Origin of the sequence: Exiguobacterium sp. R-17, assembly GCF_049913315.1 — a bacterium.
GTDB lineage: Bacteria > Bacillota > Bacilli > Exiguobacteriales > Exiguobacteriaceae > Exiguobacterium_A.
This window is the reverse complement of sequence record NZ_CP184372.1, coordinates 1,414,583-1,469,768: the sequence shown is the minus strand read 5'-3', so window position 1 is coordinate 1,469,768 and position 55,186 is coordinate 1,414,583. Positions and strand designations below refer to the sequence as shown.

The 55,186-nt window shown below is 46.3% G+C and carries 64 protein-coding genes and 2 pseudogenes (2 of these 66 cut by a window edge); 27 read left to right on the top strand and 39 right to left on the bottom strand.

Translation table 11 applies throughout. The features are described from left to right. The 4 genes in view from ACN9MT_RS07800 to ACN9MT_RS07785 are tightly spaced (at most 13 nt apart) and all read right to left on the bottom strand, a layout consistent with a single transcriptional unit that may run on beyond the window. Window positions 1-449, bottom strand: partial view of a guanylate kinase gene (locus ACN9MT_RS07800; protein WP_426273384.1) — the 5' portion only. It extends 109 nt beyond the left edge of the window; only the first 449 of its 558 coding nucleotides appear in the window; the start codon lies at window positions 447-449; its stop codon lies beyond the left edge, outside the window. Continuing rightward, window positions 439-909 (bottom strand): hypothetical protein, encoded by a 471-nt coding sequence (locus ACN9MT_RS07795; protein WP_023468285.1) that lies wholly within the window; start codon window positions 907-909, stop codon window positions 439-441. Before ACN9MT_RS07795 ends, ACN9MT_RS07800 begins: the two co-directional genes overlap by 11 nt. 13 nt (window positions 910-922) lie before the next feature. Beyond that, window positions 923-1,645, bottom strand: a complete 723-nt coding sequence (locus tag ACN9MT_RS07790; protein ID WP_426273382.1) for a glycerophosphodiester phosphodiesterase — start codon at window positions 1,643-1,645, stop codon at window positions 923-925. Beyond that, window positions 1,645-3,123 (bottom strand): carboxypeptidase M32, encoded by a 1,479-nt coding sequence (locus ACN9MT_RS07785; RefSeq protein WP_426273380.1) that lies wholly within the window; start codon window positions 3,121-3,123, stop codon window positions 1,645-1,647. Before ACN9MT_RS07785 ends, ACN9MT_RS07790 begins: the two co-directional genes overlap by 1 nt. A gap of 155 nt (window positions 3,124-3,278) precedes the next feature. Between ACN9MT_RS07785 and ACN9MT_RS07780 the strand changes: the two genes are divergently transcribed. Next, window positions 3,279-3,899 (top strand): serine/threonine protein kinase, encoded by a 621-nt coding sequence (locus ACN9MT_RS07780; protein WP_290775070.1) that lies wholly within the window; start codon window positions 3,279-3,281, stop codon window positions 3,897-3,899. A gap of 51 nt (window positions 3,900-3,950) precedes the next feature. On the opposite strand, the gene ACN9MT_RS07775 is transcribed toward ACN9MT_RS07780, so the two are convergent. From ACN9MT_RS07775 to ACN9MT_RS07765, 3 genes are all read right to left on the bottom strand, one after another. After that, window positions 3,951-4,892 carry a sensor domain-containing diguanylate cyclase gene (locus ACN9MT_RS07775; RefSeq protein ID WP_426273479.1) on the bottom strand — a complete coding sequence of 314 codons (942 nt, stop codon included), beginning with the start codon at window positions 4,890-4,892 and terminating at the stop codon, window positions 3,951-3,953. A gap of 404 nt (window positions 4,893-5,296) precedes the next feature. Continuing rightward, window positions 5,297-5,992, bottom strand: a complete 696-nt coding sequence (locus ACN9MT_RS07770) for a hypothetical protein (RefSeq protein ID WP_426273378.1) — start codon at window positions 5,990-5,992, stop codon at window positions 5,297-5,299. A 78-nt stretch (window positions 5,993-6,070) separates the two neighbouring features. After that, the gene (locus ACN9MT_RS07765) at window positions 6,071-7,363 is read right to left on the bottom strand and encodes a methyl-accepting chemotaxis protein (RefSeq protein ID WP_426273376.1); all 1,293 of its coding nucleotides are present in this window, start codon (window positions 7,361-7,363) and stop codon (window positions 6,071-6,073) included. 291 nt (window positions 7,364-7,654) lie between these two features. Here ACN9MT_RS07765 and ACN9MT_RS07760 point away from each other — a divergent pair, with 291 nt between their 5' ends. The 3 genes from ACN9MT_RS07760 to ACN9MT_RS07750 all read left to right on the top strand — a co-directional run bounded on the left by ACN9MT_RS07760 (window position 7,655) and on the right by ACN9MT_RS07750 (window position 10,618). After that, a complete protein-coding gene (locus tag ACN9MT_RS07760; protein WP_290750296.1) occupies window positions 7,655-8,707 on the top strand; it encodes a hypothetical protein in 1,053 nt (350 codons plus the stop codon). 118 nt (window positions 8,708-8,825) lie between these two features. After that, entirely contained in the window at window positions 8,826-9,428 is a 603-nt protein-coding gene (locus tag ACN9MT_RS07755; RefSeq protein WP_426273374.1) for a TetR/AcrR family transcriptional regulator, read from the top strand. 8 nt (window positions 9,429-9,436) lie between these two features. Next, entirely contained in the window at window positions 9,437-10,618 is a 1,182-nt protein-coding gene (locus tag ACN9MT_RS07750; RefSeq protein ID WP_056061330.1) for an MFS transporter, read from the top strand. A 40-nt stretch (window positions 10,619-10,658) separates the two neighbouring features. Here ACN9MT_RS07750 and ACN9MT_RS07745 read toward each other — a convergent pair whose 3' ends face one another. From ACN9MT_RS07745 to ACN9MT_RS07735, 3 genes are all read right to left on the bottom strand, one after another. Next, a complete protein-coding gene (locus ACN9MT_RS07745; protein ID WP_368914972.1) occupies window positions 10,659-11,264 on the bottom strand; it encodes an HAD-IA family hydrolase in 606 nt (201 codons plus the stop codon). Further along, window positions 11,236-12,147, bottom strand: coding sequence for a PhzF family phenazine biosynthesis protein (locus ACN9MT_RS07740; protein ID WP_426273371.1), 912 nt, complete (start codon window positions 12,145-12,147; stop codon window positions 11,236-11,238). The genes ACN9MT_RS07745 and ACN9MT_RS07740 overlap by 29 nt, the downstream gene beginning before the upstream one ends. A gap of 133 nt (window positions 12,148-12,280) precedes the next feature. Next, a complete protein-coding gene (locus tag ACN9MT_RS07735) occupies window positions 12,281-12,499 on the bottom strand; it encodes a hypothetical protein (RefSeq protein WP_155960153.1) in 219 nt (72 codons plus the stop codon). Between the two features lie 173 nt (window positions 12,500-12,672). On the opposite strand from ACN9MT_RS07735, the gene ACN9MT_RS07730 reads away from it, so the two are divergent. The 5 genes from ACN9MT_RS07730 to ACN9MT_RS07710 all read left to right on the top strand — a co-directional run bounded on the left by ACN9MT_RS07730 (window position 12,673) and on the right by ACN9MT_RS07710 (window position 15,291). After that, complete coding sequence (locus tag ACN9MT_RS07730; protein WP_426273369.1) at window positions 12,673-12,954, top strand: hypothetical protein; 282 nt, start codon at window positions 12,673-12,675, stop codon at window positions 12,952-12,954. A gap of 179 nt (window positions 12,955-13,133) precedes the next feature. Next, the gene (locus ACN9MT_RS07725) at window positions 13,134-13,340 is read left to right on the top strand and encodes a helix-turn-helix transcriptional regulator (RefSeq protein WP_035408056.1); all 207 of its coding nucleotides are present in this window, start codon (window positions 13,134-13,136) and stop codon (window positions 13,338-13,340) included. Beyond that, complete coding sequence (locus ACN9MT_RS07720) at window positions 13,340-13,816, top strand: hypothetical protein (RefSeq protein WP_056061317.1); 477 nt, start codon at window positions 13,340-13,342, stop codon at window positions 13,814-13,816. The genes ACN9MT_RS07725 and ACN9MT_RS07720 overlap by 1 nt, the downstream gene beginning before the upstream one ends. Window positions 13,817-13,978: 162 nt before the next feature. Next, window positions 13,979-14,509, top strand: a complete 531-nt coding sequence (locus tag ACN9MT_RS07715) for a GNAT family N-acetyltransferase (RefSeq protein WP_426273367.1) — start codon at window positions 13,979-13,981, stop codon at window positions 14,507-14,509. Beyond that, on the top strand, window positions 14,506-15,291 hold the full coding sequence (locus ACN9MT_RS07710; RefSeq protein ID WP_426273365.1) for an endonuclease/exonuclease/phosphatase family protein: 786 nt from the start codon (window positions 14,506-14,508) through the stop codon (window positions 15,289-15,291). Before ACN9MT_RS07715 ends, ACN9MT_RS07710 begins: the two co-directional genes overlap by 4 nt. 246 nt (window positions 15,292-15,537) lie before the next feature. Here the strand turns inward: ACN9MT_RS07710 and ACN9MT_RS07705 are convergent, their stop codons facing one another. From ACN9MT_RS07705 to ACN9MT_RS07680, 6 genes are all read right to left on the bottom strand, one after another. Further along, a complete protein-coding gene (locus ACN9MT_RS07705) occupies window positions 15,538-16,023 on the bottom strand; it encodes a YusW family protein (protein WP_290750264.1) in 486 nt (161 codons plus the stop codon). After that, entirely contained in the window at window positions 16,020-16,637 is a 618-nt protein-coding gene (locus ACN9MT_RS07700) for a flavodoxin family protein (RefSeq protein ID WP_308101515.1), read from the bottom strand. Before ACN9MT_RS07700 ends, ACN9MT_RS07705 begins: the two co-directional genes overlap by 4 nt. 106 nt (window positions 16,638-16,743) lie before the next feature. Next, window positions 16,744-18,402, bottom strand: coding sequence for an FAD-dependent oxidoreductase (locus ACN9MT_RS07695; protein WP_426273362.1), 1,659 nt, complete (start codon window positions 18,400-18,402; stop codon window positions 16,744-16,746). 15 nt (window positions 18,403-18,417) lie between these two features. Then, window positions 18,418-19,713, bottom strand: a complete 1,296-nt coding sequence (locus ACN9MT_RS07690; protein WP_426273360.1) for an arsenic transporter — start codon at window positions 19,711-19,713, stop codon at window positions 18,418-18,420. Between the two features lie 49 nt (window positions 19,714-19,762). Further along, the gene (locus ACN9MT_RS07685) at window positions 19,763-20,086 is read right to left on the bottom strand and encodes an ArsR/SmtB family transcription factor (protein ID WP_214853643.1); all 324 of its coding nucleotides are present in this window, start codon (window positions 20,084-20,086) and stop codon (window positions 19,763-19,765) included. Between the two features lie 78 nt (window positions 20,087-20,164). Then, the gene (locus ACN9MT_RS07680; protein WP_426273358.1) at window positions 20,165-20,644 is read right to left on the bottom strand and encodes a GNAT family N-acetyltransferase; all 480 of its coding nucleotides are present in this window, start codon (window positions 20,642-20,644) and stop codon (window positions 20,165-20,167) included. 112 nt (window positions 20,645-20,756) lie between these two features. On the opposite strand from ACN9MT_RS07680, the gene ACN9MT_RS07675 reads away from it, so the two are divergent. Both ACN9MT_RS07675 and ACN9MT_RS07670 read left to right on the top strand, forming a co-directional pair. Continuing rightward, window positions 20,757-21,203 carry a MarR family winged helix-turn-helix transcriptional regulator gene (locus ACN9MT_RS07675; protein ID WP_214853637.1) on the top strand — a complete coding sequence of 149 codons (447 nt, stop codon included), beginning with the start codon at window positions 20,757-20,759 and terminating at the stop codon, window positions 21,201-21,203. 36 nt (window positions 21,204-21,239) lie between these two features. After that, a complete protein-coding gene (locus tag ACN9MT_RS07670) occupies window positions 21,240-22,508 on the top strand; it encodes an NAD(P)-binding domain-containing protein (protein WP_426273356.1) in 1,269 nt (422 codons plus the stop codon). 20 nt (window positions 22,509-22,528) lie between these two features. Here the strand turns inward: ACN9MT_RS07670 and ACN9MT_RS07665 are convergent, their stop codons facing one another. Beyond that, window positions 22,529-22,969, bottom strand: a complete 441-nt coding sequence (locus tag ACN9MT_RS07665) for a VOC family protein (protein ID WP_426273354.1) — start codon at window positions 22,967-22,969, stop codon at window positions 22,529-22,531. A 303-nt stretch (window positions 22,970-23,272) separates the two neighbouring features. Next, a complete protein-coding gene (locus ACN9MT_RS07660) occupies window positions 23,273-23,695 on the bottom strand; it encodes a hypothetical protein (protein WP_426273352.1) in 423 nt (140 codons plus the stop codon). Between the two features lie 81 nt (window positions 23,696-23,776). Here ACN9MT_RS07660 and ACN9MT_RS07655 point away from each other — a divergent pair, with 81 nt between their 5' ends. Beyond that, a complete protein-coding gene (locus tag ACN9MT_RS07655; RefSeq protein ID WP_035408072.1) occupies window positions 23,777-24,280 on the top strand; it encodes a DNA topology modulation protein in 504 nt (167 codons plus the stop codon). A gap of 142 nt (window positions 24,281-24,422) precedes the next feature. On the opposite strand, the gene ACN9MT_RS07650 is transcribed toward ACN9MT_RS07655, so the two are convergent. Next, window positions 24,423-26,129 carry a methyl-accepting chemotaxis protein gene (locus ACN9MT_RS07650; protein WP_426273350.1) on the bottom strand — a complete coding sequence of 569 codons (1,707 nt, stop codon included), beginning with the start codon at window positions 26,127-26,129 and terminating at the stop codon, window positions 24,423-24,425. A gap of 162 nt (window positions 26,130-26,291) precedes the next feature. Between ACN9MT_RS07650 and ACN9MT_RS07645 the strand changes: the two genes are divergently transcribed. After that, entirely contained in the window at window positions 26,292-27,344 is a 1,053-nt protein-coding gene (locus ACN9MT_RS07645) for a C45 family autoproteolytic acyltransferase/hydolase (RefSeq protein ID WP_426273348.1), read from the top strand. Window positions 27,345-27,383: 39 nt separating this feature from the next. Here ACN9MT_RS07645 and ACN9MT_RS07640 read toward each other — a convergent pair whose 3' ends face one another. The 4 genes from ACN9MT_RS07640 to ACN9MT_RS07625 form a co-directional block, all read right to left on the bottom strand. Beyond that, window positions 27,384-27,860 (bottom strand): GNAT family N-acetyltransferase, encoded by a 477-nt coding sequence (locus ACN9MT_RS07640; RefSeq protein WP_426273346.1) that lies wholly within the window; start codon window positions 27,858-27,860, stop codon window positions 27,384-27,386. Then, window positions 27,842-28,420, bottom strand: coding sequence for a GNAT family N-acetyltransferase (locus ACN9MT_RS07635; RefSeq protein WP_426273344.1), 579 nt, complete (start codon window positions 28,418-28,420; stop codon window positions 27,842-27,844). The genes ACN9MT_RS07640 and ACN9MT_RS07635 overlap by 19 nt, the downstream gene beginning before the upstream one ends. A 34-nt stretch (window positions 28,421-28,454) precedes the next feature. After that, window positions 28,455-28,943, bottom strand: coding sequence for a GNAT family N-acetyltransferase (locus ACN9MT_RS07630; RefSeq protein WP_426273342.1), 489 nt, complete (start codon window positions 28,941-28,943; stop codon window positions 28,455-28,457). A gap of 109 nt (window positions 28,944-29,052) precedes the next feature. Further along, on the bottom strand, window positions 29,053-29,958 hold the full coding sequence (locus tag ACN9MT_RS07625; protein ID WP_426273340.1) for a methyl-accepting chemotaxis protein: 906 nt from the start codon (window positions 29,956-29,958) through the stop codon (window positions 29,053-29,055). A 264-nt stretch (window positions 29,959-30,222) separates the two neighbouring features. Between ACN9MT_RS07625 and ACN9MT_RS07620 the strand changes: the two genes are divergently transcribed. From ACN9MT_RS07620 to ACN9MT_RS07610, 3 genes are read left to right on the top strand one after another with little or no spacing between them, the layout of a single operon-like run. Then, window positions 30,223-31,206, top strand: a complete 984-nt coding sequence (locus ACN9MT_RS07620) for an ROK family protein (protein WP_426273338.1) — start codon at window positions 30,223-30,225, stop codon at window positions 31,204-31,206. Beyond that, window positions 31,203-32,366: an MFS transporter gene (locus ACN9MT_RS07615; RefSeq protein WP_426273336.1), complete on the top strand. Its 1,164-nt coding sequence runs from the start codon at window positions 31,203-31,205 to the stop codon at window positions 32,364-32,366. The genes ACN9MT_RS07620 and ACN9MT_RS07615 overlap by 4 nt, the downstream gene beginning before the upstream one ends. Before the next feature lie 16 nt (window positions 32,367-32,382). Further along, complete coding sequence (locus tag ACN9MT_RS07610; RefSeq protein WP_426273334.1) at window positions 32,383-32,760, top strand: VOC family protein; 378 nt, start codon at window positions 32,383-32,385, stop codon at window positions 32,758-32,760. 506 nt (window positions 32,761-33,266) lie between these two features. On the opposite strand, the gene ACN9MT_RS07605 is transcribed toward ACN9MT_RS07610, so the two are convergent. Next, window positions 33,267-33,878, bottom strand: a complete 612-nt coding sequence (locus ACN9MT_RS07605; protein WP_426273332.1) for a DUF3885 domain-containing protein — start codon at window positions 33,876-33,878, stop codon at window positions 33,267-33,269. Window positions 33,879-34,212: 334 nt separating this feature from the next. Here ACN9MT_RS07605 and ACN9MT_RS07600 point away from each other — a divergent pair. Further along, window positions 34,213-34,422: pseudogene (locus ACN9MT_RS07600) on the top strand (GNAT family N-acetyltransferase); the annotation flags it as partial. Between the two features lie 70 nt (window positions 34,423-34,492). Then, a complete protein-coding gene (locus ACN9MT_RS07595; RefSeq protein ID WP_426273330.1) occupies window positions 34,493-35,170 on the top strand; it encodes a hypothetical protein in 678 nt (225 codons plus the stop codon). A 22-nt stretch (window positions 35,171-35,192) separates the two neighbouring features. On the opposite strand, the gene ACN9MT_RS07590 is transcribed toward ACN9MT_RS07595, so the two are convergent. Both ACN9MT_RS07590 and ACN9MT_RS07585 read right to left on the bottom strand, forming a co-directional pair. Further along, window positions 35,193-35,477 (bottom strand): DUF3784 domain-containing protein, encoded by a 285-nt coding sequence (locus tag ACN9MT_RS07590; protein WP_051353626.1) that lies wholly within the window; start codon window positions 35,475-35,477, stop codon window positions 35,193-35,195. A gap of 689 nt (window positions 35,478-36,166) precedes the next feature. Next, the gene (locus tag ACN9MT_RS07585; RefSeq protein ID WP_426273328.1) at window positions 36,167-36,667 is read right to left on the bottom strand and encodes a hypothetical protein; all 501 of its coding nucleotides are present in this window, start codon (window positions 36,665-36,667) and stop codon (window positions 36,167-36,169) included. 629 nt (window positions 36,668-37,296) lie between these two features. Between ACN9MT_RS07585 and ACN9MT_RS07580 the strand changes: the two genes are divergently transcribed. Continuing rightward, window positions 37,297-37,491 carry a hypothetical protein gene (locus ACN9MT_RS07580; protein ID WP_426273326.1) on the top strand — a complete coding sequence of 65 codons (195 nt, stop codon included), beginning with the start codon at window positions 37,297-37,299 and terminating at the stop codon, window positions 37,489-37,491. Between the two features lie 86 nt (window positions 37,492-37,577). Beyond that, window positions 37,578-38,147 (top strand): DUF6434 domain-containing protein, encoded by a 570-nt coding sequence (locus tag ACN9MT_RS07575; RefSeq protein WP_426273324.1) that lies wholly within the window; start codon window positions 37,578-37,580, stop codon window positions 38,145-38,147. Here ACN9MT_RS07575 and ACN9MT_RS07570 read toward each other — a convergent pair. Continuing rightward, a pseudogene (locus ACN9MT_RS07570) lies at window positions 38,148-38,795 on the bottom strand (IS1595 family transposase); the annotation flags it as partial. It lies immediately after the preceding gene. Between the two features lie 293 nt (window positions 38,796-39,088). Continuing rightward, entirely contained in the window at window positions 39,089-39,874 is a 786-nt protein-coding gene (locus ACN9MT_RS07565; protein WP_426273322.1) for a DUF2268 domain-containing protein, read from the bottom strand. A gap of 322 nt (window positions 39,875-40,196) precedes the next feature. Between ACN9MT_RS07565 and ACN9MT_RS07560 the strand changes: the two genes are divergently transcribed. Together ACN9MT_RS07560 and ACN9MT_RS07555 are read left to right on the top strand one after the other, a co-directional pair. Further along, entirely contained in the window at window positions 40,197-40,484 is a 288-nt protein-coding gene (locus tag ACN9MT_RS07560) for an ROK family protein (RefSeq protein ID WP_426273477.1), read from the top strand. A gap of 33 nt (window positions 40,485-40,517) precedes the next feature. Next, complete coding sequence (locus ACN9MT_RS07555; RefSeq protein WP_426273320.1) at window positions 40,518-40,919, top strand: ROK family protein; 402 nt, start codon at window positions 40,518-40,520, stop codon at window positions 40,917-40,919. Between the two features lie 790 nt (window positions 40,920-41,709). Here ACN9MT_RS07555 and ACN9MT_RS07550 read toward each other — a convergent pair. The 3 genes from ACN9MT_RS07550 to ACN9MT_RS07540 form a co-directional block, all read right to left on the bottom strand. Next, complete coding sequence (locus ACN9MT_RS07550; RefSeq protein ID WP_426273318.1) at window positions 41,710-42,321, bottom strand: hypothetical protein; 612 nt, start codon at window positions 42,319-42,321, stop codon at window positions 41,710-41,712. Window positions 42,322-42,656: 335 nt separating this feature from the next. Next, window positions 42,657-42,941 (bottom strand): hypothetical protein, encoded by a 285-nt coding sequence (locus tag ACN9MT_RS07545; protein WP_023468226.1) that lies wholly within the window; start codon window positions 42,939-42,941, stop codon window positions 42,657-42,659. Next, the gene (locus ACN9MT_RS07540; protein WP_214860266.1) at window positions 42,938-43,240 is read right to left on the bottom strand and encodes a DUF2089 family protein; all 303 of its coding nucleotides are present in this window, start codon (window positions 43,238-43,240) and stop codon (window positions 42,938-42,940) included. The genes ACN9MT_RS07545 and ACN9MT_RS07540 overlap by 4 nt, the downstream gene beginning before the upstream one ends. Before the next feature lie 187 nt (window positions 43,241-43,427). Here ACN9MT_RS07540 and ACN9MT_RS07535 point away from each other — a divergent pair, with 187 nt between their 5' ends. The 3 genes from ACN9MT_RS07535 to ACN9MT_RS07525 are packed head-to-tail and all read left to right on the top strand — an operon-like array spanning window position 43,428 to window position 45,484. Continuing rightward, window positions 43,428-43,841: a DUF4064 domain-containing protein gene (locus ACN9MT_RS07535; protein WP_058265893.1), complete on the top strand. Its 414-nt coding sequence runs from the start codon at window positions 43,428-43,430 to the stop codon at window positions 43,839-43,841. A gap of 24 nt (window positions 43,842-43,865) precedes the next feature. Further along, the gene (locus ACN9MT_RS07530) at window positions 43,866-44,555 is read left to right on the top strand and encodes an ABC transporter permease (protein WP_426273315.1); all 690 of its coding nucleotides are present in this window, start codon (window positions 43,866-43,868) and stop codon (window positions 44,553-44,555) included. Next, entirely contained in the window at window positions 44,552-45,484 is a 933-nt protein-coding gene (locus ACN9MT_RS07525; RefSeq protein ID WP_426273313.1) for an ATP-binding cassette domain-containing protein, read from the top strand. Before ACN9MT_RS07530 ends, ACN9MT_RS07525 begins: the two co-directional genes overlap by 4 nt. Window positions 45,485-45,707: 223 nt before the next feature. Here ACN9MT_RS07525 and ACN9MT_RS07520 read toward each other — a convergent pair whose 3' ends face one another. From ACN9MT_RS07520 to ACN9MT_RS07505, 4 genes are all read right to left on the bottom strand, one after another. Continuing rightward, entirely contained in the window at window positions 45,708-47,393 is a 1,686-nt protein-coding gene (locus ACN9MT_RS07520) for a GIY-YIG nuclease family protein (RefSeq protein WP_426273311.1), read from the bottom strand. A 313-nt stretch (window positions 47,394-47,706) separates the two neighbouring features. Continuing rightward, on the bottom strand, window positions 47,707-48,675 hold the full coding sequence (locus tag ACN9MT_RS07515; RefSeq protein ID WP_426273309.1) for a FecCD family ABC transporter permease: 969 nt from the start codon (window positions 48,673-48,675) through the stop codon (window positions 47,707-47,709). Beyond that, window positions 48,672-49,655 carry a FecCD family ABC transporter permease gene (locus ACN9MT_RS07510; RefSeq protein WP_255998426.1) on the bottom strand — a complete coding sequence of 328 codons (984 nt, stop codon included), beginning with the start codon at window positions 49,653-49,655 and terminating at the stop codon, window positions 48,672-48,674. Before ACN9MT_RS07510 ends, ACN9MT_RS07515 begins: the two co-directional genes overlap by 4 nt. 59 nt (window positions 49,656-49,714) lie before the next feature. Further along, the gene (locus ACN9MT_RS07505; protein WP_426273307.1) at window positions 49,715-50,635 is read right to left on the bottom strand and encodes an ABC transporter substrate-binding protein; all 921 of its coding nucleotides are present in this window, start codon (window positions 50,633-50,635) and stop codon (window positions 49,715-49,717) included. A gap of 183 nt (window positions 50,636-50,818) precedes the next feature. Between ACN9MT_RS07505 and ACN9MT_RS07500 the strand changes: the two genes are divergently transcribed. Both ACN9MT_RS07500 and ACN9MT_RS07495 read left to right on the top strand, forming a co-directional pair. Further along, the gene (locus ACN9MT_RS07500; protein ID WP_426273305.1) at window positions 50,819-51,565 is read left to right on the top strand and encodes an arylamine N-acetyltransferase family protein; all 747 of its coding nucleotides are present in this window, start codon (window positions 50,819-50,821) and stop codon (window positions 51,563-51,565) included. Window positions 51,566-51,568: 3 nt separating this feature from the next. After that, window positions 51,569-52,039 (top strand): NUDIX hydrolase, encoded by a 471-nt coding sequence (locus tag ACN9MT_RS07495; RefSeq protein ID WP_426273303.1) that lies wholly within the window; start codon window positions 51,569-51,571, stop codon window positions 52,037-52,039. 44 nt (window positions 52,040-52,083) lie between these two features. Here the strand turns inward: ACN9MT_RS07495 and ACN9MT_RS07490 are convergent, their stop codons facing one another. The 4 genes from ACN9MT_RS07490 to ACN9MT_RS07475 all read right to left on the bottom strand — a co-directional run. After that, window positions 52,084-52,785 carry a DUF554 domain-containing protein gene (locus tag ACN9MT_RS07490; RefSeq protein ID WP_058265885.1) on the bottom strand — a complete coding sequence of 234 codons (702 nt, stop codon included), beginning with the start codon at window positions 52,783-52,785 and terminating at the stop codon, window positions 52,084-52,086. Between the two features lie 16 nt (window positions 52,786-52,801). Continuing rightward, window positions 52,802-53,734, bottom strand: coding sequence for a DMT family transporter (locus tag ACN9MT_RS07485; RefSeq protein ID WP_426273300.1), 933 nt, complete (start codon window positions 53,732-53,734; stop codon window positions 52,802-52,804). Then, the gene (locus ACN9MT_RS07480) at window positions 53,734-54,348 is read right to left on the bottom strand and encodes a GntR family transcriptional regulator (protein ID WP_426273299.1); all 615 of its coding nucleotides are present in this window, start codon (window positions 54,346-54,348) and stop codon (window positions 53,734-53,736) included. The genes ACN9MT_RS07485 and ACN9MT_RS07480 overlap by 1 nt, the downstream gene beginning before the upstream one ends. A 63-nt stretch (window positions 54,349-54,411) precedes the next feature. Next, window positions 54,412-55,186, bottom strand: the 3' portion of a protein-coding gene (locus tag ACN9MT_RS07475; RefSeq protein WP_426273297.1) for a CPBP family intramembrane glutamic endopeptidase. 2 nt of this gene lie beyond the right edge of the window; the window shows 775 of its 777 coding nt (coding positions 3-777); the start codon is cut by the window's right edge — 1 of its three bases falls inside, at window position 55,186; its stop codon occupies window positions 54,412-54,414.

The following is a 55,186-nucleotide window of genomic DNA, read 5'->3' as shown; positions in this document are numbered from 1 at the left end:
TCCTCGTAATCATTGAGTCGCGCTTCGAACTCCGGTGTATCACCGCGCATCAACAATCGCTCCTTCATCAAATCGGGTGGAACCGAGACGAAGATCGTGATGACTTGGTCACCAAACAGACGTTTAAAGTTTGCTGCTCCTTTTGGATCGATGTCCTTGATGACGATTTGATCTTGCTCGAGGACATCGACATACGCTTGCCGTGGTGTTCCGTACCACGCGCGGTGAACATGGGCGTATTCGATGAACCCGTCCTCTTGGATCAGTTGCTGGAACGTCTTGACGTCGACGAAGTGATAGCTTGCTCCATCAATTTCCGTCGGACGTTTCGGTCGTGTTGTCACGGACGGGATGAACCGGACGTGTGCGTATTCCGTCCGCAGACGTTTGATCAGGGAGGACTTTCCGCTGCCCGATCCACCAATCAAGAGAATGATTTTACCTGACATCGTTTTCCCCCTGTTGTTGTGTCGTGAAGTAACCTGTAAAGCGAAGAGCGAACTGTTCCAGTTCACTATCGACGACCGTCCCGTATATTGGTCGGATGACGATCAAGTAGCGTTCATACGAGATGATCCGGGATGTCTCGTTTCGTGTCATCTGGACTTGTTCTTCCGGATAACTCTCGACATAATACCAATCGACCGCAATTCGTTCATCGGATGGGGTCTCATAAATCCAGGTCACCGTCGTTCCATCCGCAGGAAGGGTGCTTTTCAAGGTGAAGCGCTGAATCTGCTTCAGTTCCCGTTTCGCTGACGCAAGTCCTGCCTGATAATCCGCAGGGCGCATCGGTGTCGTCGTCACTTGCTTCGGTTTTGGTTCCGGCAAGCGGGCAAAGCCAAGCTGAAGTCCGACGAATAAAGCGACGAGCGACAAACTGATGACGAATACATATTCCTTGCGCATCCCTTCCTCCTCCTCATCCTTCGAGTGTATCGCGCATCCCTTTTGGATCATTAACGATGACGGCGTCGACGCCGATCCGCTGCATCTGCCGGACATCCTCGACCGTCTTCGGTGTGTAAACCCGGACCGTAACGTCTTGCGCGTGAGCGAACGCGACGTCCGCTTCCGTCACCCGTCGATAATCGGGATGGATCCCGGTCGCACCAATTCGGAGGGCTTGTTTTTCCGGATGATAGATCGGATACGGATAGAGAATCGCCGTCTCGACGCTTGGGTCGAGCTTCCGGATCAAGGCAACCGAATAATGGTTGAACGAACTGAACAACAACCGATCCGTCGCAATGCCGTGCGCTGCGCAACGCTCGAGGACATACGCCTCAATGCCATCATAGCGAATCGTATCCGTCTTCAGCTCGATGTTGAGTCGCAGTGTCGCTGGTGCGAGGATTGCGAGTACTTCGTCAAGCGTCGGAATCTTCGTCTTGATCGCTTCCCCTTTGAAACGTGCTCCGGCATCGAGTGCTTGCAGTTCAGCGACCGTCATGTCGATCACACGCCCTGTCCCGTTCGTCGTCCGGTTGACAGTCTCGTCATGAATGATGACACCAACACCATCCTTTGAGAAATGGACATCGAACTCGACACCATCGACGCCGTCTTCGATCGCAGCGGCGATTGCTTCAAGCGTGTTCTCCGGAAAACGGTCACTGACACCGCGGTGTGCAAACCATAACATCAGAGTGCCTCGACGACACGCGTGTATTTCTTCGTCAAGTAATTGACGAGGGGTGCGACCGAGATCGATTGACCCGTTGCTGCTTCGATCAGTTCAGCTGGTGTCTTCGATTTCCCGTGACGGTGAATGTTTTCTTTCAGCCAGCTTTTGATCGGTGCGAGTGTACCAGCTGCAATCAGACCATCGACGTTTTCGACGTCACGACGAAGCGCTTCGTTCAATTGTGCTGCATAGACGAGACCAAGCGCATAACTCGGGAAGTAACCGAACGAGCCTCCTGACCAGTGGACATCTTGTAAGACCCCTTTATCGTCACTCGGGACATCGACGCCGAGATACTCTTTATAGAGACGGTTCCATTCTTGCGGGAGATCCTTCACTTCGAGTTCTTTCGTCATCAGGCGCTTTTCAAGCTCATACCGAATGATGATATGAAGGGCATATGTCAATTCATCGGCTTCGATCCGAATGAGTGACGGCTTGACTTCGTTGACCGCTGCATAGAAGCGTTCAAACGGGACATCAGCAAGCGACGGGATTGCTTGTTGTAGACCATGATAACGTGCTGATAAGAAGCCTTGATTACGTCCGATGAAATTCTCGAAGAACAGTGATTGTGATTCGTGGATCCCCATCGAAGCACCTTCACCGAGACCAAGTGAATCGAGTTCCGGTTCGATACCTTGCTCATACGTCGCGTGCCCGGCTTCATGCATCGTGCCGAAGACGGAGTTCCGGTAGTCGTTCTCATCATATTTCGTCGTGATCCGCGCATCCTTCCGGTTGATCGTCGTTTGGAACGGGTGAACCGTCTCATCCAATCGACCGGACGTGAAGTCATAACCGATATCGCGGAGCCATTCTTGATTCAAGGCGATCTGTGTCTCGCGGTCCGCTGACCAATCAAGCGTCGGGAAGTCTTTTCCTTCAAGCTGACTGAGCAAAACAATGATTGCTTGACGAAGTTCCGCAAACAATGGATCGAGTGTTGCGACCGTCATCCCTGGCTCATAGTCATGCAACAATGCGTCGTATGGATGCGCGTCATAACCCCAATACTCAACAAACTGGCGTTCCATCGCGACGATTTTCTCGAGGTACGGTTCAAACATCGACCAATCGTTCGCGTCCTTCGCCTTTTCCCAGACACTCTCTGCCTCAGAGATCAACGTGATGAACGTTTGGTACTCGGCTTCTGGAATCTTCGAGTCGCGATCGAATGCTTCTTTTGCTTTCGTAAACGAGATCGCTTCGATGCCCGTCAGCGTCTCTTGCTCCATCGCTGCCAGTAATTGTTGGTACGTTTTTCCTGTCCGGCGACGGAAGCTCTCTGTTGAGAGGAATCCGATTGAAGCGGAACGGTTCGCTGCACCTTGATCCGGCATGTATGTCCGCATATCCCAGTATAGTAATGCGACGGCTTCTTCGTATGCGCGAAGACCATCAAAATGGTCGCGCCATTGTTGTGTCGTTGACATGATTAGAGACCCCCTTGAAGTATGTAACAGTATAGCATTTTTAGCATATCACAAAATGTTCAAAACTTTCACACACGAATGATTTTTGAAACTTTTCCCGTCAGATGAGCGTATAATGAACATACGATCAAGCAGAGCGAAAGGAAGTGGCAACAGTGAAGACAGACGCTGAGTTAGCCGATTTGATTCAGTTGAAGGAAACGGGACCGGTTTGTACGATCGAACATCTCCCAAAAGAGCTCGACTGGATCGGCACCGGTCGTAGCGCCTATGTATTCCGGGTTCGTGGCACCGACCGCGTCATCAAGAAGTTCTATCCGTCATTTCGTCCTCTCGCTGAGTTAGAAGGCGGCATTTATGAACAACTGACGACGTTTTCGACGTATGCGAGGATGTTCGAATATGGATCCGATTACCTTGTGCTCGAATACATCGAGGGACAAACGTTATTCGAATGCCTCGTCAGCGGGACCTATATTCCAGAATCCGTCTTAACGACAGTCGATGCAGCGCTAGCAGAGGCACGCGCCGTAGGTCTTAATCCATCAGATATTCATCTACGCAATATTTTGTTAACGGCAAATGGAACACGGATCATCGATGTCGCAAGGTTCCGTCAAACCGAACCGTGTACACAATGGGATGATTTGAAGAAAGCCTACCAGTATGTCTATGCAAAACCGTTCTTCCCGAAAAAACTGAGCGAGACGTTCCTCAATACGATCGCTGATGTCTATAAGGGACGCTTGTTCGAATCGATTCGAAAGACCGGTTAATTGAAAACGCGATGCTCCTCCTTGTGAGGAAACATCGCGTTTTTTCGTTGATTATTGGACGCGATGTGAGACAGCATCCGCAAAACGAAACGTATTCTTACCGTCTTTTTTTGCGGCATATAACGCACGGTCTGCCTGTTGAATGATCGTTTTTAGCGTAATGGTTTCATCATCAAACAGCACGATCCCGATGCTGGTCGAGACAGCGTATGGCGTCTGCCATGTTCCAAGTTTCTGAAGGAGCTGCTGCGCAATTCGTTCGTACTCCTTTTTCGTCTTCTGATGAGTGAAACGAATCAAGAACTCGTCTCCCCCGATCCGGACAGAAAACGCGTCTTCATAAGAACGTGTACTATCCTGTAGTCGTTTCGCGACGTCGATCAAGACTTTGTCGCCGGTCTCATGCCCATACACGTCGTTCACTTGCTTGAATCCGTCGAGATCAAGATAAAACAGCGCACCGGAATGTTGCTGTTCCGTTTCCCACTGTCTCGTCAAATAACGTCGGTTATACAATTGTGTTAGCGTGTCCTTCCAAGCAAACTGTTCGAGCTCAAGGTAATACGAAAACAGTTTCGCGATCCGTTGGAGAAGTTGAATGCTCTTCTCTTCGAATCGACTTGCTTCATCATGGACAGCGCACAACGTACCAAAGGTTTGACCATTCGTTAAACTGATTGGAATCCCGAGATAGGACTCGATCTGTAACGCTTTTAATGCGTCCTGCATATCTTCTAAGCGCTCGTCATCGCTAATGGACTCATACCAGATGGGTTCGTTCTGTTCGAAATTGATGTGACGACAAAGTGTCTTTTCCATCTCAAACACTTGTCCTGCTCGAATCTCGATTCGTTGATGATCATTTGAGAGTCGTAAAATCATCTGTTGGTTTTCTTCGATCGTCGTTAAATATAACAATTGATCAGGTAGAATCTCTTTCGCTAATTCCAATACATCATCTGCCAGTTCGTTAAAATTCCGATACAGTGTCATTTCTTGCAACGTATCACACCTCATTCGTTATTCGTTCTTTTTAAATCATATATTTCACAAAGCAACCCATCGATTGCACAATCCTTATATTTTCCAGTCGCATTGCGAATCATCACCCATACAGTCCTTCTTGAATCATACCGACCTTCTGTATGATTCCTCCTGGAGCTTTATCGATATTATGGGCGACTGAAACCTTATAAAGGAGCAATTCTTGAAAACCAAAGACAAGGACTGCAGCTAATGCCTCGCTACCATTTCCATTGTTCCACAATCCGTTCTAAACATCGCTTCCGTATCAGCCAGTCGGATTTTTCGTAATCGGAGCCGTTTAGTATGTAATGCCGTACTCCCTTGAAACCGATTCATTTTATTTTAACAGCAATAAGGTATTTGAAATAAAATCATTTTGAATAAACAAGTCGAAAGACGATCATGCTTGCGACAGCTAATAGACGTATATTCGTCTCACAATCAAAGTCAAGTTGCGCCCCGTGTCGTGAACCCGTCGCAATGCAGTCCCCGTTTTGATAAACGCCGATTTTTCTCGTGACTGTTGAGGAACGAATTTGATACTCCTGACCGGCATACGAGACGAGTAAAACTTCTTGTAGTCGCAATTGCTGACGAAGTGCCGGATCGGTACGGATTGTACCGACGTCACGTCCATCTTTACGAATCACGAAATGTGTCGTATTGCGAAGCCATTCCGTTCTCGTTTCTTTAATTTGAAGACGGGTTCCTTCTCCGTCGAACGTTACATCGAGGAAAAACGATTCAAACTTCTTGAAGCGCACAAGGATCGCCTGCCACCACGTGGCATAACGTCGTGAGAACGTCAGCCATTGTTCATGCGCGAGAAAAACCGTATTCGTCTTTTGGGTCGCCCGGTCCGCTAAGTGAACGGACACCCCTGCCTCTCGTCCACGATAACGTAAATCACGCCGGATTTGCCACCATTCGACTCCACCGATTAAGAAAGCGACGCCCGTTAAACCAAGTAATCCATACAACTCACGTGGAGCGAGTTCCCCTGTCATCAGGTAACGTCCGATCAAAGCGAAAAAGCATAAAACAATCAATAATAGACTCTGCACCATAAACCTTCCACACCTCCAGCTTTATTTTTCCATAAAACGTCAAAAAAGTCCTCCTTTCACATGGAAAGGAGGACTAAATCAGAGGGTCGCGGCGACTTCTTGTAAATCATCCGCTGTCTCAGCAATCGCTTCTGCAATCTTACGCATGCCTTCGATCGTACCGGCGACTTCCTTTGTATCGGTCGATAGTTCGTGAATTTGCCGCGAGACATTGTCGGTCTGTTCCGAAATCCGTGAAAAGGCACGGACGACTTGTTGCATCTCTGTCGTCGTCCGGACGACCGCTGTCTCCGTCGTTCCCATCCGCTCTGAGACGACGAGCATCTTTTGCGTAATCTCTTGAGCGATCCGCGACGTCTCTGTTGCCGACTGTTTACTCTCTTCGGCAAGCTTCCGAATTTCTTGCGCAACGACGGTGAACCCGCGTCCCATCTCCCCGGCACGTGCCGCTTCGATTGAGGCGTTCAAACTGAGTAGATTCGTCTGATCAGAAATCGTCGTCACCATCCCAGCGATCCGTTCGATTTCCTGCGACAGACGAGACAGTTCAGCGACTTGTTCGGTCGTCCGTGATAAATCTGCAACGACATGTTCAAAGCGTCGTGTCTCTTCTTCGACGAGAACGACACCGGCTTCTGCTTCACTGACCGCTTCTGTCAACTGGATCGAAATCGCGTCTGTCGTCGTCGAGACGTGTTTGGCGTGCCGCTCAATCTCTTGGAAATTTGCTGACGATTCTTCACTCATCGCGGCAAGTTCTTCTGTTGATTTTTGAACACCATCTCCGACGTGTTGTTTTGCTGTCGCGATCGCTTGGCGCTCCTCATCGATTTGATCCTCATACATCGTCATGACGATTTGTTGTTCGAGATTAAAGAGTTTCCCTGCTGCCCGCATGATTCGGACACGTTCTACTTCCGGCCAATCACTGCCGTCAATCTGTTCACTGAGGACGTTCCAGACTTTTTGAAAGGCAGCAATATACCATTTATTATGCAGCCCGATTTGAACATGCCGTTCAGCAATCCGGCGCCGGGCTTCGATGTAGTCTATCGTCACCTGACCATCGAACATTTGTAGGATGTGCCGAGCGAGGGTACCTTTCAACCGTTCAAGTGTCGAATGTTTTTCAATCAACTGACGGAGAGACGGAACCCGGACTAACTCCTCGTAGAACGCATCGACCATGCTCGGCATCCAACGGGAAACATCCTCGCGGATGACTCGTGCAATTTGTAAATCGATGGCGTGTAGACCGATTAGACGTAATTGTTCACGTAGGGATGCTGGAACATTCAATATGACATGCGTGCGTTCGACTTCAATGAGCGCGTCAAAGGAAGGTGAAGGTGATTTCTTAAACCAATTCATATATTCATCTCCTTGTTTTTAATTTCACTTCACCTCTTATATCGTCACCGTTGATTGACATTTAAAGGGATACGTTAGTCTCTTTCTACATGTCATGGTAATTGCATGTTGGAATATTCCGGATATTTTGAAGTTCATATGATCATTAATCATGTAACTGTAATACTAGGTTTCTCATTGTTACTTTCCGGAAATATAAGAGCTATGCGCGTAAGAAACTTGAGGTGAAGCTTTGCTATTCATGAACATCTCAAACTTGAAAGATTAATTTTGGGAGAGGTAGTGCTGATTATGGAAAAAACAAATAAAGGCTTTTCATCCCACTTCCGAGCGGAAGCGGACGATGCGGGTCGTAACATTTCATGGAGTTCAATTTTTGCCGGTGTGGTATCATTCTTATCTTTATTGATTCTTTTCAGTCTGATTGGATCGGCGATCGGTCTTGGCGTCACGGACGTCACGTCGAATAACCCGTTCGATGGCGTCGGAACAGGCTTGATCATCTGGGCGATTCTGTCATTGCTCATTTCGTTATTCGTTGCCGGATTCGTTTCTGGTGTGACGTCAGCTCGAGCCGGTCTCATTCACGGATTTTTGACTTGGTCGACGAGCGTCATCCTCTTGTTCGCTCTCTTGACGTTTACGACCGTCAATACGTTACAATCGGTCGGTTCATTACTCGGAACAGTCGGTGGAGCTGCCGGTAGCGGCATCGGGTCTGTCGCGTCGACTGCAAAAGACGCTGCGACGAAAGGGTTCGACTCCGTTACGAAAAACGTCTCAGATATCGATACGAAGGAACTCGATGGAAACGTCGAAGAAATTCTTAAGGATACAGACATCAAAGAATTACAACCTAACTACCTGCAAGGTCAACTAGATGCTGTCAAAGATGACGTCACGGCTGCTGGTAAAGAGGCTATTACGAAACCAGAAGACTTCGACAAAATCGTTCAGGATCTCGGTGATTCATTGACAGCACGATCTGAGAAAATCGAGAAATCCGTCGATGAAAAGAAAATCGCTGACGCTGTTGCAAAGAACACGGATCTTACAGGCGCTGAGGCAGATAAAGCGACGCAAAACATTGTCGATGGTTTAAACACGGCAACAAAAGAAACAACGCAACAAATCAATAATGCGAAACAAACACTCGACGAGACATCAGCTGACTTGAAGAAAACGGTTCAAGATGTTCGTCAGCAAACGGAACAAGCGACACAAACGGCATCGAAAGTTTCGATCTGGGCGTTCGTCGGTCTCCTTCTGACACTGATCTTCACGTCGTTCGCTGGGATTGTCGGTTCACGCGTCGCAACACGCGGTCGTGTTATGAATAAATAATGATTCCTTATAAAACTGATTCCGCCATGGCGGAGTCAGTTTTTTTGTGCGGTAAGACACTCTCATTGACTGCCCATGAAATTTCCTGTTACAGTATTACCTAACGACCGTTAGGAAGGTGATTTATCTGAAAGCGCAACAATTGTTACAGACGAGCATCCATCATTTTGCAGCGCATGGCTATGAAGGAGCATCGCTACAAGAGATCGCAACAGAAGTCGGCATCAAAAAACCGTCTATCTACGCGCATTATAAAGGCAAAGATGACCTCTTCCTGCAAGCGACGACGTATGTCTTGCAGGAACAAAAGCGTCGTTTCGCTACGTATTTCACAAAAACACGACAGCAACCGCTCGAGCAATCCTTGCACGGCTTCTTCGATTGGTTCATTTTAGAGCAACAGGATGATGTGCTGATGCGATTCATCCTTCGGGCAGCCTATTTTCCACCAGAGAAACTCGAACAAGAGATGACCGATCGCTTCAACCCGTTCTTCGATTCACTGCATGATTTATTGACGCGTCTGTTACGCGAACGTGACCGAACGGAACAGATCCTCTATTCGACGGATTATAAAAGTGCAGCGCTTGCTTATTTGACGGTTGCTGAAGGTACGCTGACAGAACTTGTCTATAACGGCGTCGACGCCTTTCATGCTAGACAGCAAGCCGTATGGCCAATCGTCTGGCGTGGCATGTCGAAAACGATTCCAAACAATTGAGGTGACCTATGCAAAACAATACATTGATTTTAAGTACACTCCTGCTCAACTTATTCATCGCTTTTCTCGGAATCGGACTCGTCATTCCTGTCACACCGACGATCATGAATGAGTTAAGCATTTCCGGAGCGACGGTCGGTTACATGGTATCTGCCTTCGCCTTCGCGCAATTGATTCTGTCCCCGCTTGCAGGACGTGCCGTCGATAAGTACGGACGCAAGCCAATGATCATCATCGGTTTATTCATCTTTAGCATGTCTGAGCTCTTGTTCGGTCTCGGTCAACAGGTCGAAGTCCTGTTCGCGTCGCGGATTCTCGGTGGTGTCAGTGCGGCCTTCATCATGCCAGCTGTCACCGCTTTCATCGCTGACATCACGACGAACGAAACCCGTCCGAAAGCGCTTGGCTATATGTCTGCCGCCATCTCGACCGGTTTCATCATCGGACCCGGGATCGGCGGGTTCCTTGCTGACCTCGGCACGCGGACGCCGTTCTTCTTTGCTGCCGCGTTCGGTCTGACGGCAATGGTATTATCTATCTTTACGCTCAAGGAACCTAACCGTCATTATGAGGCGACGACCATCAAACAACAGACGGGTTTTCGGAAAGTATTTAGTCCGCTCTATTTCATCGCTTTCCTAGTCCTATTGATTTCGTCGTTCGGTCTCGCCTCGTTCGAGTCCTTGTTCGCGCTGTTCGTTGACCGGAAGTTCGGTTTCACGGCGAAAGATATCGCGCTTGCGATCTCCCTTGGTGCGATTGTCGGTGTCATCGTCCAAGTCGGGCTGTTCGATCGTTTGACACGTTGGTTCGGTGAGATTCGCTTGATCCGATACAGTTTGATTGGTTCGACGTTGCTCGTCGTCTTGATGACGTTCGTGACGAACTATGTCTCGATCATTCTCGTGACGATGGTCGTCTTCGTTGGCTTTGATTTGATGAGACCAGCCGTCACGACCTATCTTTCGAAGATTGCCGGGGATGAACAAGGTTTTGTCGGTGGAATGAACTCGATGTTTACGAGTATCGGGAATATTCTCGGACCGATCGTCGGCGGATTATTGTTTGACGTCAACCTCAACTATCCGTTTTATTTCGCGACGATGATGCTTGCGGTCGGTATTTTACTGACATACTTCTGGCATGCACCACGCACTGAAGTAACTGAATCGGATCGTTTGTCTTCTTAAAAAAACAGCCCCGTTCCCATCACTGGAAGCGGGGCTGTCGTTATGTCAGCAATCGTTCGTGTAATTGTTCAGGCGTCGGTACCGTATAGGTCGCAACCGTCTCATTTGGTCGTTCGTTGATCAGACATGTGGCAATACCCGCACGATGTCCCGCTAAGACGTCGAGTTCCCGGTCCCCGATCATGATCGTCTCGTCTAGAGCCATCTGATGCCGATTGATCAAGTACGTGACAGCTTCCGGATCCGGCTTACGGACGAAGCCATGTGCTGCAGTCAGGATGTCTTGAAAATGATGCGTCAATTCGTGTTTTGCAAGCAACGCATGAATGGATGTTCCACGATGGGTGACGATATGATGCGTCGCACCACTTGCCGATAATGTCTCAAGCAATTCATGAATTCCCGGAAACGGACCGGACCGTTCGCGCTCGATCGCCGCCTTTTGTTGTTTGTAGTTCGTAATGAATGCTTCGGACACCGCAAACGCCTCATACATCGTCTTAGCCGAGATCGCTATCAGCTCAGCGACACGTTCTCGATCGACCGATTGCCCCTCGCTCTCGAGCATGTCCACGAAAACATCGATCAACACCGGATATGTATCGAACAAGGTGCCGTCAAAATCCCAAATGAAGTGTTTCAACATCTGCCTCTTCCTCTCCCACTTTCTTTACACCAACAAAGACGGCTTGCCCGTCCATCTCAACCTTCCAGTCGTTGTGATTAAGTCCTTCACCGGAGACATGAATTTTTACCTGACCTGATCGTCCTATCTCATGTCCTTGCTCGACAGTGATCATCGTTCCTGAGACGGATGGCTTCATGAATTTTCGGTAATAGACACCCATCACACCACTCGCCGTTCCTGTTACCGGATCTTCGATGCTGCCTGATCCCGTTGCTGAGAAGTGACGTCCGTGTAAAGTTGCCTGCGCATCATATGTATCGAAACAGATGGGGTGAATCGATGCTTGAGGATAGTCAGTCAAAACGGATGCAAATTGTTGATGATCTGGCATCATCCGTTGAAAATCGACGAGATGACGAATCGGCAACACAAGCGTCCAATTCCCGGTACTTCCATAAACGACCGGAAATCGTTTATCTAAATGTTTCATTTCTAATCCAATCGATGCTAAGACTGCCTCAACGTCACCATCAAATGGGTGCAGACAAGGTCGCCCTTGTCGTAAACGAAACATGCCATGCGCTAAACGAATCACAGGCAAGATACCTGATTTTGTCTTGATGTGACATGTTGCAGGTACACCAATGTGTGAATCGATCGCCGTCAATGCAGCGATCGTACCATGTCCACACAAGTCCATCTCCCGTTCCGGTGCAAAGAAACGCATTTGATAATCTGCCTGCTCGCAAGAGAGGATGAATGTCGTTTCCGTGAATCCACTCGTCCGAGCAATCCATTGCATCTCAAGCTCCGACAATCGATCGGCGTTTAAGACAACTCCGGCTGGATTACCGGTTCCGGGTGTCGCCGTAAACACATCATAGTGCAATATTTCAATCATCTGTCTCCTCCTGTCCAGTATTCAGATCACGCAACGTGTTGTTATGTGTCTTTGATTTCTGACATCTTGATTTCATTTTTATAAGATAAGTCTAACAGAACAGATGAAAAAACAAGGACGAGACGCCCTTGCCTTAGGATGATTGCATTTGCTGCCAGTCGTCTTCTTCATAAATCGACTGGACCCATTCAATCGGTACATAGAGGGACCTTGCAATTGCTTCGTCTGTTTTACCCAGTTTTCGCAACAGATGGACGATTCGAATCCTTCGTTCGAGCTCCCGGTCATCCGGTATCAGTTCAGGCATCATCTTCTCTTCTCCTTTCCACTGAATCGGCGATGGTGTTTTCATGATGATACCCGATTATTATCTGAATATTCCGATTGGTGCGTAGAAGCAAGGATTTTTGATAAAGTTCCGAGAAAGATAACAGTCAGGAATTCGATTCATTTTGACGAATGACTAGAAGATAGACGCATCGATCACGAAGTCATGCGTCAAACAAACAGATGAGGAGCATTTATATGATTAAATCCAAAAAACGGTTTCAGCTAGCGATCGGTTTGCTATTGATGGGTGTCTTTAGCGGGATCCTTTTCGATGCACTGGGCTACTTTCCGCACGCGACAGCGTATCTATTGAGTATTCCGATCGCTTCCCATGACACGGAATTTCTTTTAGGATGGATCGTTACCGGTGTCACGATCGCAGGGCTTGTTTTGCTTCCCTTGTCCTTACGACGACATCACGTCATTACGACGTTCGTGTGTCTCGTAGCCATCATTGTAACGCCGCACGTCATGTAATGTTTGCAAATGGCTCGCTTCAATCCCGTTGCAATATAAACCAATTTGAATGTATCGCTTACGACTACGCCAATGGATCGTCTTGATTCATTGGCTTTTTCTCATTTAAAAAGTAAAGTCTACTTTACAAAATGTAAAACAGACTTTACAATATAGATAACTGGAAAGGAGGTCGCTGGATGAAGCTGACGAATCAAGTCCGGATTTACCGCCAACAACAGAAGTGGACGCAGGAACAGTTCGCTGAACGGATCGGCGTGACACGCCAGACCGTCATCTCGCTTGAAAAAGGCAGCTATACGCCATCCTTACTACTCGCAATGCAAATTGCTCGCGTCTTCGATCGACCAGTAGAGGAATTATTTCAATTAGAGGAGGAGTCTTGATGAACCGCGTCATAACCCAATCTGTTTTAAATTGTTGTCTCTATTTTTTAGCTGCGTCTCTCATCAGTGCGATTCATGACAAACTTCAATTATTTCAAGATGATCCTGTATCCGGTACCGGTCTGTCGTTTGAGCTCGATCTCAGCATCATGCTGCCACTGATCATCATCGCTATTGTCGTCTCATGCATTGGCTATCTCTCACGAACGGATCGCTCCCGGTCATTTTCAAAATGGTCGACGTCAACAGCAGAATTCTCTGACTCGGACGAACGAGAGGCCCTTATCACTGGTAAGGCGACCCGCGCGGCGTACGTTGCTTTTTTGATCAGTCTTCCTATCCTGATGATCGCCTTTTTGTTTGAACAGCCACTACTTGAACGGTATCCTTCGTTTCCGTTTTATGCGATCGCACTCGTCCTATCGGTTGGAACACTTACCTATATGACCGCTTGGATCGTCCACGTTCGGCGTTAACATCGTTTGACGAAGGACTATTGAGTTTGCGCCTGCTCCGGATGGTCAGTCAGTTGAACCTATTCGTGATACACCGTTTCCCTAGCATATATGTGTTACCGATTATAATCCGACAACAATGCCACAATGCTGGCATATTCTATCTAGATGGGAGGCTAATATATGCAGACGACGCACCACTCATTTAATACGCAACGTTACTACATTCGTCCGGCTCGTCTTAGTGATGCTGAAGCACTTGCTGCATTACGTCAAGCACTTGACGCGGAAACGGAGTACTTCGACCGGATGCCTGGTGAGGACGTGATGACGGCGACCGATTTCGTTGATCAGTTACACAATTCATCGGTTCCGGATCAAATCCTCGTCGTTGAACGGGAGGAACAACTCATTGCTTACGCCAGGTGTCGTGGATTTGCATTAAAGCGCTTTGCTCATAAAGCATCTTTCGGCTTAGGGGTCCTGCGTTCGGATTGGGGACAAGGAATCGGCACCCAATTGACGATCCGGATGATCGCTTGGGCGAAGACGCAGTCGCTTCTGAAAATCCAACTCGAAGTCGTCGAGACGAATCACGGGGCGCTCCGACTCTACCATCGTCACAGTTTCCTAGAAGAAGGAAGACTACGCCACGATCGGTTGCTGTCGGACGGCTGTTATTATGATTCTGTCCTGATGGGCTTAGCGTTATGAGTTTCTCATTATCGATCGCGACGTATAACATTTGGCATCATCCATACAAGTGTCAGGAACGGTTTGCGGCATTGTGTGCGGAAATCAATCAGCATCAACCGGATGTTCTTCTTCTGCAGGAAGTGATGTCGACGTTTCATCCGGATGAACCGTTCGTCTCAATCGCCGAACATCTCGCAGAGGCGACCGGTTATCCGTATTGGATGATGGATCCTTATAAGGATTCACCGGATGAAGGACTTGCCATTTTAACGAAACTGCCGTTTGAGCGAACGGATTCGAGTGCCGCCGCTACAGCAAACATCAACCATCACTGTGCGATTCGGATTCCGTTTTCGATTGAAGGTGTCCGTTTTGCCGTGACGAACATTCATTTCAACTGGCGTGCTTCAGACATTCGACTCGGTCAACTTCGATTCGTCAACGAATGGATTGCCTCACAGACGGATGACGCGACGATCGAGTTCTTAGGTGGTGACTTTAATGATTGTCCAAATTCTTCTCTGCATCAAGCAACGCTTAAGGAGTGGGTCGATCTCGCTGACAGTTTTGCCATGCGGACCGGTCAACTTGCTCCTGTGACTCTTGATCCTATGACGAATTCGTATGCTAAAAAGAATGACGGAATCACGACACCTGCCCGGTACGATTGGTTGCTGTGTCAACGCTCACCGGCACCAGTGACCTTACAACGCGTTCAATTGATCGGACATGAACGACTGCCCCATCACGTCATACCAAGTGATCATTATGGGGTCCTCGCTCATATGACGATTCACTAAAACGACGAGGCTGACTCAAAAAAGAATGACGCGTCTTTTTACGTCCTTTCCTCAGGCGAGACACAAGCCAGTTTTCTTGCTTCATTCAAGCAGGAAAGCGGGTCTTGTTTGTCTCTGACAGCGCATAATGCGCTTTTTCCTGTAGGAGTGGCGTGTGACGCGTCATTTTTTTACGAGATAAGGGTGGCAGATCATCATTCTGCCACCCTTATCTTTAGAGGACGACATGTGAGTCAGCCCCGTCGTTTATTTTTTATATTCTTTTTCTGTTCCGTCCGAGAAGTCGATCTCCACCTCGAGGCGGGACGCATCTTGAATCGCAAATACACGCTCCACTTCCGCGATGACATCTTTCTCAGATGTATCCGCATCTACTTTTAAGTTCTTGAACTTCGCGTCGAGTTCCGTCATCGCCGCGTCCCCGCGTTTGTTTTCATCTTTATACTGGTATTCGGCTTCCGTGCCGTCATTCTCTCGGTCATAGCTGATGTCGATTGCGTCCATATCCCCGTTGACGTCCGCTTCAATCGATAAACTGGTGAATCCATAATCCGTATCTGCATTTTTCGTGACCGCATCCTTATCTTTCATCGTATTGTCGGTCGTATTCGAGTTTGTAGATCCGTCCTCGACCTTGTCCGACGCCGTTTCGTCGTTCCCGCATCCTGCTACCATTAGACTCATCGCAAATAAGGTCGCAACACCGTATCCTGTAACATATCCTCTCTTCATTCCATCACATTCCCTTCTGCTGGAATCGGGTGCGCTTTCAATAGCCGAGCAAGATGCAAAAGATTGGCAGCTAAAAACTGGGCATGCCGTTTCGTGAAGTCATTGTCACGTCCGGCTTCGATGTAAGACGGTCCAGGTCCCGCTTCACCGACCCAATACGCATCGACATTGGGGGGAATCGTGAATCCGATGTGCGACAGACCGTATAAAATCGACGCGGACGCGTGTTTCGCCCCATCCTCGTTGCCGGTGACGATGACACCACCGACCTTGTTATAATAGATGGCTTGTCCAACGTCGTTCGTCAAGCCACTTCCCCCGTATAACCGTTCGATGACTTGTGTCGCGACACTACTTTTTTCACCGAGCCACAGCGGTGTCCCGATGACGACGATATCTGCTTGTTTGACTTTGTCGAAGAGTGCCGGCCACTCGTCGCCGTTCCCTTCATCTTCCGTCACACCGAATGCGACTTGATGATCGACGACTCGAACGATTTCTGAATCGACGTCCTCATGCTCCCAGTACGCGATCACGTCACGAATCAACGCTTCCGTGTTCGATGGTTCTTGTGATGCTTTTAAAGTACAGTTCAAAAATAAAGCGCGTACCATCCATTCATCCCTCCTTTTGAATTGACATGTTCCTCGTCCTTAATCCTTTCCTGATTCCGATATTAAATAAACAAAAAAGCCTCCGCATTCGCGAAGACTTTCCTCGTCAGAGACAAGACTTGATGTGTTGATAGTTTTGATTGCCACCGGATAAGTTACAGACATCCGTGAATCCAAGATTCTTCAAGACGTTTTGTGCCGCGTTTCCAGTGACCCCTTTATTGCAGTAGACGATCGTCGGTACCGTCGGATCCAGTTCCTGCGCCCGCTCACGTAACTCACCGAGCGGAATATGGATTGCCCCGTCGACATGACTCTTCTCGAACTGAGCGCGTGAGCGCGTATCGATGATTTGGAAGACCTGACCCTTAGCGACCTCTTCCATCAAAGCATTCGGTGTTTTCAGACGGGCCGTTCGTTTGATCGCGTTATCGAGGGCCATCCCGGTGTAAAGAATGGGGTCCTTCGTCGTCGAGAATGGCGGCGCATAGGCCAGATCAAGATGGAATAAGTCTTCCGCTTTTGCCTTGAAGCTGATTGCGGTCGCAAGGACATCAATCCGTTTATCGACCCCTTGCGGACCAACGATTTGGGCACCGAGGACACGACCATCGTTCCGATCTGCAATCGCCTTGATGACCATTTCTTTGCCGCCGAGATATTCCGGGCGATCCGGCTTGATGTTGTGTAACACTTCGATATCATACCCGGCGTCGCGGGCTTCTTTTTCAGTCAATCCGGTCTGAGCGACCGTCAAATCGAATGCTTTAAAAATTCCCGTTCCAAGGATTCCCCGGTGTTCAATCGCTTCACCGGTGATGACCATCCCAGCGATTCGTCCCATCTTGTTCGCCGTCGAACCAAGCGGACGGTACAGTGGTTGACCGGTGATGACGGAGAAGCTCTCGGCGACATCGCCGACCGCATAAACGCCTTCGATGTTCGTCTGCATCTGTCGATTGACGGCGATCGCACCCGTCTGCCCAATCGTCACACCGATCTCTTGTGCGAGTTGCGTGTTTGGTTTGACACCGACCGACAGGATGACGAGATCCGTCTCGATCGTCTCACCACTTGCAAGAACGACTGTACGAGCCGTCTTCTCCCCTTCGAACGAAGCGACTGACTCACCAAGACGTAAGATGACGCCATTCGCTTCGAGATGGTCACTAACGCGTTTTGCCATATCAACGTCTAGCGGTGGCATGACTTGCGTCAACCGTTCGACGAGCGTCACTTCGATTCCGCGATATGTCAACTGTTCCGCCATCTCGAGTCCGATGAATCCGCCGCCGACGATGACAGCACGTTTTGGAGCTTGCGCGTCGACGTACCGACGAATCGCATCTGCATTACGGATGTTACGGACCGGGAAGACGTTTTCGAGATCGACGCCTGGTAGCGGCGGAATGATGCTAGAGGCACCAGTCGCGAAAACGAGCGTATCGTACGTATCCGTGAATGTCTCACCCGAATCCAGATGACGGATGGTCGCTGTCTTCGTCTCGTGATCAATCGCTTCGACGTTATGACGCGTCTTAACGTCGATGTTGTAACGTTTCTTGAAGAACGCTGCGTCGCGTGGCGTCAATTCATCGAGCTCAGCGACTTCACCGCCGACGAAATAGGGAATCCCACAACCGGAATAGGAAATGTCCTCGTCCCGGTCGTAGATCGTGATCTCTAAGTCTTCGCTATTACGGCGTGCCTTCGCCCCAACTGATGTGCCGGCAGCGACCGAGCCGATGATAAGTAGTTTCGCCATATTCATGTCCTCCTCTTAATAGAGTAATAAACTGATGTAGAGTCCGAGCAACGCGATGGCGAGCGTCGGAATCGTCAAAACGGTACCGATTTTAAAATATTGTCCCCAACCGATCCGGACCCCTTTCGAGCGCAAGACATGGAGCCACAGTAAGGTTGCAAGGCTTCCGATCGGTGTGATCTTTGGACCGAGATCGCTACCGATGACATTCGCGTAGATTAAAGCGTCACGAATCGCTCCCGTCGTTGCCGTATGCTCGATCGACAACGCATTAATCATGACGGTCGGCATATTGTTCATGACAGACGACAACAGAGCGGCAAGGAAACCCATTCCAAACGTCGCCGATGCGAGGTTCGTCGCCATCCACTCGATCAACTCCGCAAGGACTTGCGTCAGTCCCGCATTGCGCAGACCGTAGACGACGATATACATACCGAGCGAGAAGAAGACGATCGCCCACGGGGCACCGGCAAGGACCTTCTTCGTCGGAACACTCGGTGATTTTTGCGCCAGGAATAAGAAAAAGACAGCGATGATGCCAGCAACGAGACTGACCGGAATGCCAATCGCATCACTCGTAAAGTATCCGACGAGCAACAAGCCAAGGACGATCCATGAAGCACGGAACATCCGCATATCGCGAATCGCAGACGTCGGTTGCGCCAAATCCTCAACGGCATAGAGTTTTGGAATCTGCTTCTTGAAATAGAAGTACAAGACAAGCAGACTACCAGCGACCGAAAAGACGTTGACGAAGACCATCCGTGCCGCATACTCTGTAAAACCGATGTGAAAGAAGTCCGCCGAAACGATGTTGACGAGGTTCGAGATGACGAACGGAAGACTTGCCGTGTCGGCGATGAAGCCGGAGGCGAAGACATATGCCAGGACGACCGCATCCGGTAACTTCAAGTGACGGACCATCGCAAGGACGATGGGTGTCAGAATCAAGGCAGCCCCATCGTTCGCGAACAAGGCTGAGACAAGGGCGCCGAGTAACGTCATGTAGATGAATAGTTTAAGACCGCCACCGCGGGCGATTCGGGCCATATGTAACGCGGCCCATTCAAAGAAACCGATCTCATCTAAAATCAATGAGATGACGATCAAGGCGATGAAGGTGAACGTCGCGTTCCAGATGATCCCCCAGACGGTCGCGACGTCTCCCAGTTCGACGACGCCCGTTAAAAGTGCGACAATCGCCATCCCGATCGCCGAGTAACCGATGCCGAGCCCTTTCGGTTGTTTGATGATCAAAAATAAGGTGATCAGAAATATTCCGATCGCAAGCCATTGTGATGCTGTCAATTAATTCACTTCATTTCTTCATTTGATAGCAGTCGTATGAGGACTGCGATTAACACGTTATTGTATTAGGAACGTCTGCTACGCCCACTTGTTCGAGGATTCGTCGCAACAGGTCATGCTGCCCATGCTCTGAATTTAGTCGAAAGTAGTTCCATTGGCGCTCCCGTCTTTCCAAGATGACACCAGCTGACCGAAGTAGTTTGAGATGACGACTGACTGCCGGTTGTGAGATGCCAAACAAATCAACGAAGTCACAGACACAATGCTCTCGCACCGCAAGACGTCGGATGATTTCAAGTCGGGTCGGATCTGAGAGCAACTTCAGAAACTGACTGACTTCTATGGTCGAATGATCGGCGGTGATAGATGACATATCGGTTTCCCCCTTTCTCGATTTCGTTCGATGACATAACCATATTATTATATAACATGATAGTTATGCAATGTCCTTTCACCGTAAATCGTTTCGTCGTTCCAACAACAACACATCGCGCCATACTCCATGATGTCTTGCAATCGCACGCCGTCGACCGACAAGTTCGAATCCGAGTCGCTCATGCAAGCGTCTGCTTGCCTCGTTTTCAGGAAACAGTTGAGACTGAAGCGTCCAGATGCCTTGAGTGTCCGCAAAATGAACCATCGTCTCTAACAAAAGTCGACCACCGCCTTTACGACGGACGGAGCGTTCTACATAGATACTGACTTCTCGAATCCCACTGTAAACGGTTCGTTCAGATATCCGACTCAACTTTCCCCAACCGACAATAGAGTCTTCCTTTATCAATACGAATCGTTCACATTGGGTGATCGCATTCCAAAATGCATCCGAATCAATCGTCGTCTCGAATGTCGCATTTCGATCTTCAATCCCTTGACGATAAATCTCAATCACTTGAAGACGATCCTCTTCTTTCATCCATCGAACGTACATCCAAAATCCTCCTTTTCGTCTGATTAATTAAAATCATCATCTATTTACTTGCAAAATGCAAATATTTATCGTATAACTGACTCATCAACGATATTTTGAAAGGAGACTTTACATGACTGAGACACGTGAGTTGTTTCAAACGTTCACCCGCCGCTTTGGTTTGCTTAACAAGAATTGCTGCGCCTTTCTGGATGAAGATATTTCACTTGTCCAAAGCCATTTATTATATCAAGTCGCGAAACACCCAGATTCCTCGATGCAAGAAATTGCTGATCAACTCGCTCTTGATATCACTACATTCAGCCGACAAGTACAAACATTGATTAAACGAGACCTACTAGTAAAGCGTCCCGCGATCAACGATCGGCGAATTCACCTACTTCGCCTGTCCGAAAAAGGATTGCGTGTTGCTCAAGCCATCGACGAAGAGATGAACACGTATCTGGATGCCATCTTCTCATCAATGACTTCCTTCGAAAAAGCACATGTCCTCCAGGCAATCGACTTGCTGAATACGAAGATGGGCGAGAGTGACGTCTGTTGTAAACCATGTCTCTAATACTTGCAATTTACAAACAAAAAGGAGGTTTTATGTATGCCATACGGTTCTTCCCACCCAATCGTCATCATCGGTGCCGGTCCGATCGGTCTTGCAGCTGCAGCTCAACTTGTAGTGGAAGGTCAATCGTTTTTATTATTTGAGAGAGGTCCTTCGATTGCGCATCAGGTCAAACAATGGGAACACGTTCGGATGTTTTCAACATGGCAATACAATATCAGTGATGCAGCACGTCATTTGCTCGAGTTGACGGACTGGAGCGCCCCAACGGACGATGCTGTGCCGACCGGTACTGAATTAATCAATCAATATCTTGCCCCACTTGCTGCTTTACCGGAAATTGCCCCTTTCCTACATTTCCAACATGAGATTCTCTCGATCTCACGGGCAGGTCTAGACAAGATGACGAATGCCTCACGCGAAGTGACGCCGTTTGAATTAGTCATGGACACGCCGAATGGACGTAAACATATTCTCGCTCGCGCGGTCATCGATGCATCTGGCGTCCTCCGGCGACCAAACCCTGCAATCAGTTCTGGTCATCGAGTCGAAATCGAGCAGAACTTACCTGTCCGGTATTCGATCGTAAATGCGAAACGTGATACTGTTGTTTTCGCGAATCAATCCGTCGCTGTCATCGGTAGCGGGCACTCGGCTTTGAACTCGCTTCTTGAACTCGTCTCCATTAAAGCGCAACACCCTGAAACGGAGATTCATTGGATCCTTCGTAAATCGGACCCCGTTCAAGCTTACGGCGGCGAAGATAAGGATGCACTGGAAGGTCGCGGGGCACTCGGTTCACGTATCCGTCAGCTCGTTGAAGGAGATCAGATTAGGATTCACTCCAACTTCAAGACACAATCCATTGAATCGAAAGGACAGTCGTTTGGCATCACTGCGCAAGATGGTCGATCCCTCCATCACATCGATCAGCTAATCGTCAACGCAGGAAGTCGACCCGACTTTTCGTTCCTCGAGGAAGTACGGCTTGATATCGATCCTGTCACCGAGAGTAGTCGAGTACTTGCTCCTCTGATTGATCCGAACTTTCATAGTTGCGGAACTGTCCGTCCACATGGGGAAACGGAGTTACGTCATCCAGATCACGGACTTTATCTGGTCGGTGCGAAGAGTTACGGTCGTGCTCCGACCTTCCTGCTTGCTACCGGTTATGAACAAGTTCGATCAATCGTTGCTTTTCTTGTCGGAGACGAGGCACGTGCCAAGCAGGTCAATTTATCATTACCAGAGACGGGTGTGTGCAACGTTTCTCTGCCACAATCATCGACTTCCTGTTGCTCTTAAAAATATACATCGGACCAGTCTTAGACAGGTCCGATTTTTTCTGCTAGCTCTATGATCACACCTTCTGGTCCTATTATGTAACATAGGCGATACTCATTTTCGTAATTCGCGACGTCCCCAATCGGTTGATATCCATGCTTCGCTAACCGCTTGAGGAGTGTATCGAGTCCTGTCACTTCAAAACAGAGATGACGCAATCCACTGGAATAAACGGGCTGAACGACAGTGGACGTCTCAACTGGTCGTTTGAACCGAACCAGTTCGAGCCAGATTGCTTCACCTGGTAACCCAAGAGCGACACATTCCGTCTTTGCACCGTCTAGATCCAACAAACGATCGAGCAACTTCCCTTCCATTTCCCATCGTCCACGTACTTCGAGCCCGCACAGCGAAAAAAAGTGAATCGCTTCTTCTAAATTCACGACGTTAAGACTGATATGATCCGTTCGTTTAATCGGCATCCTTTATTCCCCCTCAAATGTGTCAGAATGTTGTCAAACCGTTGCTAGAAAGCACATCTAGAGCGTTTCGACGTGGTGTCTGCAGTTTGTATCGTCATTAAAATATAAGTATGAAAGATCGTGTCCACTTACGAAAAGGAGTCGATATAACATGGAAGACGTCAACCTTCTCGTCCTTGCGACCTAGAACATATTTTGGGTCAGATTCGGTCTGATTACCTTCTCTGCCGTCAAAACGATGTCCGCAACGAAAAAATTGAAATCCACTTAATCAAAAGACCGGATGTTTTGAGCATCCGGTCTTTATTTGAATTCATGCTGTAAATTCTGTGGAAATCCTCCGTTTTTAAAGATAAAACTTGACAGTCTAATCCGGTTCCCATCCATATCTAGAAAATAAGTTACGTTAGGTTCATTTGCAAATTCGACTTCGATTGAAGCCGGATTCGCCGAAGACTCATACGAAAATTTTTGTGTTTTTGTAGTGTAGACTTCATCAGGAAATCGACGTGCTAGTTCCACCTTAAGCAATTTCTCATTCTCAGCAATCTGTTGATTGATGAGCGTCGGTCGGATGTACCAAAAGGAACTGCACCCGATTGCCACCAAACCAAGTAAAATTAAGCCATATCGCTTCCACCGCTGCGGCAGGAATATCACACCGCAGCTGATTACGAGTAGTGTAAAAACGATCGTCATCCCTTCGATTATGAAATTTGGTACCATCTCATTCACTCCTTTCGTTCTATCCTCGACTAGAAAACCGTGATATGATCAATTCCTATGACAAAAAATAGGAGGTCTATGATGCGAAAAATCATCCTGATTGGTTCTGGTGGGTCAGGTAAATCGACGCTTGCCCGCGAGATGGGCAAAAAACTCAGTTATCCCGTTGATCACCTCGACAGCTTATTGTGGCGTCCGAACTGGGAGGCGGTTTCGCGTGAGGAACAACGCCAGATTCAACAAACACTCATATCGCGTGATACATGGATCATCGACGGTAATTACGGTGGAACGCTTGACTTACGAATCGATGCCGCTGATACGGTCATCTTCCTTGATCTGCCGCGGACGCTTTGTCTGTACCGTGCGCTGAAACGGACCTTGCGCTATCGTAAGACCGGCCGACCGGATATGGCGGCAGGCTGTCCCGAGAAACTGTCGCTTGATTTTCTGAAATGGATTTGGCGGTTTCCGATCGATAAGCGACCGAGTATCCTTTCAACGCTTAAAGCGACGTCCGATAAACAAATCGTTCATTTGCGGTCCCGCCGCGCTGTCAAACAGTTTCTTCAATCACTTTCATAACATCCGTCCATCTGTTACCTTTCGTAATCCTTAGTGATGTACATACGACGAAACAAATTTACTCTCCTGCCCGTTTTCCAGTCATTACCACAAATAAAAAAACGACCATGACGGTTACCCCTCATGGTCGTAGTGCAATATCTTACACGCTGAATCTGCCTGTGACTTGTTTTAAATCATCCGCCATCGTCGCGAGCGATTGCGATGCAGACGAAATTTCTTCCATCGACGCCATCTGCTCCTCGGTCGAAGCGGAGATGTTTTGTGTCCCAGCAGCGGTTCCTTCCGTCACCGCTTGAATCGTCCGCATGACAGAAGCGATTTGTTCACTCGCTGCCGCCATTTCCTGAACGGCGCCGGACACATCTTCGACGTGCCCTGTCACGTCGGTGATCGCTGTCTTGATTTCCGAGAAGGATGTCCCTGCCTGATCGACGACGGCAATCCCGCTCGTCATCTCGGTCGAGACTTTCTCCATCGAGGCGACCGATGCTTCTGTCTCTTGTTGGATGACCCGAATCAAGGACTCGATCTGTTTTGCCGAGACCGCCGATTGTTCCGCAAGCGTCTTGACTTCCGCTGCGACGACGGCAAATCCGCGTCCTTGTTCACCAGCGCGCGCTGCCTCGATTGCGGCGTTTAAAGCGAGGAGGTTCGTCTGTGCCGCGACACCTTTGATCGAATCCGTGATTTGACCGATTTCCTGTGATCGGTTGCCAAGACCATCAATGACTTGGCTGAGACGCGACACGTCTTCTTGAATACGTCCCATCTGTGTTCCAAGTTTACCGACGACCTTCCCCCCGAGTGCGACTTTTTCCATCGCGTCCGCCGTCCGTTCCGTCATCTGTTGCGCATTGCCGGCGACGTAGCGGACGGACGTCGTCAACTCTTCAATCGTCCGTGAAGCATCGGACACTTGATGCAGCTGTTGACTTGCACCGCTTGCCATCTCTTCCATCGTCACAGCGACCATCTCTGTTGCTTTCGTCGTTGATTCCGCATTGACGCTAAGCTCATCCGACGCAACGGCGACGCGGTCTGCCGTTCCCGTAAGTTCAAGGACGACTTGTTGTTGTGAGGCGATCATTTCATTAAACGATGTCGTCAATTGACCAAGTTCGTCTTTCGAATCATAGTGACCTCGGACAGTCAAGTCACCCTTACCTGACTGATTCATCCAACCCTGCAGTTGACGAATCGGACGTGTGATGAGACGTGTGATGTATAAGGCAAGTCCTGCAAACAAGAGGACCGCCAGTAAAAAGATACCGAGCATTAAGTAAAAGGCGGTTTGTTTTTCCGCTTGATTCTGTGCATCTAATACCTTCGCTTGTTTCGTCATTGAGGCCATTAATGTTTTTGCCGAGTTCGCGACGTTATCCCGGACTTGTTCCAAACCATCGGAATACGCCGTGTAGGCTTCTTCCTCTTCATTTCGTGTCGCTGCATCTTGAACGAGCGTCATCGAGTTGTCGTAAGCGAGGACATTATCCTTCAACTCCTCGAGTTGTTTCTTTTCTCGCGCATCGAATTGCCCCGTTTTTTCAATCTTCGTGACCGACGACCGAATCTGAGCCTGACGTGTATCGATATCAGCTTGAAGTTCTGTGATGCGTTCCTCATCCTTCGTTAGGATCATCTCGACTAAAAAGGAATCGAGAGCCCGTGTATCGATCCGAATCTGTGCTACTTCTTGGATCGGAATCAAGTTTTCCTGATACATCGCTCGGGAAGCGTTTGACATCTGGTTCAAGAAATAGAGTCCTGCTCCCGCAATGAGTAGCATCGCAACGACGGCTGTTGCGATCAAAGCTTGTATCTTCCGTCTGACTGACATGTGTTTCATTCCATCCCCTCCCGCTTTTGTTATCGGTTCAGGATTGAAAAAGTTGACTATTTTTTCAATATTCCCATACTTTAGATGTGCTTTAGTAAAGACTTGCCATACGACTTTCTCCCTTGCGTTCGATATAATCAGCATACAGCAGTTGAAGAAAGGATGAGTCCCATGCAACGAGTAGCCAATGAAATCACGCAATTCCGCGGCAGTCATTATGAGTTCGGTCGCGAACAAGGGCGTTACGTCAAACGAAATCAGTTGCTCCATAACCGAGAGGACAACTGGAAAATCCGTGTTCCTCGCTTTCAAGTCGATCCGGTCGAGACGAAGGAGATGTTCCTTCGGTATGCTCCGCACATCTGGGACGAGTTGCTCGGATTGCAAGACGAACTCGAACTATCATTACCAGACACCTTACTCCATTTCGGACATTACCGGGTCGAAGGACCGAAAAGCGGTTGTTCAATCATGACCGGTGATAATTTCCTCGTTCGAAACTATGACTATCATCCGATGACGTACGACGGACGATTTTCCGTCTTTCAACCGAACGATGGCGGTTCAGCGATCATCGGTCCGGCTTCACGGGTGACCGGTCGAATGGACGGGATGAACGAACACGGTCTTGCGATGGGTTATAACTTCATCAATCGTCGGCGGCCGGGCGACGGGTTCGTCAGTTTTATGATCGGGCGGATCATCCTCGAGATGTGTACCTCGGTCGACGATGCGATCTCACTCGTCAAAGAGATTCCACATCGCGGATCGTTCACGTACGTCGTCCACGATAAATCCGCGCGTTCGTTTGTCATCGAGGCGACGGCACGCGACGTCCAAGTGCGGGAATCCAACATGTGTACCAATCACTTCGATTTGCTACAGCACGAAAACCGCTATCACCTGGATGACTCAAAACGTCGGATGATGGAGCTAAAGACACATCAACATATGATTCAAGATGCGGAATCCGCTTTCCGACTCTTGAACGATACTGATAAAGGCGTCTTCGCTGATTTATATGCGCAGTGGGCAGGAACGATCCATACGTCTGCCTACTTCCCGGAAGAGTTAAAGGTCTGGTTCGCGCTCGGTGGTGATCAGGAACCGGTCACGTTCGACTTTGCCGACTGGCTCGCTGGCAACGACTTCACAGCAAACGAGATCACAGGAGAACTGGAGACGACCATCCAGTTTGCAAATACACTTCAGACATGGCGTTAAACGAAAAAGATGCCTCCTGCTTGCGCAAGAGGCATCTTTTTACTGGGAAACGTCTAGTCGTTTCGACATATAATAATCCGTTTTCTCATACCCAAGCGAGTCATACACATGAATCGCCCGTTCGTTATGCGCGAAGACGTGTAACGAAATCTTTTTGACGTTCATCCGTTTTAACATCACTTCCAGTAATCGGAGTGCTTCTTTGCCGTACCCTTGGTTTTGTTTATCGGACGTAATCTTGACATCGAAGATGAAAGCGGAACGTCCGCGTGATTCTTCTTTTAAGTGAACCCAGACCATTCCAATGTCGCTGTCTGTCTCGTCACGAAACGTAAACAAATAATGATCCTTCGTTTTCAGACCTTCAGGCAACAACGTCGCAAACTCATCTGTCGACTTATTATGCGCCTCGTTCTCTGACCACGTACCGGCGCGACACTTCTCTGCCGCATACTCCTCGATTGCGACCGGTAAGTAAGCATCATACGTCGCTTGATTCATTGGCTCGATGCGCATGCTGCTACCTCCTGCGTTTTCGTCCAGTCCCGTCGTAACATCGCATAGACCTGGAGGTCGTGATAAGTCCCGTACAATTTCTCAGCATCCCGTAAGACGCCTTCTTCCGTGAACCCGAGTCGTTCCGGGATCCGTCTGCTCCGGACGTTTCCAGTCGCACACTCGATGACGACACGATTCAAGCCGAGCGTCTCGAAACAATAGTGCGTGACGAACCGGACGACGTCCGTCATGACACCTTTCCCGAGTCCCTTTTCTCCTAAGTAATAGCCGATCGACGTTTGTCCGAGGTGCCGATTAATTTCATGTAAACTGATCGTTCCAACGAGCTCGTCCTGAAGATAGATCCCGCATGTAAAGCCGTTACCATCGGCGAACTGTTGTAGCCATGCTGGAATGACGATCTCCTGATATGTACTTGCCTCTGTTGCACCATCGACCCAACCGAGCCATTCGCGGAGATGGGCGCGATTAGCATCGACGAGGGCGAATAATCCTTCCGCATGGTGCCGTTCGAACAATTGAAGCGCTACGTGATCGGACACTTGTAACCTGAACATGACCTCTCCCCTTTCTAGTAACTGTTGTTTGACGTCACGACGTCGTTTCCCTGCTAGACGTCACGTTCCATTCCATCCGTCTTGAGCGGACAGACATTCCGAGTGCCTCGTAAAAGGCGATCGCTTCTTGATTGGCGTCATCGACGCCGAGTTCGATCCGGTCGCAACCAATTGTTTCCGCATGCGCGTAAGCGGCTTGCATCAATCGCTTGCCGACGCCTTGCTTCTGATGCGTATCCGCAACGACGAGACTGATGACCCGTAAGTAATGTTTATCAAAGACGAAGCCGCTCCCTTCGATGATATCTTCCTTTAAGACGATCACACCGGCAAGTCCCTTGTGTTCCGCGACTAATAATGCATAATCCGGATTCTCGAGTTGCGATAAAAATAAGTCTTCCGAAACCGGCATCTCGTGCGGACGGTAATGATCAGGTCGTAAGGCGACGTGTTGATCGTGGATTTGCTGGAACAATGGAATCAAGGCCTGAAAATCGTCAGGACGAGCAGTGCGGATATTCATCAGAAGTTCGCTCCCTTTTCGTTTTGTAGTATATTAACATATTATTCCAAGGTGTAGGGATACTTTTTATACAAAACGGCACTCCGTTTATCGGAATGCCGTCTCTCACTTAAATGGCTTTTGTAAAGTCTCGCGCTGTCTTCGTTAACGTCGATGCCGCACTCTGAACGTCATGGAAGCGATCGACCGTTTCCGAGACGACGGTGACACTTGCTTGTGCATCCGACATTGCTTGCGTCATCGCACGGGCAATCCTCTGCAGTTCATCATTCATTCGCTGCGTCGTTTGCCGGACATCGACGACGGCTTGTTCGACGAGCTTTGAGAGATTTCGGACTTCCGTCGCGACGACATTGAATCCTTTGCCGTGTTCTCCGGCTCGCGCTGCCTCGATCGATGCATTGAGTGACAAGAGATTCGTCTGTGACGCAATTGTTTTGATCGTCTCGGTCACTAGAGTGATGTCCTGTGCCTGGCGTTGCAACCGTTCAATCGTCTGATGGTTATCACGGGTCGTCTCGGCCATCTGTTCGATTGTTCGTCGTAACGCTTCGCTTTCCTGCTCGCCATGCGTCGATCGTGTATTCAAATCACTAGCAATCGTGTCAAACGAAGTCGCGAATTGTTGAATCGTCTGCTGACGATCTGTAATATCGGAGGCAATTTTCAAAACACCGGTCACTTCCGTTCCATCGTAAATCGGCATATAGGTTGCTTCTAGCCAAATCGATTGACCATGCGCATCGATGCGTTCAATTTTATCTGCCGTACTGAAGCCACTAAACAGCTTCTGCCAAAATGCTTGGTAACTGTCACTCATTGCAAACTCCGTCGTGCAGAAGAGGTGATGTTGCATCCCGATCATCTCTTCTCGTTTATATTTCATCGTCTTTGCGAATAAACCATTGACGTCGACGACACGACGTTGCCGGTCGAATCGAATCATGGCGACATTATCTTGCAGGGAGGCTAAAATATCTTGGGATCCTAGGTTGGTTGAAAGTTGGGTGGTCATGATTACAAACTCCTCTCGTCATCTACCTCCCGTTGCAGGCTATCCAAGATATTACAAATTGGAATAGTATGAATTAAAGATATATGACTAAAATTTTTTATTTTCTTTACATATAGCCAGACAGCGATGGAATGAAACGTGATTTCTCTAAATATTCATATCCTACACCTCTTTTTTAAACTTGTCTTTTGTTCCCAACCTGATATACTCAAATTAAAACTTATTAATTTTTTTTAATAAGTAAACTAGTTTGGAGGTCTTTGTTTGTCTGAACTTATTTCACATACACGTCACGCTTTTTTAGTCGAGCATCTGGATACGATCCCTGCGATTCGCCACGTCTTGGATGTCAGTTTTCCGACTGCGAGCAAACAGATCGATCAGATGATCGCTGCTCGGGAAATTGAAGAGACACCACTTGAATTGGTTCGCGGAGGGCGTCCGGCAAAACGGTATCGCTATCGCGCGGATCACTTCCACGGACTCTCTCTTTATCTCGAACGCACGTATCTGCAGTATCGCATCCACGACGTCGGTGAACATGTGATCGCAACAGATCGCCTGAACTTCGATTCGACGGATCATGGATCTGTTTTATCGAAAACGCTATCAACATTACTCGACGATCATCCAGATGTTCAAACGCTTGCGATTGGTGTTGCCGGTGCCGTTGATACAACCGGCACGATTCTATTCGCCCCAGATTATCCGTCGCTTGACGGTCGCCCCTTGCAACAAGAACTGACGGAACGGTTCGGGCGACCCGTCATCGTCGAAAATGATATGAACGCGGCGGTCCGTGCGCAAGCTTCTGATAACAATACGACCGTCTATATCTATCTCGGAACGAACGGACCGGGTGCCGGTGTCGCCGTCTCAGGTCATGTCGTTCGCGGAGCGCATCACTTCGCTGGAGAGATCTCGTTCATCCCGTTTGACGAGAAACGAAATGTTGGTCAAGTCCTCGCGACGACTGCACCACACTCTGACGATTGGCATGAGGCATTATGTCGGATCATTCTCTCGTTTAGCGTCACCTTGAATCCGGATGTCATCTTGTTTACGTCGTCCGATGTCTCGGAAGACGGATTAGCACGGTTGACGGATCGATGCGCCAAGCGCTTTCCGCTCGACAAATTACCTCAGTTGCAGCAAGGCGACTGGGAAACCGATTATTTGGATGGTTTGATGCAACTGAGCATCCAGTCATTCATTGAACAAATTCCGTTAGGAGGACTCGCCCGATGACCCGTCTACTATTACCTTTGATTTATCTCGCTTTCATCAGTCTTGGTCTTCCGGATGCGTTACTCGGTACGGCGTGGCCCGTGATGCGGCTCGATCTCGACGCACCGCTCGACATGGCAGGGTGGCTCTTCATGACGATTGCTGCCGGAACGATTGTCTCAAGTCTGTTTAGCGGTCGACTGATTGATCGTTATTCAACGGGTCCGATCACGGCAGCTTCTGCCGGTTTGACGGCCCTGGCATTGATTGGTTTTTACGTTGCTCCGTCCTTGATTTGGCTCTTCGTCCTTGCGATCCCGCTCGGACTGGGTGCTGGAGTCGTTGACGCGGCGTTGAATCATTTCGTCGCCACCCATTATCAAGCGCATCACATGAACTGGCTACATTGCTTCTGGGGCATCGGTGCGACGGCTGGTCCGCTCATCATGGCTGGTGTATTGCTCGATTCCGGCTGGCGTTTTGGTTACCTCGTCGTCGGCGCATTGCAACTCGTCTTGATGATTGTCTTGATCGTCAGTTTACCGCTCTGGAAACGGGCTCCGAAACAGGTGTCTGAACAGGTTCAGACCGTGAATACGTCGTCCGGAAAACCACGCGGATTGATCGCCGCTCTCGCAGCGTTTTGCTTTTATTGTGGGGTTGAGGCGGTCGTCGGGCTGTGGGGCAGTAGTTATCTTGTCCAAGTCCGGTCCTTTTCCGTAACATCAGCAGCGACGTGGATTTCCGTCTACTACGGAAGTATCACCGCGGGGCGATTCATCAGTGGTTTTCTATCGCTGCGCTGGTCGAATCGTCGTTTGATTCGTGTCGGTCAATGGACGGCATTCGTCGGAGCCACCTGTTTCATCCTCGCACCTGCTGCCTGGATGCCGCTTGGTTTCGTACTTGTCGGGCTTGGTCTCGCACCGATTTATCCGGCAATGCTCCATGAGACGCCGGTTCGCTTCGGGGAGGCCGCGGCGCAACGGCTGATGGGGGTACAAATGGCATTCGCCTATACCGGTAGTACCTTCATGCCGCCATTGTTCGGATGGCTGGCGACGTCCTACTCCTTATCGTTGTTCCATTGGTTTACGATCAGTCTCATCTTCTTGATGCTGGTCGCTACGGAAGGCTTGAACCGGATGTTATTCAGACAGCGATTGGCAAAAGCGTCTTGAAAAAGGAGGAATGGAGATGAAGATTGAACATATCGCCCTCTTTGTGTCAGACTTGGAAGGGATGCGTCAATTCTACGAAACACATTTTGATGCTACGGCAGGCGAGCGGTATCATAATTCGACGAAAGGGTTCACGTCGTATTTCCTGACGTTCTCGAGTGGTGCGCGTCTTGAGTTGATGCAACGGACGGATATCACGGAACGGACGATGAATGCGCTCGGGTATGCCCACTTCGCCTTTTCGCTCGGCAGCAAACAAGCGGTCGATGACTGGACGGCTCGTTTACGGGACGCCGGTATAAAACATCTTGACGGTCCCCGGTCAACGGGTGACGGGTATTATGAAAGTACGATCGCGGACCCGGAAGGTAATGTGATTGAGTTGACGATCTAATGATGAAACGAAACAATCCCTCATTCTGATTAGAGTGAGGGATTGTTTGTCGATTGATAGCTGTTCCATCGTTTGCTGCTTGTTGGTATATTTCGTGACGAGTAGGTGTATGGCACGCATTTCATTCAGACTATCTTTAGGCGACGATTACAAAACTCTTTCACTGTAAACATTTGTAATGATATGCTAAAAAAGAACCAAATTATGACTATACGTATTCATTTTAAGAGGAGGCAGTTTATGCGAAAACATCTAGGATGGATCTCGATCGGCATCGTAGTCTTTACTTTTATAACGTTCAAGTTCTTGCCTTTCAATGGCTTTTGGGGAACGAACTATATGTTAGCTGGACTAGTGCTTGCGCTAGTGTGCGCCATCATAAGTCTAAAAAATACGGGGAAAATCCTTGCGTTAACATTACTCACTTCTCTATTGGTGCTTTTTATTTTTTCAGTGATCGGCTTCTTGGCACTAGCTTAAGTATTTCTAGAAGCGATTACATTCGATTAGCTGACATCATTACGATATTTCTTCTTGAACACGTCATACGTTGCTGAATCACTGAACAGTAAGAAACAACCGCGATCATCATAAAGATTCATGACAATATTTCGATCTACGTTCACGAAAAAGACTTCCGGATAGTCTGTATGCGTTTGACGAAATCTTGGATGCAGCGTCGGGAAATCCTGATGGCAGATCGCTTTGATTAAACGCTTATAATCTAATGCGTTTTTGTTCGGTAATAACACGGCATATTCGATCACTTGCTCTTCTTCATCCATCACTTTCTCTACAAACTTTATGTTGTATTTATCTGCTCTACGTCTTAACTGACGAAACACTTTCGTCGCTGACTGTTGATACTTACCGCGCTCACTTCTCACATGCACAATTAAATAAAGGGACTCCTCTTCTCGGAATACATCTTCAAACAGTTCGTTTGATTTTTTGTATACCTGTTTGAAGTATTCTTCATTGATTTCATCTAAATTATCCTTTAGCTGATAAAGATCCTTCACTAAATCTACGTGGAATACTAAATCCTTCTTGACAAAGGAACGATCAAATAAGTTCACCTTCCCAAAATGGTGTTGCAAGTATTTTTCGAAGTTCATTCCAAAGCTCCTTTATTCTGATGAGGACAGATTAATTTAACGATCGATACAACAAGTCTAGAATGGAGGATGAAAAGATGATCATTGATACATTATCGATTCATCCTGAACAACTAGAAGTAGTTGCCACAATGATTCATACCGAATTCGTTTAAAAGAAAAAAAGACGACACCCTATGAACAAATAAAAGCCTTTTTGGACAAAAAATCTGATGAGTCGTATCCTGTGACGTTGATTGCCTTAGATGATGTCACGTGTATCGGAACCGTCTCCCTCTTTGAAAATGACTTGAACGAACGACCAGCCTATACGCCTTGACTCGCTTCTTTATTCGTTGAAAAATTCTATCGGAATCAAGGGGTCGCGCAGCAACTCATCAATCAATTAATCGTTTACGGCAAATCACGACAGATCACAACAATCTATTTAAAAACAGAAAACGCTTCAGCATATTATAAAAAATTAGGATGGACTTTAGTTGAGGCGATTGAGACGACGAATTCACCCATGTATATTTTCGCTTATAATATTGATGACGCTTAATACGTTTTAGTGAGCGACAACAGCAACTATTAATACTTTACTCTTATGAGATAACAGAAAGGACGCTTTTATGAATCTCGAAATTAAAAGCTATCTTGAAATTCCGCCTGAAAAAGAAGAGCATGATGTGAATCAAACTTATCCAGGATTCGTAGAGATGACCCATACGATCGACAACGATATTTTTAACTATACTTTTGGTCGAGCTGGCGGCTATCCTGCTGGAAAAGTCGTCTTTTGTATAGAGGGCACGCCTCTCCCCTTTAACGCACACGTGAGCGAGCTATTCCAATTTTGGCATGCGTTAATAAAAAGTGTGACCACAAATGATTTGCATGACATCGAAAAGTTTGATTGGTCACTTCCATATGAAAATGAAGAAATTTCTAACCAGTTCATTATTCGATTTTTCTATCGAAAAAAACGAGTAGAATTTTATTATCAAAATCAACTCTTGGCTACTTATTCACTAGATACCTATAAAAAAGCAGTCTTGCATGGGTTTTTAGATTTCATGTGGCATACGAATCTGGAGTTTGAGACGATCGTGTATGATTCGCTTGGTGAGGAGATTAATTACGGAGCAATGCGAGAAGATACAGGAGACGATTTATACACATGTCGCTACATCTTTTTACAATTCATGAGAGAACTTTATCGTCAAAAAAATGATATACAGACGTTGATTGACTTCGATTTTAAGATTAGTCGCCCTTTCTCTAAATTACATTATGATTTAAACGACTAAGGACATACTGACTTAGACGAATTTACAGTCCTTTTTTAAATCGATTCTTCGTATTCGTATAGACGCCTGCAAAAATTATAAAAAACACGAGTAGAACGAAGCCTACTACGAATAAAAACGAATATCCAGATATCTCACTGAATGCGATCAATAATAGGCTAAAGCTAATCCCATACATGATCTTCCCCATGAATTTACACAGGGCGACTTCGTCATATGTTTCCTTTTTACTTTCTGACATCGTATTATATCCTGCAAGCAATGAGGCACCCTTTCCTCTTGATAAAACGATCGCAAACACTAGCATGGGGATTAAAATCACGACATACACGATGGAATCGTTCAAGGTCGTTCGCTCCTTTCTCCTGTTTTAATAGATATCATGTTATTTATCCATTTACGTTCTATAAGCAGTCTGCGTTTCATAAAATATCATAAGTACACTACCACAGTAATATGTTGATTTAGTAAATGACCGAAAGAACAATCGTATGTTGAAACTCTTAATCGTACCCATTGTCTGTATCCCTCTATTGATTCTATCTGCGTGTAAGGAATAACACTCAAGTGCTCAAGTAAGAGCAAAGACCGCAGAGATCAACCAAGATAGTGAGCTGAACATCGTTCTACTATATGATTCCTACCAAAAATACTTTAGCGCTAGAGAGCGATTCCTTTTGAGTCAGAACCGCATGTAAAGCTTTCATCCTTAGTTCTTCTGGTTAGCGTGTCCACTTTGTTCGATTATCAAATGTAGAGAATACTCCCATGCGATATTTTGTCCTTCAACTCTTCAAGGGCGTGACTGAAAACTCGAAGAGCGAGGCGATTGACTAAATCGAGTCTGTTCCATCCTCACCCATCATGACGAAAATGATGTATTGTTTTTGACCTATCAAAATCTAGATGTAGCTATATTAAAAGCTCCCCCAAAAAGTAGACAGTTGAAATATCAAAGCTGTCTACTTTTTTAGGAAGCTTACCATTCTTATTTCATCAAGACCATTTTTCTTCAGCATCCATCCAACAATTGTTTTTTAAATCAAGAGAATCATCACTATCGTGTATCGTAAAGTACGATGGAAGATTTAGTGACGCTCCACCAGCTTTTTCCCAGCACAATCTGAACCATTGTGCAAAAACGCTTTGTTCTTGTGGAATTAACTTTTCTTCATTTTGCTCATGAAATTCAAAAAAAACATCGAGTTGACTGTCGTTCATTTGATGATATTCGACTTCTTGTAATACATCTTCGCTCCCAGCAAAAACAGTTGAATCGTTTCCTTCGTAAAATACTTCATTTGCTTCTTTATCCATTGAGAACATGATGACCGAAAGTTCGAATCTAGTCGGTTCAATGAATGCTGTGAAGTCCAGTACTTCGATGTCCTTAGAGAACGGATAAGAAAAGATTTTCTGGAGTTGGTCCTCCACTAAACCTGACTGCTTTTCAAGATGGATCTTAATTGAATCAATATAGTTTTCGACTGTAAACATGATAAGTCCCTCCAAGCATGAATCTATCAATTTATGTTGTTAATTCGTCAGCCTTGCTTCATGTTTTCATCGTGTTTCTCTTGAAGTCGTCTCTCTAGAACTAATACGTATATTACAGCAACCAATACTCCAATTATTCCTGGCAAAACAGCAACGATGGGATCCTTCAAATATGCGAATGGAATTACATACGTCAACAACATCTTGATTCCATATGAAACCAACACGGACTTCAGTAAAACTAAAGTTATAGTCCGCTTTTCGATATTCCCAAAAAATTGATGTCTTTGTTTCTCTACGTTATGTATACCGAGCCAAGATAACATCCTCAAATCTCCTTTATTCACAGCTAATAGTTGACAATCATCACTCTACCATACGACCTTCTATTTGTATTAAAAAGTAAGTTTACTTTAATGATTTTCATCAAAAATGCTTATCAATATAAAAAAAACTAACCTAATCAAAATTTACGATACGTATAAGAGGATGATTCATAGTTATCATTAAGTAAGTGAGATAGGATGACAGACGTTTAGAATAGAAACGTACACCTCTAATTGTTTGAATAACATCCCATTTTTTGTATACTGATAATGGAATTTATACAAATAAAAGGGGGTCTTCTCTTGAGAGCAAAACTTGGCTGGATTTCTATCGGATTAATGGTTCTTACTTTCTTGGTACTTTTTACATTCCCGATTAATGGATTTTGGGGCGACGCCATCCTCATTGGTGGTCTGGTCCTTGCTTTATTAGCTGCTATCTTTAGTAATCGAGGTATAGGCAAAATGTTAGCTTTTATTTTAAGGCTGTTTTCGTAAACTTTGTTGCTTTTGATTATGATTATTTTTGATTAACAAGAACAATTGTTCTACAATAGAAATAAGTAAATATGGAGGTGTAAAATATGAGACCAAATCTAACAAAAGATATCAGTGTAGATAGTTTTAAAGATTTCTATTGGTTGAAAGAAGAATTGCAATCTTTTTGTAGGGAAAATGGAATAAGTGCTTCTGGTTCAAAGATTGAGATTTCCGATAGAATTGAAACATTTCTTCGAACAGGTGAGATAAAAAAGCCAATTAGAAAATCAAAGGTAAATAGTAAGTTGGAGATACAGGTCGATTTAAGTCTTGATACAGTCATTTCGGAAAACCATCGTTGTAGTCAAAATGTAAGAGCGTTTTTTAAGACAGTTATCCCGAAATTTCATTTTTCCACTTATATTCAAAACTATTTTAAAAACAATGTTGGAAAAACATATCGTGATGTATTAGACGCTTGGTATGAGGAAGAAGAACGAAAGAAAGACCCTTCGTATAAGAAGGATATTGCACCTCAATTTGAATATAATCAATTCATTCGTGACTTTTTTGCTGACCCGAAAAATCAAGGGAAAAGTCGTGAAGAAGCGATTGTAAACTGGAATGAAATCAAGAAACTTGCTGGAAGCAATAAATATACATCTAATAATTAGTTAAGCACATCTCAACATTTCTACTGTGATGTGATTTGACTTTCGACAGGCGGAAACAAGCATTTGTTTGACACGTTCATCAAATGCTATTTGTTTGCCCAATTCAAGCCAACGAAACCAGTTGAGGTAATTATCTAAGTATTTGGTTGCCACGCCTTGAAAACGTTCCATCCAACCCTTTAAACGGTTATGAGAGTTATTTACGTGCTGAATATGATATATCCCTTTTTTAACACGCTGTTTCTGACGTTTATTTACCGTTTCGTGTTGTAATCCCTTTAGTTTGGCAAACTTCTTATAATTCGTTGCTGTATCTGTACATAATAAAGAAGATGGGTGAATATACTCACCTATCACAATATCAATTTCTTCGGCTTTTACACGACCTGTCCCTGCTTTACGAGCAATCATATTTCCATTACGGTCTTGTGCCACAACAACTGCTATTTTAAGGTTAGAAATCCCTCTTTTATTGTCTTTCTCTCCACGTTTCTTGGCTTTTCTATGGGTAATTTCACGACCTTTCATAGACTCTCGAAAGAAGGTTTCGTCACTTTCAACGATACCTTGTAATTGGTTAAAACCAAGACTTCCTAATGCGTTCAAGATTTTATGTCTCCAATAGAATGCAGTAGAGATATGAATTTTTTAGGGATTTTCGCATAAAATCGAATCGATCGAATTGGATAACGAATGTCTAAGCTCTTACAAAGATGTGACAGTCCAATAAGAACGCTCCCTCAGAGTATATGTAAAAGAGAAAACATTCTTATATATCCAATAGATCGTCACGCAGTCATTTCAGCATAACTTTATCTGAGAGTATGCTCTTTACATTCTCTATTATATCTTCGGTTGCTTTTGACGTTTTGACCTTCTAGATTGAAAGTATTTACTTTTTCGCTTCAAACGTTAGTTTTTTTTAATGCACCTTCTCCTCTTTACTCAAGAATCAATTTAAACTTTCCTTCATGAATGACATCTGAAACTGGTGTTAATGAAAACTCTTGCAGTGTCTGCTCAGATTTTTTTTGTCGGAAATCTGCCATTAACTCCGTTCCTAAACTGTAAACAGTCAATCGAGGAATATCCTTCGCTTCACTTCCAGTGCTAAGTTCTTCGTAGCTTAAGGAGTTGTTCTTAACCTGTTCGAGTATCTTCTTTTTATCGTTGAAAGCCATCTTTTCTGTTTCTATAGGGGTCGCTTTAGGATAAAGTTCCTTCGCAAACACCTCCGCTTTACCTTCGAATATGAGATAATCGATGGAACTTGGTTGTCTGATTTCAGGATGTTCGTTCACTACGGAATGATTATACTCATGCGCAACAACGTACTCCAGTATCTCATGCGTATACTCTTCACCTAACATAACCACCATACTACCATCGCTCATCGTAGAACCAATCAGCCCGCTCGTCGCCTTTGCGGCGTATCGATACTCTTCCGATAATGGTAGCATCAGGATAATCTTATCTTTACCAGGAAGGTGGTCAGCTGATTTTCGGAGTGCCTCATGAACAGCTTTCATATTTTCTTTCTCTTCGTGCATCAAACGTTTCGTCAATCTTTTTAAATCGTTCAAATAGGAAGTGGCGGAAAACACGTCATTGAACCCCTTGAAATCAAGAAAGATATCCTGCTCTTTCTGAATGCGATCCAGTTCCCGACGGACGGTTTTATCGAAGATTCGCTGTAGGTCCTCGTCCGTGACGTTTGTGTCCTTCATCTTTTTCTGAACTTTTGTGATGTAGTCGATATAGGCTGGGTACAATGTAATGATTTTTGCATGCTGGTCTTTTGCTAGTTCAACTTCTCGAATAGTGGACTTGGGTTTCTCAGTCGACTGCGTCGGTTGGGATGTACATCCTGATACACAACAAATGAGGATTGATAAAAAGAACGCTAGACGTATTCTCAAAATTATTTACCACCTTATTGTTGAAATGATTGTATCGTATAATGCTTATAAAATAATTATATAGATCTATTTTCCATCTATCCACAAAAAAGTAAGTTCCCGTTTATTCATAGACCATTTTTAAGAACCGATAACGTTATCTACATCAACGGAATTCGTCCTATCGAACATCGGAATTGCCGCGCCTGGTCCACTCGATACGAAGACTGGACTTCTGTTATCTCCACCAAATCTGCCAGGATGGGATGAAGTCGACTTGGTTAACCCACTTTCCTCCGCATTCGACTTACCCGTCTTTCTCGAGAACGATGCCAATGCCGCGGCTCTTGGTGAAGCGTTAAACGGTGCGGGACGTCACTCATCATCTGTCTACTATGTGACCGTTAGTACAGGAATCGGTGGAGTTTTGTCTATATGAAACAACTAATCCGTGGAGCAAATGGATACGCTGGTGAGATTGGCAATACGATTATCGACTCCTCGAGTCCACTTGCATCCTGTGTTGAACAAAGGTTCTCTCGAAGGATATGCCAGGGATACAGCACTACAATCACGCGCTTCAAATCGACATGTCTCATCCATCGAGCGATTACTCGCCCATCCGCAAGAGAGGGATCGTTTTACTAATTATTTAGCAACTGGACTTGCAAACATCATTCACACGATTGATCCGGAAGTCATCGTCGTTGGAGGAGGTGTTACGGGATCTGCTGATTTATACTGGGAAGCGTTACAGGAACGTGTTCGCGAACTCGTATATCCTTCCCTTCGTTCAAAGGTCGATATCCGTCTTGCCGAATTGAAAGGACAGGCAGGCGTCATCGGAGCTGCTGCTCTAGATGGAGTAGAGTAAGCACCACATCACTTACCTTATTTAATCAAAGCAAAGAGGGTGATCCATTCCGTTATTGAAATGGATCACCCTCTTTGTATACATCCTATCTATTTGAATATAGCTATTTTTTAGAGCAGCGAATTGCTAAAAATGACTTCAGCTCGTTCTCAATCCGTTTTGGGTTTAAGGAAGAACAGAAAAATGTTAAATACTAAAAAAAGACCAAGCAGTACCCACAAGACAGAATAAAATGCTGTATTCGGGACGAACAAATAATCTATCAATAACACGATTAAAAAGAGAATATATCCAACAAAATATACTTTTTTCTTTCGCGAATCCATCGTCTCATCTCCTTTATACATATGAGTGTTCTGTCGATTACTTCGTATTTTTTATAATCACTACAGTTAAAACAAGGGATGGGATGAAACAAATCAGTAGATCCGAAAGTGAGATCGAGAGTGAAGTAGGATGAATCAGTATCTCTATCCCTTTAAAAATGGCACCGAGCACAACAAGTAACGATAGGAGAACCGGAACGAAATTACGCATCCATCTCGGAATACTCAGCCACATCCGTAAGATCTTTTGTGTTTTATCATCCATGGCATTCACCTCTTTTACAATTTTACATAAATTAGTATATCATACGGATGATTTTTGTGAAAAAATGTCGAAATCACGTGTCGATTGAATCTTCTCCTTTACGTATAAAAGCAGTAAAAAAGAAGCTTACATGATGTGTAAGTGCCTTTTTACTGCCTTATAGGATACAGATCAATGTCTCTTCCCCTGCTACTTTGAACTAATTAATCACACCTTCTGCACTACAATAAAACTCCAGAGGAATGTTGTGTGTGGAAGAAATACCATGTTGAATGAATTCTCCACCGACCGTTACATCGTATGTTCTTCCGCCATCCATCAAAGTAGCGGTATATCCAAGCTGTCTCCATGTCCCCTTACTCGATGAAGCGGTTGACGTCATAGACGTGATAGTTTTAAAGACTTGCCTTTCTGCCTCCTCACGAAGTGCGGTATCAAATGTACCAGTGATCGAAATGGCAAATGTTGTCTCCTTCGCATGAATCGTTTTTGATTTAGATGTGGATTCTTTCTTTGAGAAATCGAACGTCGATGCGAACTTTACTTTGACTCGATCTTCCGCTATCTTTCGAAAACGGTTCGGCGTCACCCAATCCTTTTCCTTAAAGGATTTTTGATCGACGAGTTCTAAATCTGTATCTGGATGATGCGAATTAATAGTACGAAGAATAACCGCATACTGCTGATAATATTGGTTTTTTTGTTGTGGAGTCAGTGCCTTTTGTTTTCCATCTGCAAATGCCTCGTACATAAAGGAGCTGGTTAAGGTAACACTCAATGCTGTTAAGAACGTCATCGTTTTACGCTTCATTTTTTCCACTCACTTTTTTTAGATTATGTAATATATTCTCAAATTATCACGTTATTTGTTCTTTTCCTATACTTTCACCGTCTGTTTTTCTATTCTTACTCACACTTCAATTTTATAGTTATTTTCGAATTGAAATTTATGAATTCAGCGTGATGTGACTTAGACCATTATTTATTCACAGATTCTGTGATGAGGAAGTTAAAGTCATTTGCTCCTTTTCCAATCATTGCTTTATATTGATGTACGAAATGAACTGCAGTACCTCTCTTTTCTGGTCATTAAAAAAACGACCTCTTTTGGGATCGTCTTCCTTTAGAAAAGATGTACGCTTTCCATCATAGTGTATCGTGGACGCGCATCCGTTCTAGTTCTTTTTCTTGGTTCTTTTTAAAAGATTTCCGGCCATTCGACCATTCAACTGAAAGTACAATCCAACCGAATCCTAAAATTAAAGCATAAGCTAGAAAACTATTGTACCCACCATTGAGGTATCGCCATGTCATGACGATTGTCAATAGAAGCGGCATAATGACGCCAAGATACGGATTATTTCGACTCGCTAATAGTTGCTGTAATCCTAATCCAACGGTGATGAATAAAGCAGAAATGATAAAGTTCATTCGTTGTTACCCCTCTCAAGTCGATATTTTTCGATGATTTTTTTGGCATCTTCAATCGTGATCCGGTCTTCGATAGCCATTTGTTTAATGTATGCGATGAACGGTTCATTCTCGATTTTCTCATTCACTTCGATTTTCTGAATGATCCGATCGACGCGAATCCGGACTGTGGGATAGGAGACATCATAATGTTTCGCCAGTTCTTTCAAAGAACCCGAGCTTATGATGAATTTTTTAACGAATTCTATCTCTTCCAATTCTAGAGATAAAACCCAATCCGGAACATCATCTTTTTTCATTTTCCATTTCCCTCCCATGTCACCATAATAGCATTTAATTAAATAAAGTTAAAGTATTTTTGATATTAATTAAAAATTTAATCAATAAATAATTAAAATATATTCATTATTTCGCTTGTCATATTGATTCGAGTCATGGTAGTTTAGGAATGTCAAATCGGAAAAATAAGGAAAAGGAGTGTTTTACTTGAAAAGAACAACGGAATACATATTTGCTGTCATCGGTATCGTCTTGTTTGGATCATTATGTTTAGGTGGGTTTCTATTGTCTGGATCGATTGCGGATCACGCTGGCATGAAGGAGTTGGTCGATCAATTCATCCAGGATGAGAACATTACGGATGTCACGTCTACCCAAATCCTCACATCCTTCCAACAATTCTTCTTGTACCTTGGTGCCGTCTCCCTCTTATGTACGATAGGCGGAATCGTCTCGATCGTCCGGATTCGCAAAAACGGTTCAGCAGGAAAGATGTTGATCATTACTGCAATTCTCGGTGGGATCTTCACATTACTCGCCGGTGTCTTTGGTTCAATCGCTTACTTGATCGCCGGTATCACTAACGTCACGAAGAATAAAAAGATAGCACGGCAATACTAAACTCAAACAGAAAGGTGTGTCGATATGTTCGCGATTACACTTCGAGAATTTAAATCGCTTTTCCAAAGTATTCGAGCCATCCTGATCATCGTCGTCTTGTTCGGTGTGACGATTGGATCTGCTAAACTCGTCAGCCAGTTCAAAGGACAACTCAGTGATCTCGGTCTAGGTGAAAACGCCTATATCATCGGTTTGATGCTGCTTCTGTTCTTAGCATCTCCTTTATTCGTAACGAGTATTTCTCATAGTAGCGTCAACAAAGAGATTGAATCGAAGACGATTCGTTTTCTTGCGACGAAAACATCACGTGAGAACATCATTTTCGGGAAGTTTTTAGGTAACGTTTCGTTCTGGATCCTCTGTCTGACAGTTGCCCTCTTGTTGATCGTTCCGTTTTCAAAATCGTTCCCGATCGTCGATTTGATCCAAAGCATCATTTTCGTCTCTTACTTCATCTGTCTGTCGCTGTTTCTTTCGACAGTCGTCAACAGCTCTGCAATGACGATGTTCGTCGGCATCTTCATCTCGATTGCGCTTCCGGTCATTGGGATGTGGAGTCTTATTTCGAAGAATGTCATCGTTGATACGTTGTCTTACTTGACGCCCTATTATTACTATACGCAAGAAAACACTGCATACACGTATCTTGTCTTGATCCATATCGCCGTCTTCGTCATCGCGAGCTTGATGATCTTTAAAAGGAGAGATTTATGATGCTAGCCCTTCGCGCAACCAATCTAACGAAACAGTACGGCAATAAGACCGTCGTCAACCAGTTGAATCTCGAAATCAAACAAGGGGCCATCTTCGGCTTCCTTGGTCAAAATGGCGCCGGTAAATCAACATTCATCAACATGATCACGGGTCTTGTCCGCCCGACATCCGGAACGTTCGAGTTACTCGGAGCACCGAACGATTCCTTGAAGGACGTCCGGACCCGAATCGGCGTCCTGCCGGATTACTCGACCTTTTACGAAAACTTCACGGCGCTCGATCACTTGAAGTATTTCAGCAAAGTCCTCGGTCTGAAGACGACGACGGACGAGTTAAAGCAACTCCTCCGTGATGTACAACTCGAAGACGCCATCGATGTAAAAACGAAGAACTACTCGTTCGGGATGAAAAAAAAGCTCGGGATCGCCCAAGCCCTGATTAATCGACCGGAAATCCTGTTTTTAGATGAACCGACGTCTGGCGTTGATGCCAACTCGATTCTCGGAATTCATACTTTGATTCGCAAGATCGCAGCAGACGGAACGACGATTTTCTTAACGTCTCATAACTTGGACGAGGTCGAAAAATTGTGTTCGGAGATTGCGATCATGCAGGACGGAACGATTCAGACGCAAGGCACGATGGAGGAGTTACGGGAACAACATGAGAAGAACATCACCGTTCACGTAAAACATGCGTTGCTCGACTATGATACACAACAACATCTGCAGATCAAGTTGTCGACACTTGCGAAAGACGTCAACGTCTCCTCTACTCACTCGACGTTCATCGTCCAAAGTGAACACGATATTGCTACGATCAATAGCTACCTCGTCTCGCAACAGGTTAACGTGTATCGACTCGAAGTCGAGGAAGCGTCGTTGGAAGAGATCTTCTTGAATCTAGGTTCGGAAGTCCGCTCAGCATAAAGTTGATTAACTTCATTCATTTAGAGTTCAAGAGGTTTCTGAAAACATTAGCAACGATTTAAATTATTCAACTAAGAGCGAGCTTAAAAAAATAGGGTATCTCACATCGTATTTCTCAGATGTCAGATACCCTATTGCTAATATGGAGTTAAACATTTATCACTTAACAAAATATGACGATTATTATACTAGCTTGTTCGCTGCGTACTTCTTTTTAGAGCACTTAACTCAAAATAGTCGCATTCACAACTACTTCATTTTTTCCAAAAGACAGATTAGAACTAGGCATTAATCCCTCTTCATCCATTTCGATGCTTCTAAAGTACTCTTGTGCAACCATCGATGTTTTGAACTCAGCAGTTGGGTCGATTGTTTCGACTAAGTTTTGTAATTCTTCAACTGTTGTTACGAAAAACTCTTTGCGTAAATTTACTTTATTAAATCGCTTAGCCGTCAATTCTTGATGAAGTTGATATTCTAACCCTACTGCATCATCGGAGAAAATCATTGCATGTACATCAAATTTAAATGGTACAGAGGCATCTCCAAGTTCGTCGACCCGATCTTGTGGGTTCATACGTCTTGTCATTCCCACTTTAAATATCTGTTGACCGAACGATCCTAGATTCGAGATAACGTAAACGTATCCAGCCTTACCGTTCGCTCTCTTTAAAATTTCTTCTTTCTGCTCTAAAATGTTATTTTGTTGTTGTATAAGCTCTTCAACACGTAACTGTAGTTGAGCAATAATGTCAGGGTTATTTTCGCTTACTAGAAGCTCGTTCGCTCGTTGTAATTCTACATCGAATTTTGCCTCTTCTGATTCTAACTTTTTCTTTTGTGCTTCTAGTTCTTTGCGTTCTGCAGCTTCTTGACGCATTTGCTCTCGTATTAGACGTTGTTCTTCTTTTTCCTGTTCACGTTTAATGTAGTATTGATACTCAACATCTACCGCTTCGATGAATAATGGTTCTAGTTCTGCTAGGAATTTAGAGATTGTAGGTGAAATAGAAGCATTGCCGTTAGTTGAAATAGCTAAATATTTCCGAATTAAAGATTTCGCATTACCAATAGCCTCTTCATGCTTAGCGTACGTAAGAGTATATAGAATGTTTTGCAGCTCAGCTTGTAAACCAATTACCATTAGCTGATAAATAGCTTGATTCGTTTTTGTTTTGTAGCGATCTTTGTATTTGTCTAACAATGCAGCAATCTCTTTTTTGATTTTATTAATCTGTTTACGTAACTCTTTTGAATTCATGGCATGGTATTCTAACTCTACCAAACTCTTCATGATGCTTTCTTCATCATAATCTGCTAATAACTGTTCTAACTCATTCGGAAGATCTTCTTCATTGAACAACTTAGGGAATATATTAATTAAATTCCGAATACCATTGAACTCCGTTTTCAATTTTGAAAGTTTTGTACTTTGAGATTTAATATTTTTGTTTAACTTTTCATTTTCAATCGCTAAGACATCACGTTCTTCCGCAAACTTTTGGAGCTCGGCTACTTTCTCTTGATTGTCTAAAATGATTTTGTCGACAATTCGTTTCCCTTCAGATTCATATTCAAGACGAATTTGCTTTAAGTACTCCGTTTTACTCTCCTCAAAAATGCTCTCAGAATTCGAGATGTTGCTTTGAATTTCTTTTTGCTTGATTTCTAGCGTATCCAACTCTGATTTTAAGGAAGTGAGTTCTTGTTTTAAGTTCGTAATTTCAGAGATTTGAAATTTTAGTTTTTCAGACTTGATATAGTAGTAACGACCAAACCATAATACGATACCTATCATTGACGTTATACCAACCGTTGAAACTCCAGCTAGAATCAATAAGATTATTAGCCAACCATTAAAGTACCAAGGAATTTTCACCTTCATACCTCCAGATTTATCTTTCCCCATATATATCGACCTCTTCCTCCATAATGTTTGATGAACTCGTTTCACTCACTTAGCCAAAAAGTATCAGTCACTAAACGAATCTTATTGTAACCATCTCATAATATGTAAATATTGACAAACAAATAAATAAAAAACTAAACAGCAATATCTATCGACTCAACATAGAGGAAACTTCCTTATAAGGAATCTTCTTGAACTTATATATTAAAAAACAATCTGCTTAACTAATATTAGAATTTAAAGTCACAGTGTTACTAAAAATGGAGTTCCCAGTGTTCACGCTAAGGACACTCCATTTTTATAATATCGAACCTTATACCGCCCGCTCTCTCCGTAAGAGATACAGGAAGTACGGCACACCGATGATTGCTGTGATCAATCCGGCTGGTACTTCAAGCGGCGGATGAATCCCACGACCAAGCGCATCAGCGACGACGAGTAACCCACCGCCGAGCAATAGCGCCATCGGTAAGACGGCGAGGTGTTTATGTCCGACGAGACGCCGTGCCATATGTGGAGCAATCAGACCGATGAAGCCGATTGCACCGACCGTTGCGACGGCAACACCGGCTAGGATGACAGCGAGCGATAAGAAGACGTGCCGCGTCCGCTGAATCGGTAATCCGAGACCAATGCTGACTTCCTCACTAAGTGATAAGACATCGAGTTGACGGTGTCGATAGAAGAGGATCGCACCAATCACGACGAGCACCGGCGCTAAAATCAACACTTCCTGCCACCCTTTCCCGAACAGACTTCCAGCAAGCCAGACGAGTGAATCGTTCGTCTGGAGTGGAAATTTAATCAACAGGTATTCTGTTCCTGAAGCACAGATCGCACTAACGGCGATACCAAGTAACGCAAACGAACTGCGGGAAACGTTCTCCCCCCGCTCAAGCATCATCAACGCCAGCATGACGAGTGCTGCCCCGATAAAGGCGGCGATCGATGTCAACAAGAGCGGACCGTCCGGCACGAGGGCAATCGTCAAGACAGCGAACAGCGACGCTCCGTTCGTCACCCCGATCACGTCCGGTGAGATCAATGGATTACGGATGACACTTTGTAAAATCGCTCCAGCAAGAGCGAAACTCGCTCCTGCTAAAAAGGCGAGGACCGTTCGCGGCAGACGGTAATTTTGGACGATGAAAGCATCCTTTCCACTAAAGAACGACTGCCAGAGTTCCGTTAACGACAACTGAATCGAACCGACCGACATTAAGGCGAAGCTAGTGACGAATACGATTACTGCGACAAGTAGAATCCGACGCATCTCTCTCATCGTAATCCCCCTTTCATCTGACGGCGTGCCAGCAGAAGGAAGAAAGGTGCCCCGAGCAATGACGTCACGATGCCGACCGGTGATTCATACGGATAGGCGATGAAGCGCGCGAGGACATCAGCGTATGTCAACAACAGACCACCGATGACGGCAGAGACGGGTAAGACGATTCGGTAGTCCTCGCCAACGAGTCGACGCGTGATGTGCGGCACCATCAGACCGATGAAGCCGATTGCTCCGGCGACGGCAACCGTCACCCCTGCGAGTAACACGACACTGATGCCGGCAAGCAGACGGATCCGCGTCACTTTTTGTCCGAGTCCGACCGCGACGTCTTGCCCGAGTTGGAAAACGGCGAGCGACTTCGCGAGACTTGCCGCAAGAATCAAACCTGCGAGCGACCACGGTAAGACGATCCGGAGCTCGAGCCAGCTTGCGTCACTGAGTGAACCGGACAACCAGTACAACACGTTCGTGATTCGATCGTTGAACAAAATCAAGCCTTTCGTTAACGACGTCAACAAGAGATGGATCGCCATCCCAACGAGGGCAAGTTTTAACGCCGTCATGCCGCGAATCGAAGCGAATGAAAAGACGAGCACGCCACCTAGTAAGGCACCAGCAAAAGCGAAGTAAAGCAAGTTCGCCGTCCCGAGTGACGGAAAGATGAGCAGGCTTAAGACGACGAGAAACGACGCACCCGCATTGACCCCAAAGACTTGTGGTGAAGCGAGCGGATTCCGTGTCACAGCTTGCATGATCGCTCCAGCGACGGCAAGGTTTGCTCCGAGCAACAATCCGAGTAAGAGACGCGGCAAGCGCAGATTCGTCAGGACGAGTCCCGCTTTAGAGGTCGTGCCACTGATCCACTCCTGCACTAAATGGACCGGATTCATCTGTGTGATACCAAAGAACAAGCTACTATAAACGGCCAAGCCACTGAGTAAGATAAGTACGAAAATCAGACGTTTCCGCTGCACCGGATGTTTCCCCTTTCATCAAGACGAAAAGCCAGATTGCTCCGGCTTTTTGTCGTTCGTTATTTCTGTTTGAGCAATTGAATTGCTTCGTCAACGATTTGTTCAGCAGCGTCCAGACCACGGTAACGTGTCCAGAGGTCACGATTGACTTCATAGACTTCTCCGTTTTTGACCGCTGTGATCTGATTCCAGAGCGGATTGTTTTTCCACTCTTTCAGTAACTTCGGATCGGCTTCCGCCATAAAGATGACGTCCGGATCCCACTTGACCATCTGCTCTAACGTGATCGTCACGGTCGGTTCCGCTGTTTTCGTAACGGCATTCTCGATACCGATCTTCTCGAGCAACTCACCGTCAAACGACGTCTCACCGTGCGCTGTCAGTGAATCGGCGCGGAAGACACCGACCATGACTTTCCGGTCGTCGTTTGGATCAACCTTCTTCTTCGCTGCCTGCAAACGCTCTTCATGCAGGGCAAGGCGATCGTTCATCTGTTTCGTTTTGCCGACCGCTTCCGCAATCGTCTTGAACGAATCGATGTTCTCTTCATACGTCGCATTGCGACTCTTCAAGATGATCGTCGGTGCGATTTCTTGTAATTGCTTATAAATTCCTTTATGACGGTTGAAGTCGCCGATGATCAAATCCGGTTGCAAGGAACTGATCACTTCAAGATTCGGTTGTTGGCGTGTACCGACTTCCGTGAACTCGATGTCTTTTCCGAGTAATCCAGAGACATCCGTCTTGTTTTCTTGTGCAATCCCGACCGGTGTGATACCGAGTTCATCTAACGCATCAACGAACGAGAATTCGAGCGCGACGACCTTCTTCGGCTTTTCCGGTACTTTCGTTTTTCCTGCTTCGTGCGTGATCGTCCGCGTCTTTTCGTTCGATTGCTCTGCTTGACCTGAACAAGCTGCAAGCATCAAACTGCTCAACACGAGGAGCGTCAACGCTGTCATCCAAGTTTTCCGTCTCATGGTGAGACCTCCTTTAATTCGTGATTCGACATTGAGAATCATTCTTAATTAATCCTGTCTCAGCATATCAAAGATTCCCATCGAACAAAAGGGAAATCCTTATTTTCAGATAATATAGACTGAAAGCCACATTTTCTGAAGGAATATGGGATAATCAGGTAGTGAACAAAGGAGGAATCAGAGATGGATTGGATGAGAGACTTAGGACAGCGGATTGAGTTTCCGCTCGATGCAATCACGTTTGATCAACTACCTGACTTACTCGAAGCCTTCGCCTACCAGTTACCGTTCGAGAATACGACCGTCCTTGAGAAGCGCATCCGTCCGTTTAGCGACGAGCGCTTCATCGAGACATTTCTGACAGAGCGACGCGGTGGTGTCTGTTATGACTTAAACGGACTGCTGCACCGGGTCCTGCAGGAACTGAAACGTCCCGTTCGACTCGTGCAAGCGACTGTCTACGATACGAAGTCGGACGCCTGGTCAGCGACCGGACCAACCCATGTCGCGATCCTTTGGAATGAAACACACTTGCTCGATACCGGCTTCGGTGTCAACTTACCGCTCGTTCCGGTTCCGTTGAGTGGGGAAACCGTTCATTCCGCGAGCGGCAGTTACCGGATCATCAATAATGACACACTTGAGATGAAGCGAACGGGACAAGCGGAGTTTGTGACTGGATACCGGTTCGACCGCGAGACATCCATTACAACAGATGACTTATCGAAGATGGAACAGATCATCCAGCAGAGCGACGATTCGCCGTTCAATAAAGGTCGCCTCGTCGCGATGCGGACGCCAACCGGACAAAAGACGTTGACTGAGCGGACGTTACGGATTGAAGAAACGACGACGACCGAGTTACCGGTCGCAGGTCCCGCCCAATTCGAGATGCTGTACAACACACACTTTTTAGGACGGGAGTCGTAAATCATGGATCGTTATACACTTTGTTTAATCCGCCACGCAGACCATTTTTTACTCGTCAATCGGCAAAAACGTCCGGCGATGGGCATGTGGAATGGTGTCGGTGGTAAAATCGAACCGGGCGAGACACCGGAAGCCGCCGTCATCCGCGAGACGTTTGAAGAGACGGGCATCACGCTCACCTCAGTGACATCAAAAGGTATCGTTCGCTTACATGGGGAAGAGACATCTGGCATGTACCTCTACCTGGCTGATTTAGAAGATCGCCCGTTTCCGACACCGGTCATGACAGTTGAAGGAATCCTCGATTGGAAAGCACTCGACTGGATTTTAAGCGACGATAACATGGGTATCATCAGCAACCTCCGGCACTACCTACCGATTGCTCTGTCGACCGAGCACCCATTACTGCATGACTTCCATTACGATGGACATACGATCACGGCATACGAGACACATGAATTGATTGAGACATAACACAACATCCCCGCTCGTCCTTTCGGACAGGCGGGGATGTTTCGTTAGAATAGATGTAAGCCCGTCACGATGACAGCGACGATGACGATGCCCGGTAACAAGTTCGCGACACGAATCTTCGTGATTCCGGCTAGATTGAGTCCGATCGCTGCAATCATCACCCCACCGGTCGCCGTCATTTCCAAGATGAATTCTTGCAGCGCGGCGTCGGGAATGAACTTCGTGATCGCAACAGCACTCAGTGCAATCGCCCCTTGATAGAGGAAGACGGGAATCGCTGAGAATATGACGCCGATCCCGAGCGTTGAACTGAGGACGAGGGCCGTGAAGCCGTCAATCAACCCCTTCGTATAGAGGACGTCATGATCCTGACGCAGTCCACCGTCGAGCGCACCGAGGACACCCATCGCCCCGATGACGAAAATCAACGTCGCGGTGACGAAGCCTTCGGCGATATTCGATGGACGACCGCGACTGATCTTACGTTCGAGCCACGCCCCCATCCGGTCGAGCTTCTCATCAAGGCGGAACCATTCTCCGATCGCACCTCCGAGAACGAGACTACCGATGACGATCAAAAAGTTCGTGCTTTTCATCCCCATCTGGATCCCGAGCACGACGACGGCTAGACCAATCGCTTGCAAGACCGTCTCCTTCATCCGTTCCGGAATCCGGTGGAACATCAATCCGAGCAACGTCCCGATGATGATCAGGACGGTATTGACGAGTGTACCTGTTAAAACCATCTGACAACCTACTTTCTCAATTGATTTTTCGTTTCGCAGGACGGACGACCGTCCGCTCCGCCTGATTCAGGCTATGCAACGTCATCCCGAGCATGACGAGGATGATCCCGAATGTCGCGAGTCCCGTCGGTAGTGCCGCATGGAGAAACAAAATCTCTCCGAGAACGGTGAAGACGATCTCAAACGACTGGGTCGCCTCGATCGCGGCTAACCGGACCGGTTCCGTCCGGACGAGTGACGTCGCATAGAAAAAGAGCGATGTCGCGATGACGCCTGAGAATAAGGCGACGAAGCCGGACTGGGTCACTTGACTGACACTTGGTAATCCGACTTGTATGTAAGCAATTACGGAGAGCACGATCCAAAACGGTAGACTGGCGATTGTCATTCCAAGGATCCGTTCAAAGACATCGAGCTCATCCCCATACCGTTCCATCATCTTCCGGTTACCAAGCGGATAGGCAATCGCAGCGACGAGCACCGGTAAGGCACCGAACAGTAAGGATTGTAGCGATAGACTTCCTGCGACGGATACTTGCATGACGACGACCCCAAGGACGATCAAGACGGAATACTTGAGAGCTGACCACGGAATCCGTTGTTTGAACAAGGGCGCAAGCAGCGGTCCGGCTAAAATCGTCAATTGCCACGTTCCGGCAATCAGCCAGCCCGGCGCATGATCGGCAGCGAGACAGATACTACCGTAAAACAGCCCAAAACCGATCGTTCCGTACAGTAACCAAAAGCCGATATCTGTTCGCAGGGCTTGTATGACACGTCCGATACCTCGACGCATCAAGACGATGACGACGAAGAACGGCAACATCAAGAAGAAGCGAAGCGACGCACTGTAGATCCAGTGCCCCCCTGCTCCTTGCATCGATTGATTCAGGATGAAGGTGACGGCAAAAAACATCGCCGCTAAGATTCCGTAAATGATCGGTCGCATTAGCGCTCCTCCTTTAGGGTCGAAACAAGTAGACGACCGAGCCCGTTCCAGTTGTGTTCAGTCGCCTGAACGAGCTGTTCAACATCCCGTTGTTCACACGCAACTAAAATCGCGGCATGATCGGCAATCGATCGGCGTCCGAGTCGATCGAACTGGGCGTATTCGAGCCGGCGGATCAGCGGTGTCAATCGGCGAATCGTTTCTCGTAGCTGAGCGTTCTGACTGCGTTGCACAAAAACATCGTGAAAGGCATCGTCTAGCGACAGCGCCGTCTCCGTCTCCTGCTGATCAATCGCCGTCGTGAACTGTTGATGGATCGTCTGAAGTACTATCAAGTCGTCTTCCGTCAATTGCGGTCCCGCTAGCCGTGCTGCTAGTCCGTGCAGCGTCGCGATGATCGGATAGGTTTGCTGTGCTTGTTCAGCATCAAGCTCCGTCACGATCGTCCGCGAGCCCCGTTTCGCAAAAATCAATCCTTCCTCTTCGAGTCGTTTCAAGGCTTCTCGGACCGGTGTTCGGCTGACTCCGAACATTTCCGCGAGCGCTTGATCGTTCACCTTCTCACCTGGGGCGAGGCGTAAGGTGATGATGTGATGCTGTAAACGTCGATACACTTCCTCACTGAGAGGAAGCCGTGTAATGGCTAAATCATCTTTAGGTTTCATATAAGTAATATATTACATATTAATCATTGATACTACCTTTATTCCAAATAAAAACTCCCCGTCAAAAAACGGAGAGTCAACCATTCGAACGTTACGTGGATTCATCGGTCCATTCAGATGGCTGAGATCATGTCGTTTCAACAAGATTAATTGAATAACGATCGCAACGAGAAGATAGACTTGCGCCAAAAGAACCGTAATTCCTAAATTAACATTCACGACATCCGCAGCGATGATCGCTAAGAACACACCAAAGACGAATGTGTTCGCAAGTTGGAACAACATCGATGTCGGTGGAATCAAGGCGATTAAATTAAGCAAGTGGAAAGATGAGAACAGAAGCGCACTGATAAGGACGGCACGATACGGATGTTCGTTCGGTTTAAGATAGCGTAAGATGATGCCCCGAAACAAGACTTCCTCATTGAAACCGACGAATAAGGTCGTCAGGGAGACGATTCCGACAAGTTGGAGTGCCGATGATGATATCGAGGACGTGAACAACGCATTGACGATCAATCCCACTTGAACGAGAACGATCAGCAGTAACGGAATGTACCAGATTAGACCCCGCGACTGCAATTTCGAAAACCCGACGGCAGCAAACGTGGCATGACGACGAATGTACCAGACGAGAAAAATCGCTGTTACGATTTCATCGAAGATCGCGATACGTAACAACTCCGGTTCACCGTAACGAATGCCGAAACCAAACGCAGAGACAGCCATGACGATACCCATGATGATGAAGACGACGGTTGCCGAGACGACGGTATTTCGTTTATCC

What these genes read in the sequence shown, in the direction of transcription:
- ACN9MT_RS07515 (WP_426273309.1), bottom strand. Translation starts at nt 48,675, where the DNA reads ATGAGAGAGATGCGTCGGATTCTACTTGTCGCAGTAATCGTATTCGTC.
- ACN9MT_RS07775 (WP_426273479.1), bottom strand. Translation starts at nt 4,892, where the DNA reads ATGACACTGTATCGGAATTTTAACGAACTGGCAGATGATGTATTGGAA.
- ACN9MT_RS07550 (WP_426273318.1), bottom strand. Translation starts at nt 42,321, where the DNA reads ATGAAGCGTAAAACGATGACGTTCTTAACAGCATTGAGTGTTACCTTA.
- ACN9MT_RS07705 (WP_290750264.1), bottom strand. Translation starts at nt 16,023, where the DNA reads ATGAAGAGAGGATATGTTACAGGATACGGTGTTGCGACCTTATTTGCG.
- ACN9MT_RS07785 (WP_426273380.1), bottom strand. Translation starts at nt 3,123, where the DNA reads ATGTCAACGACACAACAATGGCGCGACCATTTTGATGGTCTTCGCGCA.
- ACN9MT_RS07765 (WP_426273376.1), bottom strand. Translation starts at nt 7,363, where the DNA reads ATGAATTGGTTTAAGAAATCACCTTCACCTTCCTTTGACGCGCTCATT.
- ACN9MT_RS07665 (WP_426273354.1), bottom strand. Translation starts at nt 22,969, where the DNA reads ATGCCGATTAAACGAACGGATCATATCAGTCTTAACGTCGTGAATTTA.
- ACN9MT_RS07500 (WP_426273305.1), top strand. Translation starts at nt 50,819, where the DNA reads ATGGATTGGATGAGAGACTTAGGACAGCGGATTGAGTTTCCGCTCGAT.
- ACN9MT_RS07590 (WP_051353626.1), bottom strand. Translation starts at nt 35,477, where the DNA reads ATGCTAGTGTTTGCGATCGTTTTATCAAGAGGAAAGGGTGCCTCATTG.
- ACN9MT_RS07495 (WP_426273303.1), top strand. Translation starts at nt 51,569, where the DNA reads ATGGATCGTTATACACTTTGTTTAATCCGCCACGCAGACCATTTTTTA.
- ACN9MT_RS07710 (WP_426273365.1), top strand. Translation starts at nt 14,506, where the DNA reads ATGAGTTTCTCATTATCGATCGCGACGTATAACATTTGGCATCATCCA.
- ACN9MT_RS07505 (WP_426273307.1), bottom strand. Translation starts at nt 50,635, where the DNA reads ATGAGACGGAAAACTTGGATGACAGCGTTGACGCTCCTCGTGTTGAGC.
- ACN9MT_RS07605 (WP_426273332.1), bottom strand. Translation starts at nt 33,878, where the DNA reads ATGAACTTCGAAAAATACTTGCAACACCATTTTGGGAAGGTGAACTTA.
- ACN9MT_RS07545 (WP_023468226.1), bottom strand. Translation starts at nt 42,941, where the DNA reads ATGAACTTTATCATTTCTGCTTTATTCATCACCGTTGGATTAGGATTA.
- ACN9MT_RS07645 (WP_426273348.1), top strand. Translation starts at nt 26,292, where the DNA reads ATGCAACGAGTAGCCAATGAAATCACGCAATTCCGCGGCAGTCATTAT.
- ACN9MT_RS07595 (WP_426273330.1), top strand. Translation starts at nt 34,493, where the DNA reads ATGAATCTCGAAATTAAAAGCTATCTTGAAATTCCGCCTGAAAAAGAA.
- ACN9MT_RS07675 (WP_214853637.1), top strand. Translation starts at nt 20,757, where the DNA reads ATGACTGAGACACGTGAGTTGTTTCAAACGTTCACCCGCCGCTTTGGT.
- ACN9MT_RS07760 (WP_290750296.1), top strand. Translation starts at nt 7,655, where the DNA reads ATGGAAAAAACAAATAAAGGCTTTTCATCCCACTTCCGAGCGGAAGCG.
- ACN9MT_RS07720 (WP_056061317.1), top strand. Translation starts at nt 13,340, where the DNA reads ATGAACCGCGTCATAACCCAATCTGTTTTAAATTGTTGTCTCTATTTT.
- ACN9MT_RS07745 (WP_368914972.1), bottom strand. Translation starts at nt 11,264, where the DNA reads ATGTTGAAACACTTCATTTGGGATTTTGACGGCACCTTGTTCGATACA.
- ACN9MT_RS07735 (WP_155960153.1), bottom strand. Translation starts at nt 12,499, where the DNA reads ATGAAAACACCATCGCCGATTCAGTGGAAAGGAGAAGAGAAGATGATG.
- ACN9MT_RS07525 (WP_426273313.1), top strand. Translation starts at nt 44,552, where the DNA reads ATGATGCTAGCCCTTCGCGCAACCAATCTAACGAAACAGTACGGCAAT.
- ACN9MT_RS07740 (WP_426273371.1), bottom strand. Translation starts at nt 12,147, where the DNA reads ATGATTGAAATATTGCACTATGATGTGTTTACGGCGACACCCGGAACC.
- ACN9MT_RS07625 (WP_426273340.1), bottom strand. Translation starts at nt 29,958, where the DNA reads ATGACCACCCAACTTTCAACCAACCTAGGATCCCAAGATATTTTAGCC.
- ACN9MT_RS07715 (WP_426273367.1), top strand. Translation starts at nt 13,979, where the DNA reads ATGCAGACGACGCACCACTCATTTAATACGCAACGTTACTACATTCGT.
- ACN9MT_RS07610 (WP_426273334.1), top strand. Translation starts at nt 32,383, where the DNA reads ATGAAGATTGAACATATCGCCCTCTTTGTGTCAGACTTGGAAGGGATG.
- ACN9MT_RS07770 (WP_426273378.1), bottom strand. Translation starts at nt 5,992, where the DNA reads ATGGTGCAGAGTCTATTATTGATTGTTTTATGCTTTTTCGCTTTGATC.
- ACN9MT_RS07490 (WP_058265885.1), bottom strand. Translation starts at nt 52,785, where the DNA reads ATGGTTTTAACAGGTACACTCGTCAATACCGTCCTGATCATCATCGGG.
- ACN9MT_RS07575 (WP_426273324.1), top strand. Translation starts at nt 37,578, where the DNA reads ATGAGACCAAATCTAACAAAAGATATCAGTGTAGATAGTTTTAAAGAT.
- ACN9MT_RS07650 (WP_426273350.1), bottom strand. Translation starts at nt 26,129, where the DNA reads ATGAAACACATGTCAGTCAGACGGAAGATACAAGCTTTGATCGCAACA.
- ACN9MT_RS07630 (WP_426273342.1), bottom strand. Translation starts at nt 28,943, where the DNA reads ATGAATATCCGCACTGCTCGTCCTGACGATTTTCAGGCCTTGATTCCA.
- ACN9MT_RS07670 (WP_426273356.1), top strand. Translation starts at nt 21,240, where the DNA reads ATGCCATACGGTTCTTCCCACCCAATCGTCATCATCGGTGCCGGTCCG.
- ACN9MT_RS07530 (WP_426273315.1), top strand. Translation starts at nt 43,866, where the DNA reads ATGTTCGCGATTACACTTCGAGAATTTAAATCGCTTTTCCAAAGTATT.
- ACN9MT_RS07680 (WP_426273358.1), bottom strand. Translation starts at nt 20,644, where the DNA reads ATGTACGTTCGATGGATGAAAGAAGAGGATCGTCTTCAAGTGATTGAG.
- ACN9MT_RS07725 (WP_035408056.1), top strand. Translation starts at nt 13,134, where the DNA reads ATGAAGCTGACGAATCAAGTCCGGATTTACCGCCAACAACAGAAGTGG.
- ACN9MT_RS07700 (WP_308101515.1), bottom strand. Translation starts at nt 16,637, where the DNA reads ATGGTACGCGCTTTATTTTTGAACTGTACTTTAAAAGCATCACAAGAA.
- ACN9MT_RS07685 (WP_214853643.1), bottom strand. Translation starts at nt 20,086, where the DNA reads ATGTCATCTATCACCGCCGATCATTCGACCATAGAAGTCAGTCAGTTT.
- ACN9MT_RS07520 (WP_426273311.1), bottom strand. Translation starts at nt 47,393, where the DNA reads ATGGGGAAAGATAAATCTGGAGGTATGAAGGTGAAAATTCCTTGGTAC.
- ACN9MT_RS07730 (WP_426273369.1), top strand. Translation starts at nt 12,673, where the DNA reads ATGATTAAATCCAAAAAACGGTTTCAGCTAGCGATCGGTTTGCTATTG.
- ACN9MT_RS07585 (WP_426273328.1), bottom strand. Translation starts at nt 36,667, where the DNA reads ATGTTTACAGTCGAAAACTATATTGATTCAATTAAGATCCATCTTGAA.
- ACN9MT_RS07565 (WP_426273322.1), bottom strand. Translation starts at nt 39,874, where the DNA reads ATGAAGGACACAAACGTCACGGACGAGGACCTACAGCGAATCTTCGAT.
- ACN9MT_RS07790 (WP_426273382.1), bottom strand. Translation starts at nt 1,645, where the DNA reads ATGTTATGGTTTGCACACCGCGGTGTCAGTGACCGTTTTCCGGAGAAC.
- ACN9MT_RS07795 (WP_023468285.1), bottom strand. Translation starts at nt 909, where the DNA reads ATGCGCAAGGAATATGTATTCGTCATCAGTTTGTCGCTCGTCGCTTTA.
- ACN9MT_RS07660 (WP_426273352.1), bottom strand. Translation starts at nt 23,695, where the DNA reads ATGGTACCAAATTTCATAATCGAAGGGATGACGATCGTTTTTACACTA.
- ACN9MT_RS07540 (WP_214860266.1), bottom strand. Translation starts at nt 43,240, where the DNA reads ATGAAAAAAGATGATGTTCCGGATTGGGTTTTATCTCTAGAATTGGAA.
- ACN9MT_RS07695 (WP_426273362.1), bottom strand. Translation starts at nt 18,402, where the DNA reads ATGGCGAAACTACTTATCATCGGCTCGGTCGCTGCCGGCACATCAGTT.
- ACN9MT_RS07485 (WP_426273300.1), bottom strand. Translation starts at nt 53,734, where the DNA reads ATGCGACCGATCATTTACGGAATCTTAGCGGCGATGTTTTTTGCCGTC.
- ACN9MT_RS07615 (WP_426273336.1), top strand. Translation starts at nt 31,203, where the DNA reads ATGACCCGTCTACTATTACCTTTGATTTATCTCGCTTTCATCAGTCTT.
- ACN9MT_RS07640 (WP_426273346.1), bottom strand. Translation starts at nt 27,860, where the DNA reads ATGCGCATCGAGCCAATGAATCAAGCGACGTATGATGCTTACTTACCG.
- ACN9MT_RS07635 (WP_426273344.1), bottom strand. Translation starts at nt 28,420, where the DNA reads ATGTTCAGGTTACAAGTGTCCGATCACGTAGCGCTTCAATTGTTCGAA.
- ACN9MT_RS07750 (WP_056061330.1), top strand. Translation starts at nt 9,437, where the DNA reads ATGCAAAACAATACATTGATTTTAAGTACACTCCTGCTCAACTTATTC.
- ACN9MT_RS07655 (WP_035408072.1), top strand. Translation starts at nt 23,777, where the DNA reads ATGCGAAAAATCATCCTGATTGGTTCTGGTGGGTCAGGTAAATCGACG.